Annotated in this window: 48 protein-coding genes (2 of these 48 only partly in view); 26 read left to right on the top strand and 22 right to left on the bottom strand. The window is 59.1% G+C overall.

What is annotated here, in order from left to right; translation table 11 throughout:
- The 6 genes from F4Y00_09505 to F4Y00_09530 form a co-directional block, all read left to right on the top strand.
- Positions 1-1,182 carry the 3' portion of a pyridoxal phosphate-dependent aminotransferase gene (locus F4Y00_09505; GenBank protein ID MYE05190.1) on the top strand. It extends 15 nt beyond the left edge of the window, so the window shows 1,182 of its 1,197 coding nt (coding positions 16-1,197); its start codon lies off the left edge, out of view; the stop codon is at positions 1,180-1,182.
- A 48-nt stretch (positions 1,183-1,230) separates the two neighbouring features.
- Positions 1,231-2,457 (top strand): site-2 protease family protein, encoded by a 1,227-nt coding sequence (locus tag F4Y00_09510; GenBank protein ID MYE05191.1) that lies wholly within the window; start codon positions 1,231-1,233, stop codon positions 2,455-2,457.
- A 231-nt stretch (positions 2,458-2,688) separates the two neighbouring features.
- Positions 2,689-3,465, top strand: coding sequence for a hypothetical protein (locus tag F4Y00_09515; protein MYE05192.1), 777 nt, complete (start codon positions 2,689-2,691; stop codon positions 3,463-3,465).
- Positions 3,462-5,039 carry a hypothetical protein gene (locus F4Y00_09520; GenBank protein MYE05193.1) on the top strand — a complete coding sequence of 526 codons (1,578 nt, stop codon included), beginning with the start codon at positions 3,462-3,464 and terminating at the stop codon, positions 5,037-5,039. The genes F4Y00_09515 and F4Y00_09520 overlap by 4 nt, the downstream gene beginning before the upstream one ends.
- Complete coding sequence (locus tag F4Y00_09525; protein ID MYE05194.1) at positions 5,036-6,073, top strand: hypothetical protein; 1,038 nt, start codon at positions 5,036-5,038, stop codon at positions 6,071-6,073. Before F4Y00_09520 ends, F4Y00_09525 begins: the two co-directional genes overlap by 4 nt.
- Positions 6,074-6,090: 17 nt before the next feature.
- Positions 6,091-7,011, top strand: a complete 921-nt coding sequence (locus F4Y00_09530; GenBank protein ID MYE05195.1) for a PorV/PorQ family protein — start codon at positions 6,091-6,093, stop codon at positions 7,009-7,011.
- A gap of 49 nt (positions 7,012-7,060) precedes the next feature.
- On the opposite strand, the gene F4Y00_09535 is transcribed toward F4Y00_09530, so the two are convergent.
- Positions 7,061-7,843 carry a CPBP family intramembrane metalloprotease gene (locus tag F4Y00_09535; protein ID MYE05196.1) on the bottom strand — a complete coding sequence of 261 codons (783 nt, stop codon included), beginning with the start codon at positions 7,841-7,843 and terminating at the stop codon, positions 7,061-7,063.
- 394 nt (positions 7,844-8,237) lie between these two features.
- On the opposite strand from F4Y00_09535, the gene F4Y00_09540 reads away from it, so the two are divergent.
- The 4 genes from F4Y00_09540 to mgtE all read left to right on the top strand — a co-directional run bounded on the left by F4Y00_09540 (position 8,238) and on the right by mgtE (position 12,296).
- Positions 8,238-8,825 (top strand): biotin transporter BioY, encoded by a 588-nt coding sequence (locus tag F4Y00_09540; GenBank protein ID MYE05197.1) that lies wholly within the window; start codon positions 8,238-8,240, stop codon positions 8,823-8,825.
- Positions 8,826-8,854: 29 nt separating this feature from the next.
- A complete protein-coding gene (locus F4Y00_09545; GenBank protein ID MYE05198.1) occupies positions 8,855-10,018 on the top strand; it encodes a hypothetical protein in 1,164 nt (387 codons plus the stop codon).
- A 15-nt stretch (positions 10,019-10,033) separates the two neighbouring features.
- Positions 10,034-10,819, top strand: a complete 786-nt coding sequence (rsmA, locus tag F4Y00_09550; protein ID MYE05199.1) for a ribosomal RNA small subunit methyltransferase A — start codon at positions 10,034-10,036, stop codon at positions 10,817-10,819.
- Positions 10,820-10,898: 79 nt separating this feature from the next.
- Positions 10,899-12,296 carry a magnesium transporter gene (gene mgtE / locus F4Y00_09555; GenBank protein ID MYE05200.1) on the top strand — a complete coding sequence of 466 codons (1,398 nt, stop codon included), beginning with the start codon at positions 10,899-10,901 and terminating at the stop codon, positions 12,294-12,296.
- A 46-nt stretch (positions 12,297-12,342) separates the two neighbouring features.
- Here mgtE and F4Y00_09560 read toward each other — a convergent pair whose 3' ends face one another.
- The 7 genes from F4Y00_09560 to murB form a co-directional block, all read right to left on the bottom strand.
- On the bottom strand, positions 12,343-12,741 hold the full coding sequence (locus F4Y00_09560) for a type II toxin-antitoxin system VapC family toxin (GenBank protein MYE05201.1): 399 nt from the start codon (positions 12,739-12,741) through the stop codon (positions 12,343-12,345).
- On the bottom strand, positions 12,729-12,968 hold the full coding sequence (locus F4Y00_09565) for a type II toxin-antitoxin system prevent-host-death family antitoxin (GenBank protein MYE05202.1): 240 nt from the start codon (positions 12,966-12,968) through the stop codon (positions 12,729-12,731). The genes F4Y00_09560 and F4Y00_09565 overlap by 13 nt, the downstream gene beginning before the upstream one ends.
- A gap of 172 nt (positions 12,969-13,140) precedes the next feature.
- On the bottom strand, positions 13,141-13,530 hold the full coding sequence (locus F4Y00_09570) for a cytochrome c maturation protein CcmE (GenBank protein MYE05203.1): 390 nt from the start codon (positions 13,528-13,530) through the stop codon (positions 13,141-13,143).
- Between the two features lie 72 nt (positions 13,531-13,602).
- Positions 13,603-13,869 (bottom strand): CcmD family protein, encoded by a 267-nt coding sequence (locus F4Y00_09575; protein ID MYE05204.1) that lies wholly within the window; start codon positions 13,867-13,869, stop codon positions 13,603-13,605.
- The gene (locus F4Y00_09580) at positions 13,866-14,561 is read right to left on the bottom strand and encodes a cytochrome C assembly protein (protein MYE05205.1); all 696 of its coding nucleotides are present in this window, start codon (positions 14,559-14,561) and stop codon (positions 13,866-13,868) included. The genes F4Y00_09575 and F4Y00_09580 overlap by 4 nt, the downstream gene beginning before the upstream one ends.
- A gap of 48 nt (positions 14,562-14,609) precedes the next feature.
- Positions 14,610-15,296, bottom strand: coding sequence for a heme ABC transporter permease CcmB (locus tag F4Y00_09585; GenBank protein ID MYE05206.1), 687 nt, complete (start codon positions 15,294-15,296; stop codon positions 14,610-14,612).
- On the bottom strand, positions 15,293-16,333 hold the full coding sequence (murB, locus tag F4Y00_09590) for a UDP-N-acetylmuramate dehydrogenase (protein ID MYE05207.1): 1,041 nt from the start codon (positions 16,331-16,333) through the stop codon (positions 15,293-15,295). Before murB ends, F4Y00_09585 begins: the two co-directional genes overlap by 4 nt.
- A 119-nt stretch (positions 16,334-16,452) precedes the next feature.
- On the opposite strand from murB, the gene F4Y00_09595 reads away from it, so the two are divergent.
- Positions 16,453-16,800 (top strand): MGMT family protein, encoded by a 348-nt coding sequence (locus tag F4Y00_09595; GenBank protein ID MYE05208.1) that lies wholly within the window; start codon positions 16,453-16,455, stop codon positions 16,798-16,800.
- Here the strand turns inward: F4Y00_09595 and aroA are convergent.
- Positions 16,795-18,141 carry a 3-phosphoshikimate 1-carboxyvinyltransferase gene (aroA, locus tag F4Y00_09600; protein MYE05209.1) on the bottom strand — a complete coding sequence of 449 codons (1,347 nt, stop codon included), beginning with the start codon at positions 18,139-18,141 and terminating at the stop codon, positions 16,795-16,797. The two genes, F4Y00_09595 and aroA, sit on opposite strands and share 6 nt — an antisense overlap.
- A 187-nt stretch (positions 18,142-18,328) precedes the next feature.
- On the opposite strand from aroA, the gene F4Y00_09605 reads away from it, so the two are divergent.
- The 9 genes from F4Y00_09605 to F4Y00_09645 all read left to right on the top strand — a co-directional run bounded on the left by F4Y00_09605 (position 18,329) and on the right by F4Y00_09645 (position 34,222).
- Positions 18,329-18,667, top strand: coding sequence for a twin-arginine translocase TatA/TatE family subunit (locus F4Y00_09605; GenBank protein MYE05210.1), 339 nt, complete (start codon positions 18,329-18,331; stop codon positions 18,665-18,667).
- Between the two features lie 82 nt (positions 18,668-18,749).
- Complete coding sequence (gatA, locus tag F4Y00_09610; protein ID MYE05211.1) at positions 18,750-20,300, top strand: Asp-tRNA(Asn)/Glu-tRNA(Gln) amidotransferase subunit GatA; 1,551 nt, start codon at positions 18,750-18,752, stop codon at positions 20,298-20,300.
- A 354-nt stretch (positions 20,301-20,654) separates the two neighbouring features.
- Positions 20,655-21,530: a succinate--CoA ligase subunit alpha gene (sucD, locus tag F4Y00_09615; protein MYE05212.1), complete on the top strand. Its 876-nt coding sequence runs from the start codon at positions 20,655-20,657 to the stop codon at positions 21,528-21,530.
- An 8-nt stretch (positions 21,531-21,538) separates the two neighbouring features.
- A complete protein-coding gene (locus F4Y00_09620; protein MYE05213.1) occupies positions 21,539-22,153 on the top strand; it encodes a YihA family ribosome biogenesis GTP-binding protein in 615 nt (204 codons plus the stop codon).
- On the top strand, positions 22,120-23,748 hold the full coding sequence (locus F4Y00_09625; GenBank protein ID MYE05214.1) for a phosphoglycerate dehydrogenase: 1,629 nt from the start codon (positions 22,120-22,122) through the stop codon (positions 23,746-23,748). The genes F4Y00_09620 and F4Y00_09625 overlap by 34 nt, the downstream gene beginning before the upstream one ends.
- A gap of 220 nt (positions 23,749-23,968) precedes the next feature.
- Complete coding sequence (locus F4Y00_09630; GenBank protein MYE05215.1) at positions 23,969-27,265, top strand: TonB-dependent receptor; 3,297 nt, start codon at positions 23,969-23,971, stop codon at positions 27,263-27,265.
- Positions 27,266-27,351: 86 nt separating this feature from the next.
- On the top strand, positions 27,352-30,879 hold the full coding sequence (locus F4Y00_09635; GenBank protein ID MYE05216.1) for a hypothetical protein: 3,528 nt from the start codon (positions 27,352-27,354) through the stop codon (positions 30,877-30,879).
- A gap of 43 nt (positions 30,880-30,922) precedes the next feature.
- On the top strand, positions 30,923-31,960 hold the full coding sequence (locus F4Y00_09640; protein ID MYE05217.1) for a PorV/PorQ family protein: 1,038 nt from the start codon (positions 30,923-30,925) through the stop codon (positions 31,958-31,960).
- A gap of 84 nt (positions 31,961-32,044) precedes the next feature.
- Positions 32,045-34,222: a tetratricopeptide repeat protein gene (locus F4Y00_09645; GenBank protein MYE05218.1), complete on the top strand. Its 2,178-nt coding sequence runs from the start codon at positions 32,045-32,047 to the stop codon at positions 34,220-34,222.
- Positions 34,223-34,355: 133 nt separating this feature from the next.
- Here F4Y00_09645 and ypdA read toward each other — a convergent pair whose 3' ends face one another.
- The 6 genes from ypdA to F4Y00_09675 all read right to left on the bottom strand — a co-directional run bounded on the left by ypdA (position 34,356) and on the right by F4Y00_09675 (position 39,881).
- Positions 34,356-35,360 (bottom strand): YpdA family putative bacillithiol disulfide reductase, encoded by a 1,005-nt coding sequence (gene ypdA / locus F4Y00_09650; protein ID MYE05219.1) that lies wholly within the window; start codon positions 35,358-35,360, stop codon positions 34,356-34,358.
- A gap of 25 nt (positions 35,361-35,385) precedes the next feature.
- Positions 35,386-35,862 (bottom strand): nucleoside deaminase, encoded by a 477-nt coding sequence (locus F4Y00_09655; protein ID MYE05220.1) that lies wholly within the window; start codon positions 35,860-35,862, stop codon positions 35,386-35,388.
- A 28-nt stretch (positions 35,863-35,890) separates the two neighbouring features.
- Entirely contained in the window at positions 35,891-36,076 is a 186-nt protein-coding gene (locus F4Y00_09660) for a hypothetical protein (GenBank protein ID MYE05221.1), read from the bottom strand.
- Between the two features lie 284 nt (positions 36,077-36,360).
- Positions 36,361-37,797, bottom strand: coding sequence for a glycine--tRNA ligase (locus F4Y00_09665; protein ID MYE05222.1), 1,437 nt, complete (start codon positions 37,795-37,797; stop codon positions 36,361-36,363).
- A 125-nt stretch (positions 37,798-37,922) separates the two neighbouring features.
- Complete coding sequence (gene radC, locus F4Y00_09670) at positions 37,923-38,672, bottom strand: DNA repair protein RadC (GenBank protein MYE05223.1); 750 nt, start codon at positions 38,670-38,672, stop codon at positions 37,923-37,925.
- Between the two features lie 87 nt (positions 38,673-38,759).
- A complete protein-coding gene (locus tag F4Y00_09675) occupies positions 38,760-39,881 on the bottom strand; it encodes a transcription termination factor Rho (GenBank protein MYE05224.1) in 1,122 nt (373 codons plus the stop codon).
- 354 nt (positions 39,882-40,235) lie between these two features.
- Here F4Y00_09675 and F4Y00_09680 point away from each other — a divergent pair, with 354 nt between their 5' ends.
- From F4Y00_09680 to F4Y00_09690, 3 genes are read left to right on the top strand one after another with little or no spacing between them, the layout of a single operon-like run.
- Positions 40,236-41,003 (top strand): alpha/beta hydrolase, encoded by a 768-nt coding sequence (locus tag F4Y00_09680; GenBank protein ID MYE05225.1) that lies wholly within the window; start codon positions 40,236-40,238, stop codon positions 41,001-41,003.
- 57 nt (positions 41,004-41,060) lie between these two features.
- Positions 41,061-42,683, top strand: a complete 1,623-nt coding sequence (locus tag F4Y00_09685; GenBank protein ID MYE05226.1) for a UDP-N-acetylmuramoyl-tripeptide--D-alanyl-D-alanine ligase — start codon at positions 41,061-41,063, stop codon at positions 42,681-42,683.
- A 14-nt stretch (positions 42,684-42,697) separates the two neighbouring features.
- Positions 42,698-43,309: a ribonuclease HII gene (locus F4Y00_09690; protein ID MYE05227.1), complete on the top strand. Its 612-nt coding sequence runs from the start codon at positions 42,698-42,700 to the stop codon at positions 43,307-43,309.
- Positions 43,310-43,528: 219 nt separating this feature from the next.
- Here F4Y00_09690 and F4Y00_09695 read toward each other — a convergent pair whose 3' ends face one another.
- Positions 43,529-44,077, bottom strand: coding sequence for a shikimate kinase (locus F4Y00_09695; protein ID MYE05228.1), 549 nt, complete (start codon positions 44,075-44,077; stop codon positions 43,529-43,531).
- Between the two features lie 188 nt (positions 44,078-44,265).
- Here F4Y00_09695 and truA point away from each other — a divergent pair, with 188 nt between their 5' ends.
- On the top strand, positions 44,266-45,015 hold the full coding sequence (truA, locus tag F4Y00_09700; protein ID MYE05229.1) for a tRNA pseudouridine(38-40) synthase TruA: 750 nt from the start codon (positions 44,266-44,268) through the stop codon (positions 45,013-45,015).
- Positions 45,016-45,030: 15 nt separating this feature from the next.
- On the opposite strand, the gene F4Y00_09705 is transcribed toward truA, so the two are convergent.
- From F4Y00_09705 to F4Y00_09730, 6 genes are all read right to left on the bottom strand, one after another.
- A complete protein-coding gene (locus F4Y00_09705; protein ID MYE05230.1) occupies positions 45,031-46,275 on the bottom strand; it encodes a membrane dipeptidase in 1,245 nt (414 codons plus the stop codon).
- Positions 46,276-46,369: 94 nt separating this feature from the next.
- Positions 46,370-47,863, bottom strand: coding sequence for a UDP-N-acetylmuramate:L-alanyl-gamma-D-glutamyl-meso-diaminopimelate ligase (locus F4Y00_09710; GenBank protein MYE05231.1), 1,494 nt, complete (start codon positions 47,861-47,863; stop codon positions 46,370-46,372).
- A gap of 150 nt (positions 47,864-48,013) precedes the next feature.
- Entirely contained in the window at positions 48,014-51,835 is a 3,822-nt protein-coding gene (locus tag F4Y00_09715; protein ID MYE05232.1) for an MMPL family transporter, read from the bottom strand.
- A 60-nt stretch (positions 51,836-51,895) separates the two neighbouring features.
- Positions 51,896-53,161 (bottom strand): efflux RND transporter periplasmic adaptor subunit, encoded by a 1,266-nt coding sequence (locus F4Y00_09720; protein ID MYE05233.1) that lies wholly within the window; start codon positions 53,159-53,161, stop codon positions 51,896-51,898.
- A complete protein-coding gene (locus F4Y00_09725; protein MYE05234.1) occupies positions 53,125-54,792 on the bottom strand; it encodes a TolC family protein in 1,668 nt (555 codons plus the stop codon). The genes F4Y00_09720 and F4Y00_09725 overlap by 37 nt, the downstream gene beginning before the upstream one ends.
- A gap of 92 nt (positions 54,793-54,884) precedes the next feature.
- Positions 54,885-55,961 carry a mannose-1-phosphate guanylyltransferase gene (locus F4Y00_09730; protein MYE05235.1) on the bottom strand — a complete coding sequence of 359 codons (1,077 nt, stop codon included), beginning with the start codon at positions 55,959-55,961 and terminating at the stop codon, positions 54,885-54,887.
- Between the two features lie 167 nt (positions 55,962-56,128).
- Between F4Y00_09730 and F4Y00_09735 the strand changes: the two genes are divergently transcribed.
- Together F4Y00_09735 and F4Y00_09740 are read left to right on the top strand one after the other, a co-directional pair.
- Positions 56,129-57,109, top strand: a complete 981-nt coding sequence (locus F4Y00_09735) for a GDP-L-fucose synthase (GenBank protein ID MYE05236.1) — start codon at positions 56,129-56,131, stop codon at positions 57,107-57,109.
- A gap of 47 nt (positions 57,110-57,156) precedes the next feature.
- A protein-coding gene (locus F4Y00_09740) for a glycoside hydrolase family 16 protein (GenBank protein MYE05237.1) crosses the window boundary here: on the top strand, positions 57,157-57,671 show its 5' portion. 286 nt of this gene lie beyond the right edge of the window; the window shows 515 of its 801 coding nt (coding positions 1-515); it begins with the start codon at positions 57,157-57,159; its stop codon lies off the right edge, out of view.

Consider the following 57,671-nt stretch of genomic DNA (forward strand, 5'->3'; position numbering starts at 1 on the left):
CCCAATGTGGAAGCCGTTCAGCCGTCCGCTACGCTGGCGATGAGCGGGCGTGCAAAGCAATTGCGGCGAGAGGGTCTTCCCGTCATTGGCCTTAGCGCCGGAGAACCTGATTTCGACACCCCGGCGCCGATCGTCGAGGCGGGTCAGGCCGCCATCCGGGAAGGGTATACCCGGTATACGGAGAACATGGGTATGCTCGCATTGCGCGAAGCGATTTGCCGAAAATTCGAGGAGGATAACGGGCTTGCGTACACACCGGATCAGATCCTTTGCTCCAGCGGCGCCAAGCAGTCGGTCGCCCTTGCCGTTGCCGCGCTCTGTCGTCCCGGGGACGAGGTGCTTATTCCGGCGCCGTACTGGGTGAGTTATCCGGAGATGGTGCGCCTCGCGGGCGCTACGCCAAAGCCGCTTGCCACCACCGCCGCCGGTGAATACCGCCTCAGTCCTTCTGCTCTGGAGGAAGCCATAGGCGGGGCCACGCGCATGCTGATCCTGTGCTCGCCCTCCAATCCCACCGGTTCCGTGTATCCCCGGGAGGAACTGGAGGCGCTGGCCGAGGTGTTGCGACGGCATCCGGATGTGTTCGTGCTCTCGGACGAGATTTACGAACATGTTCTTTTCGATGCGGAGCATGTTGCGTTTGCCTCGCTCCCCGGCATGAAGGAGCGGACGATCACGGTAAATGGTTTCTCGAAAGCCTATGCCATGACCGGCTGGCGCCTGGGGTATATGGCGGCCGACCCGGCCATTGTAAAAACGGCCGCGAAAATACAGGGGCAGACGACTTCGGCGCCGTGCAGCATTACCCAGAGGGCCGGTATTGCCGCGCTGGAAATGGACAAGCGGTATGTGACGGACATGGTCAGCCGGTTCCGCATCCGGCGCGATTTCATGCTTGAGCAACTTGACGCGATCGACGGCATTCATTGTCCGCGGCCCGAGGGAGCCTTTTATCTTTTCCCGGACATATCCTCCTATCTTGGTTCAACGTCCGCTTCCGGCAGGGCGATCGAAACCAGCGAGGACCTGTGTTTCTATATCCTCGAAGAGCATCATGTGGCGCTTGTGCCGGGGGGCGCCTTCGGCGATCCCGGAGGCCTGCGTATTTCGTACGCTGCTTCCACGGAAGATTTGCAGGAAGCCATGCGCCGGATTTCCAAGGGGCTTTCCGGGCTCCGTTGACGCTCGTTTGCTTCCTGACGCACACTGCCTCTTCCGCGTATATCCCGTATGTATCCGTCGCATAGCGAGCCTTCCGTATTCTCTGCAGAGACAGATCATGCTGTCGGAGCCGGTTCCGGGGGATCCGATGTGCGTAAAGGCCGGGATCGCTACTGGCTCCATGCACTGCTCTTTGTCGTTACGCTGGCGACCACGGTGTGGGAAGGAGGTAATCTGACGGGCCGCCTGGCGGTGTATGCGAGCGAGGGGTGGCCGGCATTCCTGGCAGACGGTTTGCGCTTTGGGTTATCCCTGCTTCTTTTTTTGACCGTGCACGAATTCGGACATTATTTCGCCGCCCGGTTTCATAGCGTGGCCACTTCGCTTCCCTACTACATTCCCCTTCCTTTCTTCGGGGTGGGTACCCTGGGTGCGGTGATCCGCATCAGAGAACCGGTGCCCAGCCTGCGGAAGTTGTTCGATATCGGGGTCGCCGGGCCACTTGCCGGTTTTGCAGTCGCTCTTATTCTTCTCCTTGCGGCCTTTGCCGCATTGCCGCCCGCCTCGTACATCTTCGGCGTGGGGCCGGGGCACGAGGCCATCCAGCAGTATGTCGAACAATTCGGCAGGTATCCGGACAGCCTGACCGGATCGAGCGATGGGGCGATTACGCTGGTCGTCGGCGACACGCTGTTGTATATGCTGCTCAAGCAATTTTTCACGGATGTGCCTCCCAATTGGGAGATGTACCACTACCCCATGTTGTTTGCGGGGTGGCTGGGTCTGTTTTTTACGGCGCTGAACATGCTTCCCATCGGGCAGCTCGACGGGGGACATATTACGTATGCGCTATTCGGACGGGTCTGGCATGCCCGCCTCGCCCGGGGTTTTTTCATGGTGCTGCTGCTTTCGGGCGCCATCGGGTTCGTGCTCGAAATCTCGCCGCTTCTCTATGAACTATCTCCGTCTCTTGGTAGCCTCTCCTGGTTTATTCTTGCAGGGATCCTGTATTTGTATCTGGCGAAACTGTTCGACGGGAATCTGACGCGCATTGCACCGGCCATGGCGGGCATTATGGTCCTAACTGCGCTTGCAGAGAATATCCTGCCGTGGATGCAGAACGTTGCCTACAGCGGCTGGCTGCTCTGGTGCCTGTTGCTCATGTTTCTGGTCAGGATAGATCACCCCCCTGTACTTCATGAGCAACCGTTGACTCCCGGCCGCATGGCGCTGGGCCTTCTCAGCCTGTTTATCTTTATCCTGTGTTTCAGCTTCAGGCCGCTGTATATCGCATGACGATTCTATGGTTGCTTGCGTCCATATATCTTCCGGGAGGTATATTTCACCCTTCGGGATCTTTTGTGTCGAAGGCTTGTTAAGAGCCCCTGTCCGGCATCCGTCGTAACGCTTTTGCACGTGCTGCGTACTTTCCGGTCGCACCCTCTCTTTTCCACCTGTGGAGCATTGATGAGCGCAGATTGATACGGTTTCGTTTTTTCCGAATCTGAACCCTTCGGGACGCTCGTCTTGCTTCATTCCTTTCGTTATCCGGCAGCGGTTCTTGCCGCAGCAATTCTCGCCCTGAGTGCGTGCGATCAGGCTCCCGGCCTGCTTGACGATGCGGGCACTCCGCCGGAGTTGTCCGATTTTTCCTTCTCGCCGCATCAGTTTATTGCGTCGCCCGGCGACGGCAATGCCAATGTAGTCGTTCCGCTTTCCATGGAGGTGACGGTACGGGATCCCGACCATGATGTGGAGGCTGTCTCTTTCGTGGTGTTCGGAGACGAGACGATTGCTGAAGGCGTGCTTGCTTTGGGTTCCGGCGGGCGGTACGCGGGCCATTCCGACGTGATCATTCCGGCCGGGGAGGTCGGGGTCTATACCGTGCTGGTTTTCGCGGAAGACCTAAAAGGGATGCTCAGCAACCAGGTGCGCGGCATGATGCATGTTTCGGCGGAGGGCGGACCGCCGGTCATAAGCATGGTCGTGGCGCCGGATACCCTGCGCCGTCCCGGGCCGGGCGAACCCGCTAAGTTGCTGGAGTTGATAGCCGTTGTATCCGATCCGGACGGGCTTTCCAATATCGTCTCGGTCGAATTCTGGAATGTGGAAAGACCCGGGACAAAGATCGGCATGTTCGACGAGGGGACGGATGGCGATGCGGAGGCTGCCGATGGCCGCTATACGCGCGTCGTGCGGATTGAATCGTCGAATGACCCCGGGGCGACCACGTTGGCCTTCCAGGCCAGAGATAGAGCCGGTCTTCTCAGCGATATCGTGGAAGCAACGGTGGTGGTGGAATGAGACGGGTATTCTTTATCATATTGACCGGTATTCTACTCGTTCCACAGGGGCGGGCTCAGTTTGGCCAGTTTGGCCGGACCGACGAATTTTTGCCTGCGGCCGGCATTCTGCGCAACAGTGTAACGAACCTGCATGCGGAGGGCGACAGGTTGTGGATCGGGCCGTTTCTGAATATGACCCCGGACGACGGGCGCACCTGGTTCGTTGCAGACGTCGATTCGCTGGCGGCCCGCCGTCTTAACGTGTATTCGCTGGACGTGGAAGGCGTTTTTGTGTGGGCAGGCATCGGTTCTTCGAGAATGGAGGACGGGCAGGCGATCAGCAGCGTGGCCGGGTATGTTTTCTCCACGGACGGGGGCGCAACCTTTATCTGGCGCCCGTCTCATCTGGACGACCCGGACGACACCACCGAGGAATATGGCGTATCCGTGTTGCCTGCCCTGCCCATTATTGCGCCGGAGCAAAGTCCTCCCTTCGACATCGACTACGATCCGGGGCGGGACGAGGTATGGATTGCGGCGTGGGCCAGCGGCATACGTCGATCCCGGGATGAGGGGCAGACCTGGGAGCGCGTCGTGCTGCCCCCCGATTTCCTGCATGCCATTCACCCGGATTCGTCGTACGACTTTTTCGTGTCGCCTGTATCGCGGGACGAGATGAACGGACATCTGAACCACCGGGGATTCAGCGTGCTGGTGGACCGGACCGGCACGATTTGGGCCGGTACGGCGGGCGGCGTGAACCGGTCGTACGATGGCATGGCGTGGCAACGATTCACCGCCGACGGCACGGCATTTTCACTGACGGGCAATTGGGTTACTTCCATAGAAGAGCAGCCCCTGCCCGGGGGACGAGGGCAAAATCCAAGGCAAAATCCAATCTGGATGGCCACATGGCCGGTGAACGATCCGGCCCGGCAGGGACCGCCGGAGCAGTACGGCGTGACCGTGAGCAGGGACGGGGGCGAGACGTTCGAGCAGATGCTCCTTGGCGAAAAAGTCCACGATTTTGCCTTTCGGGGAAGCAGGACGGTGTATGTCGCCGGGGAAAACGGATTGTTCGTTACGCACGACGGCGGGGTGACCTGGCGAACGATTCGCCGTTTTCGGGATGCCGAGGACCCCGATCGGATCGTGCGCCCGGACCTCTCCGTGTATTCCGTGGCCACGACGGACGCGGCGCTGTGGGTGGGTACATCGGACGGGCTCATGAAGAGCACGGACGGCGGGAACACCTGGCGCATTTATCGAACCGATGTGCCGTTGCACCCGGATACGCCAACCGATGACCAGCCGGATGTGGATACCTATGCGTATCCGAATCCGTTTTCGCCTGCCAACGACCGGTTCGTTCGCATCCGGTACGATTCGGACGGGGGCGCCGATCGCATTCGCATATTTGACTTTCGGATGAACCTCGTGCGCGAACTGGCCGCAAACGACGGCGCCGGAGGCGAGCGTGAAGTCACATGGGACGGAGCCGACCACAACGGATTCCGGGTGGCGAACGGGGTGTATTTCTATGCCGTAGTCGGCGGACAGGCCGCGCACGGGAAAATCCAGGTGCTCGAATGACCGCAGCAATGGCGCATAAGACGATCCGTTGCCTCCTCGGATTGCTGGTCCTGATGCCAGCGGCCAACGCATGGGGGCAGTCGGCGGGGGCCTTTTCGAGAATGGGCTTTGGCGCCCGCGGCATGGCGCTGGGGAATGCGCTCGCCGCAGACGCGCGCGGCGATGCTTCTCCCTATTATAATCCGGCCCTTGCGCCGCAAGCCACAGGACAGCATATCATGGCGTCGGCGGCTATCATGCGTTTCGACAGGGAGATGCAGTTTGTACAATTCTCGACGCCCATCCAGCCGAGTGCCGGACTTGCCGCCGGGCTTATCCATGCCGGGGTGTCCGATATCGACGGGAGGGACGCCAGCGGGTACCACACGCAAACATATTCGACCGATGAATTTGCGTTTTTTCTGGCGTTCGGCACGCATCTCGGCCAACGTGTGTCGCTGGGTGTCGGCCTGCAACTTTTCCGCACCGATCTTTTCGACGAGATCGAGCCGGTTAACAGTATTGGCATTGACGCCGGGGTGACGGTGGACGTGACCGACCGTTTGCGCCTTGCGTTCGTTACGGACGATCTGCTGGCCCGCTATTCCTGGGATTCTTCCGGTCTGTACGGAGCGGAGGGCGGCACGACGTCCGACCGGTTTCCCCTGCGTTTGCGCGTGGGCGCCTCGTACAGTATGATGGGGGATCGTTTGCAGTTGCTTGCCGAATACGAGTCCCGCATTTCGGATCTGGAATACCGGGTCCGCAGTATGCAACGTGTCGGCCCCGTGCCGTTCGAAGCGTTCGAGGAGCGCCGGGCGACCTTGCACGAGGCCGGTGTGCGCGCCGGCGTCGAGTACGAACTCTCGGAGATTCTGGTGCTTCGCGGCGGCATAGACCGTATCGGCAATGCCCTCTCGGGGAACACGCCATCCGCCGGATTTGAAATCGAACAACCGGTAGGTGGCCTTGCTGTTCGAGTCGAGTACGGCCTGTTGCTCGAGCCGCACGGTACGGGCCTGCTGCACCTGATTACGCTCCGGATGCTACTGTGAGGATACAGGATACTCTTATGAAAACGCGCTTGTGCATGCTGGGAATGCTTGCGTTTTTTGCTGCATGGCCGGCGGCGGCGCAGCAGGAAGGCGGGTTTGCGTTTCTGCGTAATGGAATAAATGCCGAGGCGGGCGCCATGGGAGATGCGCAAGTTGCATGGAGCCGCGATGCATTCAGCACGTTCTGGAATCCGGCCGGTCTGGCCGCGGCCGAACGCAATACGGCCTCGTTGTCTTATTATGCCTGGGTGCTCGGCACCGGGACGTATGCGGCGGCCTCGCGTTTGGGCCTGGGTGAAAACGGGGCCGTAGGGTTATTTGTTACGGCGATGGAAAGCGGCAACCTCGAGGCGCGCTCCGGGCCGGGCGAGCCGGAAGGTTTTTTCAGTGTGCAATTCGTCAGCAGCGGGGCATCGTATGGGCGGCGATTCGGGCGTTTTCGGGCCGGCGTGACGGCCAAGTATCTGCTTGAGCGCATTTTTACGAATTCTTCCCAGGGATATGCCTTCGATTTTGGCGTACAGGCGGACCTGCCCGGGGAGGTGCAGTTCGGCGCCGCATTGCAGAACATAGGCAGGATGTCGAAACTGGAGACGCAGGCCACCCGGTTGCCGGAAGTACTGCGTGCCGGCGTAGCGGCACACCCCTTTCATGTGCGGCTCCAGGAAGACGACGCTACGCTGGCCCGGCTGTTCGCCACCGTGGAAGTATCGCATTTTTTTGAGATGCAGCGCACGCAACTCCATGTGGGCTTAGGGGCGGAGGTTTTCGAAATGTTGACGCTGCGGGGGGGATACATTACGAACGACGATCTTCGGGGGCCTTCTTTGGGGATAGGTCTGGATATAGACAAGGCGCTCGTTGATTACGCCTATGTGGCGTTCGAGAGCGGGTATCAGGGGCCGGGGCATATCATGACGCTGACCTACCAGTGGTAGGCGGCGGTGAGGTATCTGCACCACCGTGCGGGACGATCCCGCCAGTGTTTTAATGTATGCCCAATACTTTACCCAATGCCTCCGGTCCAATTCCGGTTACGTCGGAGCGGACGCGCAGCGTGCACCAGAAGTCGAGCACGATCATCTGTGCGGCATGGATCGGGACGGCGATCCAGAATGATCGGCAACGCCACACGAGGGCCCCAAGGGCTATGCCGCCGACAAGGGAAAGCACGGTTTCCGGCAGCGGTTTGTCGAGGTGCAGCAAGGTGAACGGGATAGCCTGAATGAAGATCGCATAGGCTCCGAACGTATGCGCTGTCCCGAAAAGCATGAACCCTCGCCAGAGATACTCCCAGCCGATCCAGTATAAGAGGAAGCACGTTTCGTAGATCAGAAAAATCGTCCAGTCCGTTTCCGCGGGGCCATAATGGGGATACTGCGCCTGAAAGGCCGGACTCGCCGAAAGGAACCATGTGCCTGCAATGACCACCGGAAGATAGCCGGCCATAGCCAACCCTGCGAACTTCCAGTCGCCCCGCCCCAGCCCCGCGTCTCGCGCAGATTGCCGAAACAGACCGCACAGGATGGCAAGCGGGAGCACGAATCCGGTGATGCCTTGTACGAGAAACCGCCATATCCAGGCGAGGAGTCCGGTGTGCTCAGCCGGGAAAATCCCGCTCAGGGTATCGTAAAAGAACCGGCGGCTCCCGACCGCGTCCTGCAGGATAACGAGGGCTGCGACCGCCGCCAGCACGGTGACCGTCCGGCGGTCGAGGCGCCCGAGGGCTGTCGCCAGACGATCCGTTTCCAGTCGGATCCAGGTGCGCATGGCGGCAGGGAAAGTCAGCGGAGACGGGCGGCAACGGGAATGAGCGCCCCGGATGCAGAAACCGGTGGGCAGCCGCCCGAAAGGTACGGTTTGCTTTTCGAATACGTCTGAACCCAAACGTTTACCTTTTCCGGAACGTTCCACAAGGGATCATGCCCGGAGTCTCTCACCCCTCTGAACTTTGCGGACTTAGCGCCCGCCCTTCGGGTTCCGCCGGTCACGGCGTCACTCTTCGTTGCTCGTCGCTCATTTGGAACCACCAAACTTCACTCCTCGCGCCTTGATTGACGCCGTGCCTGACGGAACAGAGCATTGCTGCATAGGGTTAGCAGGCCCTAATCAGAGTATTCCAGGATATTTGCGTCCCTTACCTTTTTAACCGGTCTCTGTTTTCATGCTGCTACGACTGCACGCGCCCGCCCCTTCGCTGATCGACGCCCTTCGGGAAGAACGAGCCTCTACCCTTGTGCAGGCGCTTGGGGTCGTCGGTTTTGCCCTGCTTACCGCCGCCGGGGCCCAGGTCCGCATCTACTTGTGGGAGGTTCCTTTCACGCTCCAGACGGTGTTCGTATTCGGCAGCGGCCTTTTCCTGGGCGCTCGTAACGGGATGTTCGCACAACTCCTGTATCTCGTAATGGGGCTTTTTGCGCCGGTGTTTGCGGGGGACGGATACGGACTTTCGTATATGCTGGGGGCGGTGAGCGCGGGGTATCTGGTGGGATATCCGCTGGCGGCGCTCGCAGTGGGCCGCCTTTCGAGGCGGTGGAATACGCTGACGGGCAGCGCGCTGGCGATGCTCGTCGGGTCGGTGGTGTTCTTTGCCACGGGCGTTATCTGGCTGCATTACGCCGCCGATCATGCCACCTGGATGGAGTCCATTGACAAGGGCTTCCTGCGTTTCATTCCTGCGGATCTTGCTAAAGTGGCCTTTGTCGCTCTGATCTACTCCGGAACGCGGCGTCTGGGCGAGCGGGGAGCATAGACCGTTGCAGCACATGCCTGACGGTTTCCATGATGCGATCTGCCATTGTCGGGCTGGCCGTAGCCTTTCTTCCGGGGTTTGCCCCTGTGCAGGCGCAGCCCGGCGGATCCATTTTCGACGATCCGGTCGTACGGACCGAAGTGAGCGAAGGGCTGGATCGTCTGTATAACATGGAATTCGAGGCAGCGGCCCGCCGCTTCGAACACATCGCGCAGCGTTATCCGGAACATCCTGGCGGTCCTTTTCTGGAGGCGCTCAACGTATGGTGGAAAATTCTTCCCGACCTTTCCGACGAGACGCATGACGCTGCGTTTTATGCGGCGATGGAGGAAGTCATCGAACGCTCGGACCGCCTCCTCAAGCAAGACCCGGATGCTTTTGACGCCATGTTCTTCAAGGGCGCCGCACTGGGATTCCGGGGGCGGCTCCGGTCGAATCGCGGGGAATGGCTCAAGGCGGCCCGGGATGGCCTGCGGGCGATGGATTACGTCCTGGACGTGGTGAAACGGGAACCGGATGTGGCCGATTATGCTTTTGGCAAGGGGATGTACGACTATTATGCGGTGGCTATTCCGGAAAAATACCCGCTCCTGAAGCCGCTGATGATCTTTTTTCCGGACGGGGACCGGGAGCGAGGTATCGAATCGCTCCGGCGTACGGTGCGCGACGGGCAGTTTATCCGTACCGAAGCGGCCTATTTCCTGTTGCAGATCTATTATCTGTTCGAAAACGATTTCGGGCAAAGCATAGAATATGCGACCTGGTTGCGCGAGCGGTATCCCGGAAATTCTTTTTTTCATACGATAGAGGGGCGCATCTATGCCCGGTGGGGGAGGTGGCGGCACGCCATTCCCGTTTTCGAGGAGGTTTATGCGCGTCATACGGCCGGGCAGACAGGATATAATGCATCGCTGGCCGGGCAGGCCCTTTTTTTCATGGCGCGAGGCCGCATGGCCTATGGCGAGTACGAGGCGGCGCTCCCGCATCTTGATGCCTTGCAGGAACCCGCAATACGTGAAGCAGTGGATTACCCGTTCATCACGATGGGACGGCTCTACGCGGGCATGGCCCATGATGCACTCGGGCGGCGCGATCAGGCGGTGGCTTCCTACCGGGAGGCATTGACCACGAAAGACTGGTCCAATGCACACGAACGAGCAAGGCGGTATCTTGAAATGCCCTATGGACAGTAGCGCCGGACCTTATCCATGTCCATTTTCCCCAGAAGATCGCTCGGACAACATTTTCTTCGCGATCCGAATGTGGCGCGCAAAATCGTAGCTGCGCTGCAGGCTCCGGAGGAGGCGCATGTGGTGGAAATCGGGCCGGGCGAGGGGGCGCTCACGGGTTTTCTTCAGGATCGGTTCGCCACGTTTACCGCTATCGAGATAGATCGGCGCGCCGCTGCGTTCCTGCAGGATGCACGCCCGGAAATCGATGTGCGGCAGATGGATGTGCTGGACGTGGATTGGCGGGCGCTTGCCGGGGAAAAAGGCGCCCCGATTTGTGTGGCGGGTAACCTCCCGTACCATATCACGAGTCCCATCCTGTTCAACCTGCTCGATGCGCGCGATGTCTTGCAGGAGATCGTTGTGATGATGCAGCGGGAGGTTGCCGAGCGCCTTGTGGCGGTTCCCCGGACCAAAGCGTACGGCATCCTGAGCGTGCTGTGTCAGGCGCTTGCGCATCCCGAAATCCTGTTCAGGGTATCTCCCCATGTGTTTTACCCGCGCCCTGCCGTAACCAGCGCCGTGGTACGGTTGACGTTCTCGGGGAAAGAGGACGCGCCCGAGGGGGTGGATATGCCGTTTTTTCGCAGCGTGGTTCGGACCGCCTTCAACCGCCGCCGGAAAACGCTGCGCAACGGGCTCGAACGCTGGACAAGGGGAGCGATGGGCATTACGCTTCCCGACGGGCTGGGTGCGCGGAGGCCCGAGGAACTGACCCCGGAAGAGTTTGTCGCTCTTGCACGTTATCTTAAGGCGCGCACATAGTGTCAGAAGCCTTGCTTGCAGGGTGGAGCGCCGCTGCATGGTATTAACAGGCCCTAACCTTTAACCGTTTGCGCACCGCATGGAGTATTCTTTCGATACCTTTCGGGACGAAGAGCTCCCCGCACATCTTCCCGGGATCGACGACGATCTGGCAGAGCGTCTTGAGGACCTGCTGGAATTCGGCGATCGCGAGGAGGTCGTGCGTATAGCGGCCAGTTTGTACCCGGCCGATCTTGCCCGGTTACTGAATTATCTTCCTGCCGGAGAACGCGAGACCCTGTTCGGATGGTTGCCGAGCGAACAGGCCGGACTGGTACTGGCCGAACTCGACGAAGAGTTTCGCATGCGGCTTCTTGAAGAAACGTCCCCGGAGCGGCTGACGGAACTTCTGGGCCATCTCGAAACGGACGATGTGACGGATGTACTGGCGGATTTGCCGGAAGAAGTAGCCTCCAAAGTGTTGCCCTTGCTGGATCGCAGTGAGGAAGTCCGGTCGTTGCTCCACTACGACGAAGAGTCCGCCGGGGGCATCATGGGTACGGAGTTCGTCATCGTACCCGAAACGTGGACTGTGGCGGAAGCGACGGAGGAAGTGCGGCGCAATGCAGAAACCGTCGAGGCGGTGTTTGCCGTGTTCGTGAGCGATGCGCAGGGGACATTGCAGGGCGTTGTTTCCCTGAAGAATCTGCTGCTGACGCTTGCGGACACGCCCGTAGCCGACATCATGGACGGGGATGTCATCACGGTAACCCCCGAAATCGATCAGGAAGAAGTAGCGCGTATCATGCAGCGGTACGATCTCGTATCGCTTCCCGTGGTGGACGAAGACGGCAGGATGCTGGGCCGGATCACGATCGATGACATTGTGGATGTTATTCGGGACGAGGCGGAGGAAGATATTCAGCGTATGAGCGGTATGTCGGGCAGCGAAGAGCCTTCCGACTCCGTGTTCCGGGTGATTCGCGGGCGGTTGCCCTGGCTGCTTATCGGTATGGTGGGCGCCGGCCTGTCGGGCCTCGTCATCGGACGATTCGAACATGCCCTCGAACAGGCGGTCATACTGGCCACATTCATTCCCATCGTAATGGCCATGGCCGGCAATGCGGGCATTCAAAGTTCGGCCATTGTGGTGCAGGGGCTGGCCAGCGGGGAGCTGTGGGCAAGCGATGTGGCGCGCCGCCTCGGCAAGGAATTGAGCGTGTCGCTCCTGAACGGGCTGGCGCTGGCGCTCATTCTCGGGGCTGTGGTGATGGCGCTGCCTATCGGCGGCGCGACGCTCGAATTGCTTGCGCTTACGGCGTCCCTTTCCATGCTTACCGTGATCGTGCTCGCCACGATTATTGGCGCCACGGTGCCTTTGCTGCTCCACCGCATGAACATAGACCCGGCGCTTGCCACCGGTCCGTTTATCACCACAAGCAACGACATTCTCGGCCTGGGTGTGTTCTTTCTGCTGGCGACGCTGATCTATTTGTGAGGGGCAGGCACCGCGCCTGACCGTACCGTGCGGCACAAGCAGGATTTTACCAGAGGCAACTCACCGGGTACTGGTGGATGGCAGAGTCTGGCGTAAGAATCGTTGCGTTTTCGTTGAGGGCCGACGCCACCAGCCAACGGTCGAAGGGGTCTCTGTGATGATTCGGTAACTCGGTAGCACGGTAGATATCAAACCGACTCAACGACAGACACGTTAATCCCCAGACGGCTATTTGTTTTTCCAGCCAGTGCCGCGGAGGGTCGGGAATATCGAGTTTTCCGGATTGCCACTTGAGCGCCAGTTCGATTGCGGAGACATCGCTCAGCAACAACGGAGTTTGAGCGGTTTCAATGGCCTCTTTTGCAGTTTCTGATATCCGCTTTGGATCCGTGCACAGCCAGATTAACGTGCATGTGTCCAGGATGTACGAAGTCAAAGTCCCCATTCCGCCAGTTCCTCGTCTGTCATCGGATCAAATGCGTCCGGGTCATAGCGTACGGGAGCGGATGTGACGGTACCCACTTTCGGTCGCTGAAACACGGGCGATTCAATGGCTGTCAGCTTGGCGACCGGTGTCTTGCCGTTCAAAATAATTATGGTTTCGCCTTGCTGGACTTCCTTCAGCATTCGGGACAAATGCGTTTTTGCTTCATGCGTGGTTGCGGTTTTCATGACATGTACGGTTTTTGATCCAATTACCGACAAGGGTACGCAATATATGACTTGGTCATGACTAAGTCAATAAAATATGCCACAAAAAATGGGATACTCTAATTAAGTCCGCGAAGCGCTGATCGAAGCGATTTTGATCGGAGTATCCCAAGATCCGATCCTCCGTTTCCTTCTACGAAGCCGCTGCCTGAAATTCGGCGCCGTCGTTGTATTTCGAGGGGCACTTGACGAGGATGTGCCGCGCTACGAAGATGTCCCCCTCTGTGGAGCCCTGTACGACCAGCCGTTCGGCGTCTTCGAAATTGGCCGGCTTGGGATTGGGATAATGGACCATGCGCACATGGCCTTTTTCGTCCTGCATATGGAAACTGAAGACGTTCCGGTCGCGGTCGTATGCATACCGTTCCGACTCCACCCATGTCCCGACCACATGCGCTTCCACGCCCGTTTCTTCGGCTTCGGCGAAATCCATGTATCCCCCGACCTGTTGCCCGAAGTTGAGGAACAACAGGGCGCCGAAGCCAAGCATCAGCACGAGGCCTATGATTGTTTTGGGTTTCATGCGGGTGTTGTCGGGAGAGAAAGGGTGCTCGTGCAAGGATGCAGGGGCGGTGGTATACGTAATGCCACGATGCTACGGCGAAGCGTCTTCGTCTGAAATGCGCGCATCCAGTTTCCGTTCCAGCCGGTCGATTTTGCGGTCGGTCCGGTATATGAATGCCGCGAGCCCGATCCAGATGATGAGCACCACCGCCAGGACCACATAGAGTTTGTCCTGAGCCAGCATGGTTCGCTCCAGGGCATCCGGTTGCTGCACCGGCACTTCCTGCGCAGTCCATACGGAATCGTACGGTGTGGCGCCGTACGTCGTATCCGCTTCCTGAATGGAGTGAATGATCATGGTTTGGGGATATCGTCGGCTCGTTCGTTGAGGGCGGTCAGGCGGACTCGTTGCGTGTAAAAGACCCAGAAGAGCCCGATGAAACCGATCACCGCCGCGTAAAAGACCACGCGCATGATCGGATGGGTAATGTCACTGAAGGCAGGGTTGCCCTCCGCGCCGGGGTGCAGGCTTTCCATCTGGCGGGGAAGCACGTACAGGAGAAACGGGACGCAGGCGGCCGCGAACAGATTATATACGGCGGCGATGCGCGCCCGCTTTTCAGGTTCTTCCACGCTTGCGCGAAGGGTGAAGTAGGCCCCGTAAATCAGCAACTGTACGGCGGCCATCGTTTGCTTGGGATCGAAATTCCACCAGATACCTTGCCCGACGTACCAGGTAAAGCGCGCCCATACGATGCCGGTGGCCAGACCGAGTATACCGAATACGGCGCCGACCCGGGCGGCTTCCAGCGCCCGCACATCGCGTACGTGGTCACGGGACGAAAGGTATCGGGCCGAGTGCCATGCCGATACGAAGAAGGCCGCCATCATCGTGAACCACATCGGCACATGGAAATACAGGTTCCGCGCCGTGTGCTCCAGAATATTGATTCGGGGAATATCCAGCAGAAATCCGCCCAGCAAGACCAGGGCCAGCCATGCCAGGACGATGTTGCGGATACGCTTGTATGTTTTCCCTGAAGCAGCCATGAAACGGAAAGTACAGTACGGAAAGAGGTACGCAAATGACGCACACCGTCAATCGTTCCAGACGAAATCGAAGAGCAGCACGGCGGCGGTAATAACCACCCCGGCGAATGCCGCCAGCGTAGTCAGGGCTTCGCCGCTGGCGCTCCATCCGAAGCCGCCTTCGAGGGCATGGCGCGTGGCCGCCACCACCGACATGAGCAAAGGTACGAGCAGGGGAAAAAGCAACACCGGGAGCAGCGGCCCTCGTGTTGCGGCCCGGGCGATCAACGCGGCAAGGAGGGTCGTCGCCCCGGCGAGCCCCAGTGAACCGAGTAAAATCGTACTTGCGAGCAAGCCGCTGTGCGCCACCTGGATGTTCAGGAGCACGATCATGGTAAAGACCGCCACGGCTTCCAATACAAGGATCAGCAGGAAATTGAACAGGAGTTTTCCTGCATAGACCATGCTGGCGCGGGTGTGCAACCGCAGGAGGAGCACGGTACCACGATCTTCTTCACTCACGAACGATCTTCCAAGGCCGATGGAAGCCGCAAAAAGAATCACAATCCACAGGAGTCCCGACTGGATGCGGGGAGAGAGGGGTTCCTGGCCCGTGGCGAACAGGATGAGCAGGATCGCGGCGGGGACGAACATCAGCAGCATCCCTACCGCATAGCGGCTTCGCAGTTCGAGACGCAGGTCCTTCTCGAAAACGGCCCACGCTCCGGCAAACCAAACTGTAAAGGATTGTTTCATGACAGCGGGGGCCGGGGAGCGCCGATATGTGCTATATCTTCCTGTGGGGTATACGGCAGTGCATCCGGTCTATTCTCGAATTCGCCAATGAACGCAATTTCCGTCTCGAGCAGATAGCCCGTGTTGCGCGCCACCACTTCCTGTATGTATCGGATCAGGGCGATTACATCGGCGGCTCTGCCCCCGCCCCGGTTGACCATGATATTGGCGTGCCGGTGCGTGACTTCGATGCCTCCGATACGCGTTCCCTTGAGGCCGGCCTCGTCGATGAGCCGTCCCGCCCCGATTCCCTCTATTTTCTTGAAAATGGAACCCACGCTGGGCTCCGTATCCAGCGGGGGATGCCGGGCGCTGCGCCATTCGAGGTTCGCCGCCATGATTTCTTTCATCCGCGTCCGATCCCCCGGCTCCAGCCGGAACGTGGCCGAAAGCACGATATCTTCACGGTCATGCAGTATCGAGTAGTCGTAGCCGAAGTTAAAATACTCCACGCCGACCGTACGGCGGTCGCTTTCTTCGGTCAGAATGTCCGCCTCCTCCAGCACTTCCTCGATGAACATGGTGCGCTCCCGCTTGGGGGGCGGCGCCAGGAAGTGCAGGTTTTGCCAGAGTGCGCCTCCCACGGTGGACGGAATGCCGACATAGTGTTCCAGCCCGGAGAGGCCGGCTTCCACGGCCGCCTCGATTACGTCCGGATACATGATCGCTCCGGACTCCACCCATAGCCGGTGCGTGTCGGGATTTATCGTCATCCGGTCCGCCGTATTGTAGATGACGACTCCGCGTACGCCGCGGTCGCTCACCAGGATATTCGCGCCTCGTCCGAGAAGGAAATACGGAACGCCGCATGCCCGGACCGTGGTAATGGCTCGAACGAGTTCCTCCACCGTCCGCGCCTCGTAGAACAGATCCGCTGCTCCACCAATCCGGAACGTGGTGTAGGGGGCCAGTTCGACCTGCCGCAGAAGGCGTTCCGCTCCCAGCGCATGTTCCAGCGCAGCATAGTCCGGATCCGGCAAATAAGGCGCCTTCGTCATAGTATCCTTAATTTCAACGATGGAATCATGACGTCCTGTCCTTGCGAACGTGAAGCGCTGAGCGAAGTGGTTTTGATCAGAGTATCCTTAAAAATCGGTGGGAGAACGGTGTACGGCCTATGAGCGTCTCCCGGGAAAACGATTTCTTCGAACGGGTCTGGGCCGTGGTGGACCGGATCCCTTGCGGTAAAGTTACGACCTACGGGCATATCGCAGGATATCTCGGTGCGCGTTCCGCTGCCCGCACGGTCGGCTGGGCCCTGGGTGCGGCGGCGGGCGCCATGCTTCCTTGCCACCGCGTCGTCAACCGCTTCGGCACCCTGACCGGCAAAATGCGTTTTGGAGGACCGCATGTCATGGAAGAACGTCTGCGTGCCGAGGGAGTGACCTTCGACGAGGATGGATGTGTCGTGCTGGAAGCGCATCTGTGGGATCCGTCCGAGGAATCAGAGTATCCTCAATCATGAAGCCACCGAGGCAAGCGTTTCCCAATAGTTCGGGAACGACACCGCCGCGCAGGAAGCACCCTCGATGATCGTTTCTCCGTCCGCCATCAGCCCGGCCACGGCCATGGCCATGGCCACCCGGTGATCGTGCCGGCTTTCCACGATGTTTCCGTGCAGGGCGGTGGGGCCTTCCACGGCCAATCCGTCGTCGAATTCTTCCACGGTGGCGCCCAGCCTTCGCAGGTTCTCCGCCATTGCGCCGATGCGGTCCGTTTCCTTGAAACGCAGTTCGCGCGCGTCCCGTATTTCGGTCCGGCCCGTCGCCAGGGCGCCCGCCACCGCAAGGATCGGGATTTCGTCGATCAGGAGAGGGATGCGCGCTCCGTCCACGCGTACGCCCCGAAGCGGGGAAGCCTCGATGTGGAGGTCGCCCACCGGTTCCCCGCCGGATTCCTCCCGGTTGGCTATGCGGGTACGGGCGCCCATTTCCTCAAGCACTCCGAGGAGCGCGCTGCGCGTGGGGTTCAGCCCGACTTTTCTCAAAAGCATGGCGCCCTGAGGCGCTACGGCCCCGGCGACCATGAAAAAGGCGGCGGCGGAGAAATCGTTCGGCACGAGCCAGGTGCGGGCCGGCACGGACGGGTTTCCCCCGACGGAAATATGCCGGACACCTTCTGCCTCGCGCGGCGCCAGATTCAGCATGCGCTCGGTGTGGTCGCGCGACCGCAGGGTTTCAATGACCGTGGTCCGCCCTTTGGCCCGGAGGCCTGCCAGAAGTACGCAGGATTTTACCTGCGCCGAGGGCATCGGGAGGCGGTATTCCATGCCATGCAGCCGGGGCCCGCGCTCGATACGCATGGGGGCGCAGCCGGCCTGCAAGGTGATTCGCGCACCCATCTGCCGGAGTGGCTTTGCCACACGTTCCATGGGGCGGCTCCGAAGGGATGCGTCGCCTGTGAGCACACTGTCGAAATCCTGTCCGGCGAGGAGGCCGGCAATAAGGCGCATCGTGGTGCCCGAGTTGCCGCAGTCCAGAGGGGCGTCGGGTGCGGAGAAACCGCCGAGCCCCTTGCCGTGCACCAGGATGTCTTCCCCGTCCTTTTCTATAACGATACCTAACTGCCGGAGGCAACCAAGGGTCGATTGCGGATCGGCGGACGAGGGGAAATTGACCAGCCGGGAGGTTCCGTCGCCGATGGCTGCAAGCAGCGCGGCCCGTTGTGCGATCGACTTGTCGGGCGGCGGATCGACGATACCGTCCACTTGTATACACCGCGTCACCACAGCCCGGTCGCTTGCCTTGTCGTATCGGATGTTCACGAAGCGGGAATCGTACGGATTGCCTTGAAAAAACGAGCGCATCTCTGGAAAGCGGGGCGTGGTTGCATGTTCCAGTCCGGTTTTACGGGGGCCGTCCGTGTTTCGGACACGCGATGCTGCCTGCCCGGAACCCCGCATATACCCCTTCGTTTACCGGTACAAGCCGTATTGTTGCCGTTACGGGGCCGTTCTGCTATTCTGCTATCGTTCACAAAAAAGAGGGTTGGTCATGGGTCTGGGAACGCCGGAAATCATTCTGATCGCTTTGGCTTTGCTCCTCATATTCGGCGCCAAGCGCATCCCGGAAATTGCCCGCGGGCTCGGCAAGGGCATGCGGGAGTTCAAGGATGCCACCAAGGATATCCAGCGTGAACTCACCGTGGATATAGATGACCGGAAGACCACCTACCGTCCCCAGCCGCCTCCTCAGGCTGCGCCGCAACCCCAGGCTCCTCCTGCCCAACCGCCCGCCGAGCAACCGCCGGCCCAGCCTGCGCAAGCCGCCCCGGCGCCGGATGCCGCTGCTTCCGGGCCCACCCAGGCTCCCGATCAGCCCCCTCAAAGTTGATTGCGCCGCTGCGGCGGTTTGTTGTTTGCCGCATACCGGATTTACTCGTCTGCACTGAACGCTTTACCCTGCCGCTCGTCCGATGACTCCATTTGCGGACGCCCGGAAAGCTTTACGGAACGGAGAGACCGATTGCGAACGATTGGTCTCTTCTTTTTTTGCGCGCATTCGGGCGCAAAACGATCGGGTCAACGCCTTCGTTTCGGTGGATGAGCAGGATGCCCTTGCACAGGCTCGCCACCTTGACCGGTTGACGGGCGCCGGCCCGGAGTTGCCTCTGAAGGGCATGGTTATGGGCATCAAGGACGTGATCTGTATGAAGGGGCGGCCTGCCACCTGTTCGTCCCGTATGCTCGAGCATTTCGAGTCGCTGTATGACGCCACGGTCATCGAACGCCTGCGGGCCGCGGGTGCGATTTTCGTCGGGAAAACGAACTGTGACGAGTTTGCGATGGGTTCATCCAACGAGACCTCGTATTTCGGTCCGGTCAGAAATCCGGCGAACCCCGACTACATTCCCGGCGGCTCTTCCGGAGGGTCCGCCGCCGCCGTCGCGGCCGGGATGTGCCATATGGCGCTGGGCACCGATACGGGCGGATCCATTCGCCAGCCTGCGGCGCATTGCGGAGTGGTTGGTCTGAAACCTACCTACGGGCGCGTGTCCCGGTATGGCCTGGTGGCCTTTGCTTCTTCCTTCGATTGCATGGGGCCGATCGGGCAATGCGTGGAAGACTGCGCGCTTCTCCTGAACCATATGGCGGGGCAGGACGAACGGGATTCCACCAGTGCGCCGATGGACGTGCCCGACTACACGCAATCGCTTACAGGGGATATCCGGGGCATGCGTATCGGATTGCCGAAAGAGTACTTTGCCGACGGACTCGATGCGGGGATACGGGGGATGATCGAGGAATGCGTACGCGGTCTCGAACGCGAGGGCGCTGTGGTGCAGGATGTGTCGCTGCCTCGTACAGAGTACGGCATCGCTACGTATTACATTCTGACCACCGCCGAAGCCTCCAGCAATCTGGCCCGGTATGACGGCATCCGGTATGGTCACCGCGCATCGCTCGACGAGCTCCTTGAAACCATGCAAAACGAGCGGGAGGAACTGGCATTGGCCATGGAAACTGCTTCCGGGGCAGATGTAGAAGCGCTTAAGGATCGCCTGGAGGATGACCCCATGCTTCACCGTTTTTATATGGCTTCCCGGACGGAGGGCTTCGGGGATGAGGTCAAGCGGCGGATCATGCTTGGCGCCTACGTGCTCTCTTCCGGATACTACGAGGCCTATTATGCGAAAGGACAGCAGGTACGGACCCTGATTCGGAACGATTTCGATACGGTCTTCAAGCAAGTGGATGCACTCATTGCGCCGGCAACGCCCACGCCCCCTTTCCGCATCGGCAGTAAGACGGATGATCCTATGGCCATGTATCTCAGCGACATTTACACGGTAACCGCCAACCTTGCGGGGATTCCCGGCCTGGTCGTACCCCTCGGTTTGCACCCGGAAGCGCCCCATTTGCCCGTGGGTATGCAGATCCTGGGGCCGCACTTCGGCGAAGAGACGATATTCCGTGCCGGGGACATGGTAGAGCGGTTGTACGGGAGGACGCCGGGCCGGGCGTGACAGGGCATATGATCAGGACAGGGCGCGTCTTCCTGCGCCGGCGCCGCAATCTTCCGAATCTTCGCCGATTCTGCGCCGGGATAGTCCGTATCTTTAAGAAATCTCTGATTAAATCCGGCAGAAACATAGACCTTGGAGCGCGCAACAAGACCATCCAACGCCGAACCGCAAAATCGCAACCGAGAACAGGGACCTTGGGATGCGCATTCGAACAAAACATAGGGCCCGGGATATCCTGCAAGCTCGCGGCCAACCGCACGTTTATGTTTTGAGAGAAGGCGCGTCCCAAGGTCCTCGCCCATGCGGATTTAATCTTGGGTGCGTTCCGGTTTTTCGTTTCTTATTCCGACCGTTATGGCGATTCTCGTCGATAAAAACACCCGTTTGCTTGTCCAGGGATTCACAGGTTCCGAGGGCACGTTCCATTCCGAGCACATGCTCGAGTACGGCACGGCGCTTGTAGCCGGCGTGACGCCCGGCAAGGGTGGCCGTACGCATCTCGGCAAGCCGGTGTTCAACACCGTGGCCGAGGCGGTTGCCCGGGAAGGGGCGAACACGTCCGTGATTTTCGTACCTCCTCCGTTTGCTGCGGATGCGATTCTGGAGGCGGCGGAAGCCGGTATACAGGTTATCGTGTGTATCACGGAAGGCATTCCCATAGAGGATATGATCCCGGTTTTTCACTATGTGCAGCGCAAGGGCGCACGCCTCATCGGCCCGAATTGTCCGGGAGCCCTGACGCCCGATCAGGCCAAAGTCGGCATCATGCCGGCGATGATTTTCAGGGAAGGATCCGTGGGGGTGGTGTCTCGCTCCGGCACCCTGACGTACGAAGCGGTAGATCAGCTTACCCGGCAGGACCTTGGCCAGAGTACGGCGGTGGGCATCGGCGGGGATCCTGTCATCGGGACGAATTTCGTGGATGTCCTTCGGTTGTTCGAGGAAGATGACGACACCGAGAGCGTGGTAATGATTGGCGAAATCGGCGGTACGGCGGAAGAAGAAGCCGCGGCCTTCGTTCGAGACCATATGACGAAGCCCGTCTTCGGATTCATTGCGGGTCGGACGGCGCCTCCCGGACGCCGGATGGGACATGCCGGCGCCATCGTTTCCGGGGGCAAGGGTACGGCGGAAGAAAAGATTGCTGCGCTGGAAGAAGCCGGAGTAGTGGTGATCGAGAATCCGGCGGTGATCGGCGAGACGGTGAAGGATCGGTTGACTACCGTGTAAATCAGACCATTCAGGCGAGGCGCCCCTTGCATATTCGGGAAATTACGTTCGTCAAGGGATCGGCGTCCTGGAGCGGACTCCCTTCGGACGGGCGGCCCGAAGTCGCGTTCGCCGGCCGCTCGAACGTAGGCAAGAGTTCTCTGTTGAATGCGCTTGCAGGCCGCCGGGGGCTGGCCCGGACGAGCGGGACGCCGGGCAAGACCAGGGAATTCAATTATTACCTTGTCAACGAAAGCCTGTACTTCGTGGACCTTCCGGGCTTCGGCTATGCGAAAACCTCAAAGCAGGAGCGTGCGCGTTGGGCCCGGCTCATCGAGCGCTACATTGCGGAACGCGATATGCTGCGCCTGATCGTTCACCTTGTGGACAGCCGGCACGAGTTAGGCGAACTCGACAGGAATTTTATCGGGTTGATGCGTGGGGGGGGCGTGCCCTACGCCATGGCACTTACGAAGTGCGACAAACTTTCCGGTAATGATCGTGTGAAGACGGAACACCGTATGCACGAGGCGCTTTCGACGTTCGGACTGGAAATCCCGGTTTTTCTGACCTCATCGAAGACAAAACGGGGCCTGCCCGCCTTGTCGGAATGGATCGGGACGATGGCAACCATGGAACCATGACGGAAATAAAGATGAAGGTGCTCATCACCGATGCGGTCGATCCGATCTGCATCGACATGCTGGAAGCCCGGGGCATTACACCCGATGTCCGGTTGAAGCAATCCGGAGAGGCGTTGCGGGAAGCGGCTGCAGAGGCGGACGGCTGGATCATTCGCAGCGGCACCACGATCACGGCGGACCTTATCGAAGCTGCGGGCAACCTGAGGGTGATAGGACGCGCCGGGGTCGGGGTGGACAATATTGATCTTTCCGCCGCTACCCGCCGGGGCGTACTTGTGATCAATGCGCCTTCCGGCAATACGATCTCGACCGCCGAGCACACCTGCGCCCTGTTGCTTTCCATGGCCCGCCGCGTGCCTCAGGCGAATCGCTCTATTGCGGAGGGCAGGTGGGATCGCAAGGCGTTCACCGGGTCGGAAGTGTACGAAAAGACCCTCGGCGTCGTGGGTTTGGGTCAAATCGGACGGGAAGTGGCTGTGCGCATGGCCGGTTTTGGCATGAAACTGATCGGGTACGACCCGGTGCTGTCTCGGGAGGCTGCCGAGCGTCTTGGGGTACGTCTTGTGGATATGGAGGAGTTATTGGCCGGGAGTGACTTCATTACCGTACATACGCCCCTGAACGACGCCACCCGCGGCCTGCTGCGTAAGGAAACGTTTGCGCAGTGCCGCAGGGGGGTATGTATTGTCAATTGCGCCCGGGGAGGCATTGTCGAGGAAAAGGACCTGCTTGCCGCGCTGGATAGCGGACAAGTGGGGGGCGTGGCGCTGGACGTGTATTCCACAGAGCCGCCGCCCGTTGAACTGCAAGCATTGCTCAGGCATCCGAAAGTCATCGCTACCCCCCACATCGCGGCTTCGACGGAAGAAGCCCAGGAAAAAGTCGCCGTGCAGATTACCGAGCAGGTCATTCGCGCGTTATGCGGCGAGGCGGTGCACACGCCTGTCAACGCGCTGGCTATCAAGATGGCTGCGCAACCGGATGTGCAACCCTATTTGAGCCTGTCCGATCGTCTTGGCCAGTTGATCGGCCAGTTGGGGGGCGCGCGTATCCGCGGGATTACCGTGGGGTGCCGGGGGGATGTCCCGCGCCGTTATTCCGAAGTGCTGACGGTGGCCGCCGTACGCGGGATTCTGTCGAAGTGGGTCCCGGAACCCGTGAATCTGATCAATGCGCCGTTTCTTGCGGAGGATATGGGGATCCATGTGACGGAAGCACGGGACACCGCGCCCGGCGGGTACACGAATCTGTTGCAGATCGGTCTGGAAACGGACGATGGCCGCCGCACGGTGGCGGGTACGATCTTCGACCGCGAGGAACAGCGTCTGGTCCGCATTGACAACTACTGGCTGGAGATCAAGCCGGAAGGCCACATGATCGTATACAGGAATGTGGACCGGCCCGGCATGTTGGCGGCAGTGGGGAGCATCCTGGCCCGCAACGATATCAACATCGGCGCCCTGGCGCTGGGGCGGGCCGGCAAGGGAGAAATTGCCCTGACGGCGGTTACCGTGGACGAGGTGGTTCCGGCAACGGTAGTCAGGGAGATCGCGGCGCTGGACGGTATCGAGGATGTGCGCAGCGTAGATGTATGAGATATACGCAATATTGCTTTAATGGGGGCGTATGTAAAGTTTTTTCAATATTGGAAACATTACTTGACAACTTGGTAACAATGTCCTAACCTTATACATTCTAAGGCGTCACTGCGACGAACAACCGATTTTCATTCATACCGGACGGCAATGCCGGGCATGGGCTCCCTGAAAGTGCCCGGTATTGCAGGCACACACCATACAAATCAGGAGGTAGCACATGTTGCGCAGGTGCGTTACTACTGTACTCGTTCTGCTCGTCATGCCCGTTGCAGCGCTGGCGCAAAACACGGGCAAGCTCTCCGGCGTCATCACCGATGCATCTACGGGTGAACCGCTGCCCGGGGCGAATGTCGTGCTGGGAGGCACCCTGCTCGGTAGCGCTTCGGATTTAGATGGAAACTACTTCATCATCGGCGTGCCCGTGGGGGCGTATGACGTTACGGCGTCCTTCGTAGGGTATCAGGCCCAGACCATCCAGCAGGTGGAGATCAATGCCGGCTACACGCGGGAATTGAACTTCAGTCTCGCACCCGGGGCCGAGCTGGAGGAAATTGTGGTCGAGTACGAACGACCGATTATCCAGAAGGACGCGATCGGCGCCCCGCGCGTGGTGAACAGCGACGAGTTGGTGTTGCTTCCGATTCGGGGCGTCGCCAATGTGGCCTCGCTGCAGAGCGGGGTGGTCTCGTCGGAAGGCACGGAGCTTTTCGTACGCGGGGGTCGTGAGCAGGAACTCACGTATTACGTGGATGGGGTCCGGATATCGGGGCAGCAGGCCCTGCCGCGCGTGGCCATCTCGGAACAGGAAATGCTGATCGGGACCATTCCGGCCAAGTACGGCGATGCGCAAGGGGGCGTGGTGTCGGTTACGACGAAGAGCGGCGCCGACCAGTTTTTCGGCACGGTGGGGGCCTATACTTCTCAGGGGCTCGACAGTTACGGTCACAGTCTCGGCGAGATTTCGCTGGGCGGCCCGATCGTTCCCGGCCGTGTAAGTTTCTTTGCAACGGGTCAGTATGTCCGCCAGGACGATAACGACCCGTACGGCGTATCCACCTATCAGCTTACGGACGATCAGCTTGCCGAACTCCATGCCAATCCGCAGGTGGTGCGCGCAACCAACGCCGCCGGAGACTCCTTGTATCTGCCCTTCCCCTGGCAGACCGCCCAGGCGGCTGTCGACAACGGGGAGCCGCTTACGCCGGACTCGCTGGCGGTTCTTCTGAGCATTCCCGAGGGATATACCCTTCATCCGGGGATCATCAATGCGCCGGACACGTACCGCCGGGAAGATTTTACGCTGGAGCCGAGCAAAAACAGTCCTTTCAGAGAAACGATCGTAACCGGCAATGTCTCGATCCAGCCTACGCAGACCGTCACGCTGCGCGTGGGCGGCTCGTACGAAACACAAAAGTCGGAGTCGCTCAGCTATTTCCGGCATGTGTTCAACCCTGATATCTTTTATCATAACGAGCAGGATACATGGCGGGTTTACGGCAGTCTGCGCCAGCGTTTCGCCTCGAATTTCTTCTACCAGATCGACGCGGCGTATCAGGATTACAACTATACCCTGTACCCCAACGGATTTTCCGATAATGTGGAAGACGCCTTTTCCTACGGAGATATCGATCCCGGGAACGAGTATCTGGACCTTGCCCGCCGCTATTTCGCCGCGCGCGCCGACGGGTATGGGCCGCTTTATACCAGAGACGGCACTTCGGGTGTAGGCCAGGCCGTGGGCATTGCTTTTTCGCTGCCGGGCAATCCGTTGGCTACGTTCCAGAAGCAGGACCGGAAAGCATTCCAGATCTCGGGGAACGCCACGGCGCAGATCGGCCTGCACCAGTTGGAGTTCGGCGGCGAGTACCGCACGTTCACGGAGCGCTGGTACAGTGTGGGCGGTTTCGGCTTGTCCCGTTACGCCCAGGACGACAATTGCGAGCAGGTAGCCTGCTACGCCAACTACAGCGATTTGCCGTTCGACGCCTTCCGGGCGCGGACCTCCTATTACGGGTACGATTTCCGCGGGCTGAACGAAGTGGATGACCAGGACATCCAGGGGTATTTCGACCGGACGAACCTCAATATCGCGCCGTACCAGCCGATCTACTACGGCGGATATCTTCAGGACAAGATCGAGTACCGCGACCTCATCCTGAATCTTGGCGTACGCATGGAGGTGTTCGACAACAACGCACCCGTGCTGAAGGACATTTATGCGCCGCGTCCCATTGTCCGCGCGGGTTCGGTATCCGGCACGCCTTCGGGCATCGATCCGGACGATGCGGTCTACTTTAACGATGCAGGCGATGTGGTCGGCTACCGGGATACGGACGGAAATTTCTTCGACGTGGAAGGTGCACGGGTGGATGCCCTTGACATTGTGAGTGATCTGTCCGGTCAGGTCGAGCCGACCGACGAACCTATTTCCACCGCGTTCGAGGATTATACGCCGCAGGCTTCGTTCATGCCGCGCATCGGGGTCAGCTTCCCGGTGACCGACCGGGCCGTGTTCTTTGCGTCCTTCAACATAACCAGCCAGCGTCCCACGGAGCGTGCGTTTACGACCTTCCGGTCCTACGAGGAAATCACGACGCAGAATTCCCGTACGTCGAATCCCAAGCTGAAGCCGGAGCGGACCACCCAGTACGAGTTGGGATTCCGGCAGCGGTTGGGCACCAGCACGGCGCTCACGATCTCCGGGTTCTACCGGACGCAGGAAAACAAGATCAGCAACCGTCGTTTGATCGGGGGTTTCCCGTCCTACGGCACGTATCTGAATGCGGATTTTACCACGACCAAGGGTGTCGAATTCGGCTTCGACTTGCGCCGGACCCGTAATCTCTCGGTGAACGCGAATTACACGCTGGCGTTTGCGCAGGGCACCGGATCGGACGCCGGCGCCACTTCGGTGATTGTCTGGCGCGGTTCGGTGTTTCCGAACACCATTGCTCCGGCGGATTTCGACCAGCGGCATACGTTGAATGCGTCGGTCGACTATCGCTTTGGTGAGGGCGAGGGGCCGGGGATGGGCGGCAGCCGCCTGCTGGAGAATACGGGCCTGAACATCCTGTTCCGGTATGGCAGCGGCATGGCGTACACGGCCCTGGCCGGCTCGTCGTTCAACGTGAGCGATAGCTTCACCGACGATGCGATAGGCTCGATCAACTCGGCGCGCCTCCCGTCCACTACCCGTATCGATGTGCGCCTGGACCGGCGCTTCCAGGTAGGCAATGCTTCGCTGACCGCCTATCTGATCGTGCTCAATCTGCTGGACACGCAGAATGTACTGGCGGTTTTCCGGGCTACGGGCCTGCCCAACACCGATGGCTATCTGATGACGGATGGCGGTCGCGGATATCTTGCCACCCAGCCGGATCCCGCTTCCGCAGCGTTTCTGTACAACGCGTACATCGGAGGCCCGGTGAACGTAGGGAGCAGGCACACGTCGGCTTCCAGCCTGATGTACAGCCAACCCCGACGGTTCCGACTGGGATTTGCACTCAACTTTTAACGTGATCAGGGATGCATGGCGGGGGGTGGTACCCTCCGCCAGCGCCTGATGAGGGAATTACCCCGAATGCAACGCCTCATACACTCATGAAGCAGCTTACACGATACCTGACGCTGATTTTCGCCGTGTGCCTGATTCCTGCGTCCAGCGCCTTTGCAGACAAGGATAAGGACGACAAGGACAAGAAGGCACGGGAAGGTGAGCCTTCCGTTGCGCTCCGAACCAGCAGTTCGGGCCCCGATCCCGGGCAATGCACGGCGGGTCTGGCGCAAAAGGACCTTGACGTCAACAATGTTCGCGTCCGTCTTTTCAATATCGGGAGTATCGCCTACGGCAACGGTGCGGAACACGAATACTACGTGCCCCAGGCCTCCGGACATTCCCCCATTTATGCGATGGGTATCTGGATGGGCGGCATGGTGGGGGACGAACTGCGCACGGCCGGCGCCACGTACAACAATTTTGAGTTCTGGCCGGGCCCCCTGGGTGCGGACGGTCGCCCGGTGAATCCGAACGATTGTTCGGCGTACGACCGTCTGTACAAGGTGAGCCGGAGCGATGTTCAGAACTACGAGGCGACGGGGCAGGCTTCCGCGGACCTTGCGGACTGGCCGTACGATCTGGGCGCGCCGGTCATAGACGGGGACGGCACGGAAGGGAACTACAACCTTGCCGGGGGCGACCGCCCCGATCTGATCGGGGATCAGGCGGTGTGGTGGGTCATGAACGATGTGGGCAACACGCACCGCAACACGCAGGCTGCGCCTATCGGCGTGGAAGTGAAGGTGCATGCGTTCGCATTCAACCGCGCGGATGCGCTCGGCAACACGACGTTCTTCAAGTACAACGTGACGTACAAGGGCAGCGAGCCGCTCACCGATACGTTCTTCTCCATTTTCTCCGATCCCGATCTGGGGGATGCCGGGGACGACTTCGTGGGAGTGGACACGACGCTCAGTCTCGGCTACGTGTATAACGATACCCCGACGGACAATATATACGGCCCGGCGCCTGCAGCAGGCTACGACTTCTTTCAGGGACCCATTTCGGAGGCCGGCGATACGCTGGGCGTCACCAGTTTCATGTATTTCATCAATGGCGGCCCGGCGGGCACGGAGGACCCGCACCTTTCTCAGGAAATATACAATGTACAACGGGGTTTCTGGAAAGGTGGACAGCCGCTTACGGCCAACGGAAACGGTTTTCAGACGGGCGGCCCGGAAACTATCACCAAGTTTGCCTATCCGGGCGATCCGGTAACGGGCGCCTTCTGGAGCGAAGTGAACAACGATGGCAACGGGAGCCGCAATCAATCGGGCGACCGTCGCCTTGTGGTGTCCACAGGTCCATTTACGGTGCGGCCGGGCGACAGCCAGGACGTCGTGTTCGGGGTCGTGTTTGCGCAGGGTGCGGATAATCTGAGTTCGATATCGGCGCTCCGGGGCGCGGACGTGCTGGCGCAGTCGGCCTACGACGCGGGATTCAACATTCCTTCGCCCCCGCCTCCGCCCCCTTTGTGTAACCCCAATTCGTCCAATGCCCAGTTGCACCCGGGATCGGGCAATTGCCTGTACGCTTCGGAACTGGACGGGCAGGCGCATCTCGTGTGGGGATATCCGTCCACAAGTGAGAATTATCTGGGCGCGTTCGACGCCACCGATCCGTTTCTTGCGGACCTGGACTTTGACGACAAGACGTACACGTTCGAAGGCTTCAACATCTACCGGTATCCGACGTCCTCGTTCGCTCCGGAGCAACGCGAGCATGTCATGACGTTCGACCTCGTGAACGGGGTTATGAAGGTAACCGATCCGGTGTTCGACAGCGATGTAGGCGATTTTCTTCAGCAGGTATCCGCCCGGGGGGTCGACAACGGGATACAGTATCACTTCCCCTTGCCGAATCTGACGAACTACACGGACTACTACTACGGGGTGTCGGCGTATGCCTACAGCCCGCACTCCACGCCGCGTATTCTCGAGAGTCCTCCGACGAACATTACGATTCGTCCCTCTCGTATCGCTTCCACGCAAGGGGGTTCGTCGCTGGGCAGCGGCACCACCGATGCCGATTCCTCGGCGGTGGCGGTGACGCAGAGCGGCCAGGGCGTGGTGACATGGCGCATCGTGGATCCGGCACAGGTGACGGGTTCGAACTACCTGGTGGAGTTCATTCCGCTGGACGATGTGGAAGGTCCGGGCGGCGTTTCCGGCGCCGGCAAACTGGCGTACAGCATTGTGCGCGAATCCGACGGGAAGGTGATCATCGACGGAGCCGATTATTTTGCGCGCACGGGCGAAGAGACGCCGCAGGCGCAGAACGTACTGGCGTTCGATGGGCTGACGGTATCGATCGATGCTCCGCCGCCTGCGTTCGATGCGTTCCAGGTGACAGCGAATGCGGCGGGGCCGCTTTCACCGCCTGCCTGGGCTGCCGCGAACTGGCCCGGATTTCCCGGTCCGGCGGGTGTTCCCGTACCGAGTTCGGTAGGTCTTCCCGGCCAGCAGTCCACGATCGACAGCATATTCGGCTGGTTCATTCACACATGGCCGAACGGCTCGCGGGCGAGTTATGCTGCGTTCCTGGGGCGCACGCTTCAGTACACGGGCGGTTTTGGCGCGTCGTTCAACGGGATCGGCCATATCGTTCCGAACGACGTGGAGGTACGTTTCACGGGCAACGGCAAGGCATGGATCAAGCCGGGCTGGGCGGATACGCAGGCAGGCAAAGTGGTAGACGTGCCGTTCGAGTGGTGGAATACAGGCACGAGTCCGGATGCTTCGGACGATGTGCGCCTGATTCCGTTTTTGTATGACTACAACGACGATGGCGTGTGGGGCATTCAGTACGACGCCATCGATCCGACGGCCGATCCGGGCTGGGCGGACCACGAGGTGTCGGGCGCGGGCAACGATCCCTGGACGGAGCCGGTGTATGTGATGCATCCGACGAACGCTACGCCGGGTCAGCAGGGCTATGAGGATGCGTTCGCGAAGTACGAGGAGTTGGGCGCGGGCGCGCTGGATGCCGGATGTTCGGACTGGTGGCAACCTCCGGGTGTTGCGGCTATACCGGAGTGCGACGCGTGGACTTATATGTCTCGTACGGTGTTCGTATTCTGGAACGGCGGGGATGTGACGGCTGCTACGGGTCCTCAGGATTACGTACAGGCATCGCCGGAGATTGGTACGGTGTTTCAGATCAAGACGACGAAGCCTCACCAGCCGGGGGATGTATTTCGTATCGAGACGGCGGGCATGGGCCGTGCGACGGGCGATGCGGGGGTACTGGAGGCGTCGGTTGAAGACATCGGCATCGTGCCGAACCCGTACCGTGGTCGTTCGGCATACGAGACGGGCAACGAGGATCGCCGCGCCCGTTTCACGAACCTGCCGCAGACAGCCACGATTCGCGTCTACACGGTAGCCGGCACGCTGATTCGTACGTTGTACAAGGACGGTCCGAGCACGTCATTGGACTGGAACCTTACGACGGACAGCAACTTGCCGGTAGCCAGCGGCATGTACTTCATTCATATCGACGTTCCGGGCGTCGGAGAGAAGGTCATGAAGTTCGGGGTCATTAACCGGGAAACGAACATCAACATCTTCTAACCGAACCGATCACATTCGAACTCGAGACCAAAGGCTTACAACCATGAAAAAGCAATATCGACACCTTATCGTCGTGTTGGCCCTCCTGCCGGGACTCGTTGCGTTCGAGGCCCTGGGGCAAAGCAACGAACGGTTCGGGACCGCCGCGCTGTCGGAGTTGACGGTGCCGGTTACTCCGCGAACCATTGCGCTTGGCTCTACCCTGACCGGTGGTATGAACGGGGCCTCGGGTGTGGAGGCGCTTATCTCCAACCCGGCGGCGATTCTGGTCAATCCGAGCACGACGGCTATGTTCAGCCGCATGAACTATGTGGCGGATGTAGGCGTCAACTACTTCGGGGTGACTCAGCGATTCGGAGCAAGTAACATCGGGCTTACTGTCACGAACTGGGACTACGGGGATATCCCTGAGACGACCGTAGAGAATCCCGAGATCGATCCGAACAATACCTGGTCGGCCGCCACGATTGCAGTGGGACTCACGTACGGGCGCCAGTTGACGGATCGTATCGCAGCGGGGATTACCTTCAAGGGACTCAGCCAGCGCATTGACGATATCGATGCCCGCACCGTGGCGCTCGATGCCGGAATGACCTACATCGTCGGCGAGTCGGGGCTGCGTTTCGGCGTTAGCCTGCGCAACTTCGGACCGCAGTTCAGTTTCGATGGCGTGGGCCTTCAGGATCCTATCATTACGGCGAGCCCCGCCGGGACGTATGAAGTGCCGGGCGAAATCCGGGATGTGCGCTCGGAGTTGCCCTCCATGCTGAATTTTGGCGCCGTGTATGAGAGCAATCTCAGTAGTGATCTGACTGCTACGGTTCTGGCGAATTTCCGGTCGAATTCGTACGACGTGAACCAGTATGCGGGGGGACTCGAGTTAGCTTTTCAGGGGTTGCTCTTCATGCGTGCCGGTCTGGATGTATCCAGTGAGCAGGAACTGGTGCATTGGGCGGAATGGAATGTGGGGGCCGGTCTTGTGCTTCCGATCGGTCCAAGCCGGTTGATGGTTGATTATGCGTACCGTCCTTCCAAGGTGTTTAACAGCGTCAACGTTTTTGCTGCGTCGTTCACGCTCTGAACGGAACACTGTTTTCATGGTTGAAAAGGGGCAGGCCGCCGGTGCGGTCTGCCCCTTTTGTCATTGGGCCGTTTATTAACGACGATGCGCTGCTTCATCATTTTTCTGCCGGTCGTGCTCGCATGGGGTGTGTTTACCTCCGGATGCGGCTCTGGCGCGCCGGACGGGCGGGATGCCGCGCAGGATGCGGAAGATGCCGCGGATGGGGAAATTCGTTTTCGAAATCTGTCCGCCGAATTTACGGGGGACGAAGCCTGTTTCGACTGTCATGAAGAACAGTACCGGGGGTTTCAGGAGCACGGGATGGCGAATTCGTTCTATCCCATGCGTTCCGCCGCGGTGGTCGAGGATTTTACCGGCGTAACGGTGCAGGACCCGAACCGGGGACTCTTTTATCGTCCGTACCGGGAGGGAGATCGTTTTTGGCTCGAAGAATTCAGGAGAGGGGCGGATGGAAGCAAAACGCATAGCCTGGTTCGTGAAATAGAGTACGTGGTTGGTAGCGGCACCGCTGCGCGTACGTACCTGGTAGAAGAGGGGGGGCGCTATTTCGAACTGCCCCTTACGTGGTATACCCAGGGAGAGAAGTGGGACCTCAGCCCCGGATACGAGGTGTCCAATTCCCGCTTTGACCGGCTTATTCCGGATCGCTGCATGGCCTGCCACAACAGCTATCCGCACTCGACGCCGTTTGCGGAAGGAAAATACGAGGAAGTGCCGTATGGCATCGGATGCGAGCGGTGCCACGGTCCCGGTTCCGTGCATGTGGAGGCCCGGCTTGCTTCCCCGGAACCGGCAGGCGATATCGATGAGACGATCGTCAACCCCGCGCATCTTTCTCTCGAACGCCGCCTGGATGTGTGCCAGCAATGCCACTTGCATACGACGGTATCGATGCTTCGGGACGGGCGCACAGCCTATGATTACCGCCCCTCCCGTCCGCTTTCCGAACACATGACGTTTTATGTGTCCGATACACCGGATTCGGGGGATGAAATTGACGCCATCTCCCATGCGGATTTAATGAAGAAGAGCGCATGTTTTATCGAGACGCAGACCTGGGAAAAGCCCATGGATTGCATGACCTGCCACAATCCGCACGAGGCATTCCGGCTGGCCGGGCCCGATTATTTCAATGCTACCTGTATGACCTGCCACGATACGGCGGCCCTGCAGGCTGCGTTGCCTTCGGAGGCTTCGCGTGCCGTGCATACGGAAGACGCTCATTGTTTTTCATGCCATATGCCGAAGGCGGCCGTTGAGGGAACGCCGCATACCTCGTTTACGGATCATCGTATTCGCGTAGTGCGGGAACGGGAGGAGGATGCTGCATCTGATGTAGCATCGAGCGGCGAGGCGCCGGTCGAACGCATTCGGCTACGTCCCTATTATGCCGTGGACGATTCGACAGACGCTTATGCCGGCATGGCCTATGTCATCCGGGGATTGCAGCAACAGGATACGACGGCGCTCCGGCATGGCGTGACGTTGCTCGGCGCCACGGCGGGAGCGTTCGGCGAAGCGCAGTATCTTCTCGGGTACGGGCACATGCAACTTGGAGAGATGGAGCGCGCCGTGGAGCCGCTGGAGCGGGCGGTGGCCCTGGAATCCAAACCGGAGCGGCTGAATGCTTTGGCGCAAACGTACGAGCGACTGGGGCGCGAAGGAACGGCGATTCGGGATTTGTACGAGCAGGCGCTGGCTACCCAGCCTGCACTGGCGAGTGTGCGCGTCAATTACGGACGCTATCTGGAGACCCGGGGCGAACTGACGGCGGCGGTTGCACAGTACCAGGCGGCTATTGCCGAGTATCCATGGCTGGAGGCTGCTCATTTCAATCTTGGAACGGCCCGGCTGCGGCAGGGGGATCGAATCGGCGCCGAACGGTCTCTCCGCGAGGCGGTTCTTCTTAATCCGGATGGCGGGCAGGCATTGGGGAATCTGGGGCTATTGCTTGCAGGAAGCGGGCGGCCGGAAGAGGCGCGCACCTTTTTTGAGCAGGCGGTGCGTGCAGAGCCGGAAAACCCCGTGGCCTTCGGTAATCTTGGCGCGCTGCATTTGAATGAAGGCCGCCCGGATATTGCCGTACGGTTGTTTTCGAGAGCCGTGGAACTCGATCCGTCGTACGTCGACGGGTTGGTCAATCTGGCGCTGGCCTGGTACCTGCAAGGGGAGGACGACCGGGCGCGCATGTATGCGGAGCGGGCCCTGCGTCTGGCGCCGAATCACCCGCAAGCCCGGCAAATCCTGGATGCGGTGTGATTGCAGGGAGATGCGTTTGTTTTCGGTCGGGCGCGAACGGACGTAACAAGTTTGCTATGCTCTCCGTATAACAGGCGGGGCCCTCTACCCTTTTCGCCAGCGCAGTTCGGGAAGTAGCCCGACAACCGGCAGCTTATTCCGCCGTAATCCAGTGGCGCTTCTCAAAATCGACGGGCTCGAATTCCCGGCCTGCGATATGGCGCATGATCTGCTGTGCATGGACCCGCCCGTTTTCGATGAACCACCGGCCTGTTCGGCGTCCTCCGCATACGGTGCCCGCGATGTACACGCCTTTGCGCGTGGTTTCAAACGATTGTGGATCGAAGATCGGGGTATCCCATTCGTCCGCGGCGGTTTCGATGCCGACGGTCTCCAGAAACGAGTAGTCGGGATGATAGCCTGTGAGTGCGAGGACGTAGTCGTTTCCGATCTCGTCCACACCCTCCGGTCCTTCGATGACGAGAGATGATTCTCTGATTTCCCGAACGACGGTTTCGAACCGGGCTGTGATCGCGCCCTGTTTGATTCGGTTTTCGAGGTCGGGCTTGATCCAGTATTTGATCCTGTTTGAAAGTTCTGTCCCCCGCACAAGGAGGGTGACGTGCGCGCCATGCCGGCTACAGTCCAATGCAGCCTTTGCTGCCGAATTACGCGCTCCGATCACGGCCACACGCTGCCCGAAATAGGGATAGGGTTCCTTGTAGTAATGGGTTACTTTCGGTAAATCTTCTCCCGGGACATGCAGCAGGTTCGGATAGTCGAAGAAACCGGTCGCGATGACCACGCGCCGGGCAGCTATGACGTCCTTGTCCGTGACGACCCGGAAGGCATCGCATTCCCCGTCTATCCCTCGGACGCGTTCGTACAGGCGCAGGTCGATGTTTTCGTTTTGCGCCACGCGGCGATAGTACTCGATGGCCTCTTCGCGAAGCGGCTTGTTCCCATGTACGGGGAAAGGATGTCCCCCGATCTCAATGAGTTCGGGAGTCGAGAAGAACTCCATCTTCACGGGATAACCGACGAGGGACTGTACGACGGTCCCTTTCTCCACGATCACGGCACGGAGACCTTCGCGCTGGGCCCGGATGGCACAGGCCAGCCCGACGGGGCCGGCGCCGACGATAACCACGTCCGTCATGGCGCGTACACAGGGGATTCAGGGGTTACAGGGCAATACGGCGTTTCCGAAAGAAAGCCTGCATGAGTTCGGCGGCGCGTTCTCCTTCGACGCCCGATACGACCTCCATCTGGTGATTGAGCCGCTTATCTCTTGGGATGTCGTACAGGGTCGAGGCACTGCCGGCTTTTTCATCGAAGGCTCCAAACACGAGCCGATCGATGCGTGCCCACACGAGTGCTCCGGCGCACATGGGGCAGGGTTCAAGGGTTACGTAGAGCGTGCATCCACGAAGGATTTTAGCTCCGAGGGTTTCACATGCCGCCGTAAGAGCGATCATTTCCGCGTGGGCGGTTGGATCCTGGAGGCGCTCGACCATGTTGCGGCCTCGCCCCACAATCTCGCCGGCATGTACTACGACGGCGCCCACAGGCACCTCATCCTCGTCCCAGGCTGTCTCAGCTTCCCTGAGAGCGAGTTGCATCCATTTTTTATCCGGTTCCAGGAAGTCGGACAGGCTCATACGGACAGGCTCATGAGAACCGGCAGGATCAACGCCGGCGTCGGAGGGCGTCGATGAACCGGAGAATGATGGCGATGACGAGAAGGACAAGCAACACCGGCAGCACAACCCGACCAATGGCCGCGCCTACCTTTAGAATGACGCTGAGCACGCCCCCTGCCACGATCAGTACGATGACGACCGCAATCCACCTTAACAGTTTCTGGATGTCCATATCGTCCGTAATAAGAGTATCCTTAATATAAGGCGAGGACAAGGTTATTACATCGGCCAGGCAGTTTGTTCGTGTTTCGCCACCGAGAACAGGGACCTTGGGACGCGCATTCGAACAAAACACCGGGCCTGGGATATCCTGCAAACTCGCGGCCAACCGCACGTTTATGTTTTGAGAGAAGGCGTCTCCCAAGGTCCTCGCCCATGCGGATTTAATCAGAGGTTCCTATAGACTATATTGGACTATAATAGGTTGGCGTGGTCTTAATCGGAGTATCCTTAGCGTTACGTAGATCGTGACCAACTCCGCATCCGGTCCTTCAGATAGTCTGCCGCATTGTTTTTCGGGATGCGCTCCTGGATCATGGAATCCCGATCCCGGATGGTAACGGTGCCCGTCTCCATGGTTTCGCCATCGACGGTGATACAGAACGGCGTCCCGGCTTCGTCCATCCGCCGGTACCGCTTCCCGATGGATCCGCTATCGTCATAGAATGCATTGAAATGTCCGCGTAGATCGGCGGCGAGGGCCTGGGCCGTTTCAGGCATCCCGTCCCGTTTGACCAGCGGGAAAACAGCGGCCTTTACAGGGGCCACTTCGGGATGAAACTTCATGACGATGCGTTCTTCGTCTTCGACACGCTCCTCTTCGTATGCCTCGCACAGCAACATCAGAATGGTGCGGTCCAGCCCGGCCGAGGTTTCGACGACATACGGGATGTATTTTTCCTTCCGATGCGGATCGAAATACTCCATCTTCTTGCCGGAGAATTCCTGGTGGCGTTTCAGATCGAAGTCGGTACGCGAGTGAATACCTTCAATTTCCTGCCATCCCATGGGGAAGGCGTACTGCACATCGAAGGCTGCATCGGCATAGTGCGCTAACTTTTCGTGTTCATGCCAGCGCAAATGCTCCGGACGGATACCATTGTCTATGTGCCACTGCATTCGTTTGGCCCGCCACTCCTCGAAATACTCCATTTGTGTGCCGGGACGGACGAAATACTGCATTTCCATCTGCTCGAATTCGCGCATCCGGAAAATGAATCGGCGGGCGACGATCTCGTTGCGAAAGGCCTTTCCGATTTGCGCAATGCCGAACGGGACCTGCTGCCGGGCCGTTTCCTGCGCCAGGCGGAAATTCACGAAGATCCCCTGGGCTGTTTCGGGGCGAAGGTAGATTTTGGTCTCGTCATCGACGACCGCGCCGGCATGCGTTTCGAACATCAGGTTGAATTGCCGTACCTCGGTCCAGTCGAAGGCGCCGGAGTCAGGCCCCCGAATCTCTTCGTCGAGAATGATCCGATGGAGTTCCTTCGGCATATCGTCGCTATGCAGTGCTGCGACAAAGCGGGTCCGTAATTCGCCTGCCTGTTTCTCCTTGCCGGAAGCCTCCAGTTTCCCGATGTGCCGCTCGATCAGCTCATCGGCCCGGTACCTGCGCTTCGATGCCTTGTCGTCGATCATGGGATCATGGAAGGCGTCTACATGCCCGGACGCTTTCCAAACGGTCGGATGCATGAGAATAGCTGCGTCGAGCCCTTCGATATTGTCGTGCCGGTACACCATCTCCCGCCACCACCGCTCCGTGACGTTGCGCTTCAATTCGACGCCCAGTGGACCATAATCGTATGTGGCGCCGAGGCCGCCGTAAACATCCGAAGACGGGAAGATGAATCCGCGGCGCTTGGAAAGGGAAACGATTTTTTCCAGAAGGTCCATAGGAGAATAAACGAATACGGGGGAACGTCCGGGTAATACCGGAATGCGGGGCTCATACCGGGGAAGGCGCCGGTATGATTCCGCAAGCGGTTGAAAACCGTATGAGGGGTTGCCGAAGGAAGCGTCTACAACAATTGACGTTCCGCCATGGAAGTGTATCCGTTTCCAGCGACAATGAGGTGATCGTGAATGGGAATGCCCATCATTTTGCCGGCGGCCACCAGTTGCCGGGTGATCCTGATATCTTCCTGACTGGGTTCCGGGTTACCTGACGGGTGGTTGTGTACGCAGATCACCGAAGCGGCATTTTCAAGGACGGCTTGCTGGAAAACGGCCCTCGGTTCGACAATGCTGGCCGCAAGCCCCCCTTCGCTCACCCGAACGTCTCCTATAATGATGTTCGCCGTGTTGAGCAAAACGAGCTCGAACACTTCCGTACGCATATCACGCAATTTCGGTACGTAGACGGCTGCCACGTCATCGGGCGAACATACCTGTATTTCCTTTCGATCGGTTTGCTGCGCTTCGACGCGTCGGCCAATCTCGAACGCGGCCGCGAGTTGGGCTGCCTTGGCCGGACCGATCCCTGCGACGCGCATCATTTCCCGCATATCCCGGCGGGAAAGGTCACGCAGTGTACCGAACGTATGCAGCAGCGTACGCCCAAGCTGAATGGCCGACACGGAACCGGAACGGGTATGCGTACCTGATCTAAACACCACCCCGATCAATTCGGCATCCGACAGCGCATCGGTATGTCCGCTCAGAAGGCGCTCGCTCGGGCGTTCTTCTTCCGCCCAGTTGCGAATGGGTACCCGGTATTGAATTTCCGGATCCGAAACAGGATCGATCCGGGCAAGAGGATTCAGGGCCATGCGAGAAGCCGATCGAAGAGGGGCAAAGAGATCCTATAGACCCCGCAAGGCGGAAAATATAACCCCCATACCCCTCCGTACGTTGGCTTATCCGTATCCTTCGCTCGGAACCAATTCGTTGAGCAGGTGCGCGTTGGTGGGGGATTGTTGGAGATGGCGAATCAGCGCTTGCATGGCTTCGATAGGAGGCCGCGAATTGAGTGCCCGGAACAGCCTGTGATGCTGATCTATTGCATCTCCAATAAGTCGTTCTTCGTTGCGTGTGCCGCTTTTGCGCAGGTTGATGGCCGGGAAAATGCGTTTGTCGGCCATTTCCCGGTCAAGCACGATCTCCGAATTGCCCGTTCCCTTGAATTCTTCGAAAATAACGTCGTCCATACGGCTGCCTGTCTCGATAAGCGCCGTAGCCACGATGGTGAGTGATCCTCCATCCTCGATGTTGCGGGCAGAGCCGAATATCCGCCGGGGGATCTGCAATGCCTTCGCGTCCAGGCCGCCGGAAAGCGTGCGTCCGCTTCCGGACAGGTACAAGTTGAATGTTCGGCCCAGTCTCGTCAATGAATCGAGCAGGAGCACCACATCCTTTCCCATTTCCACGAGGCGCCGGGCATATTCGAGCGCCAGGGTGGAGACACGCACATGATTATCTTCTTCCCTGTCATTCGAGGAGGCGAATACTTGCGCTGCCGTGGCCCGCTTGAAGTCGGTCACTTCCTCGGGGCGCTCATCGACCAGCAGCGCCACCAACGCTACGTCCGGGTGATTCTGCGTAATAGCGGCGGCCATTTTCTTCAGCAGGATCGTTTTGCCAGTTCGGGGCGGCGCCACGATCAAGGCGCGTTGTCCCTTGCCGATGGGGGACACGAGGTCCACGACGCGCATGGAAATGTCCCCGGGCGCTGTAACCAGTTCCAGTTTCTCATCCGGGTAGATGGTTTGTCCGGCGTCGAAATCGGGTATCTCGGCCCAGGCTTCGGGCGGCATGCCCATCACGCTGTCGATTCGGGCTACCTGCAAAGCGCCTTTTCGCCCCGGCCGCAGGGTACCTGTCATGAGGCATCCGTCCCGAAGGTGAAATTTTCGCACCAGTGGCGGCGATGTAAAGGGGTCGCTGTTTCCTTTCGGCAAATCCGGGCGAAAGGTCCGGATGAAACCGAATTTTTTGTCCCCGATCATTTCGAGGAGACCTTCAAAGCGTTTTTCCGACATGAAATTCAGTCAGTTGACGAGGGAAGTATACCCAGCGCATTGCATGCAACCACCCTGTCCGCCAACAATAATTCGATGCAGGGTAGGGAACGCGCGCGACGCGCTTCGTACATTTAATACCGCATACGCCATGCGGCGGGAAACCGATAGATGAAAAGCTCGACGAATGATTCGACGAACGATCGCAACCCGGTTTCCAGGGCGTGCGGCCCGAAAAACGGAAAACCCGGAGTAAAGATGGGATGTACAGAACTCCAACATCATAGCAGGGCAATGAGTTCCGAATCGTCATCGCAAGCACAAAACGGCGCCGAGGCCCCCGGGTCGTACGGAGCGGAAAGGCTGAGTCGCATCATGACGGGCAGCGCATCGGCCCCCCCGGTTCTCCTTCTTCACGGATGGGGAAGCAGCGCGGACCATATGGCCTCGATAGCCCAGGACCTTGCTTCGGATTACCGGGTAATGAACGTTGACCTTCCCGGGCACGGTCATTCGCCCACCCCCACTGAGGTGATAGGGATACCGGAGCATGCTGCCCTTATCAAGGAAATCATCGATACGCACATCGGGGAGCCGGTTACGATAGTGGGGCACTCCAACGGAGGTCGGATTGCACTCTACATGGCTTCGCATCCACTCTATAAACCACTCATCCGTCATCTGGTACTTGTCAGCCCCTCGGGTGTCACGCCGGAACGGTCCGTCGGGTACTATGTCCGGCGAACCATCGCAAGTTTGCTCAAGGCCCCCTTCCGACTTGTGCCCGAGCCGCTTCGTGCCCACGGACTCGACTGGCTAAGGCACTCGCTCGCGTGGCGGGCGCTTGGATCGTCGGATTACCGCGCCGTCGAAGGCATCATGCGCAGCGTATTTGTTCGCATGGTGACCTGTCATCTCGATGAGCATGTACAGGAAATCGAGGTCCCTGTACTACTTTTTCGAGGCGATCGGGATACGGCTATATCACAACGGCAGATGGAATATCTTGTAGACGCCATCCCCGATGCGGGCCTTGTAGTACTCGAAAATGCGGGGCACTACGGCTACATGGACGACTTCGCCACGTTCATTGCCGCAACCCGCCACTTTCTGAAAAACAGCCTGCTGAAAAAGCCTGCTTAAGACAGCCTGCCGAAAACCGGTTTGCTGCCAAACACCTGACGCCGCACCGGGTTCCCCATGTTCATCATCGCGTTTCTTACTGTCGTTACGACCCTGTTCGCGGGATGGCGCGCGGCGCGGCGGCTGCGCTATTTTCTGCATGTCTTCCAGTTACACGGCTACAAGTCCGGAGAATTCCGTGCCTGGGTTGTCCATCGTTTTCGTACGCTCGTATTCCGTCTCTCACACAAACTTGCACTTGCAGAGTTGGTTCTCGTAGCCATCGCTGCCGCTTTTTTCGCTCCGTTTCCTGTCGCCGCTGTGGCGTTGCCTCTCTGGGCGGTTACCTTCGCCTCCTCGCGCCGCTACCGGAGCGACCGCGAGAAAAAACCCCTGAAGTATACCAACCGGATGCAACGCCTGCTGGCGACCGCTGCCTTGCTGGCGATTCTGCCCATTGCAGGGGGATTATCTATCTGGCTCCGGGGCGATCTCGCCGACCTTATCTGGTATCTGGCGGGCCTGTTTCTGGCGGATTTCCTGGCGCCTGCCTGGGTGCTTGCCGCCGCCGCCCTGATGCATCCTGTGGAACGACGTATTCGCGAGGGTTTCAAGCGGCAGGCCCGCCGCCGGCTTGGCAGACGGTCCGACCTGAAGATCGTTGCCGTTACCGGGTCTTACGGGAAAACGAGCACCAAGAACATCATCGGAAATATTCTTGGACTGCGTTACCAGACCCTCATTACTCCCGGTTCCTACAATACGCCCATGGGTCTTTGCCTCGTCGTGAATAACATGCTGCGGGCGGAGCATCAGGTCCTCGTGCTTGAAATGGGTATCCGTCACCCCGGCGATATGGACGAACTGTGTGGTCTGGTTCGGCCCCATATCGGCGTAGTGACGTCAATCGGGATTGCGCATCTGGAAAGCATGGGAACCATCGACCGTATTGCGGACGAAAAAGCCCGCATGATCGCCAACATGGATGCGGAGGGTGTGGCTGTTCTTAACATGGACGATGATCGGGTGGCGGCGATGACGGAGCAGGCCCGCGGCCGGATATGGCGCATTTCCGCACAGGGACATCCGGGGGGCGATCTTGCGGCCTTCGATATCCGGTACGACCATCGCGGAACGTCCTTTCTTGTGCGCGACAGGAACGGAACGGAGCAGCGTTTCCGGACCCGGCTTCTCGGAGCGCACAACGTAACCAACATTCTTCTGGCGCTGGCGGTCGGATGCGGGATGGGGTTGCGCTTGCGCCAGATGACGCACGTCGTGGAGCAGATCGAACCTGTTCCGCACCGGCTTCAGTTGCGCCGGGAAGGCCCGGTGACCATCATCGACGACGCCTTCAACGCCAATCCGGTCGGCGCGCTGAACGCCGTGGAGATACTTGGAACGTTCCGCTCGGGGCGTCGCATCATCGTAACGCCCGGCATGATTGAACTTGGCGAGCGGCAACACGAAGAAAACCGCTTGCTGGGCGAGCATATCGCCGATCATGCGGATCTTGCGCTGCTCGTGGGTCGCAAGCAAACGACCCCCATCAGGGAGGGACTACAGGCCAAAAATTTCCCGGCGGAAAATCTGCACGTCTTCGATGCCTTGCGGGATGCCCAGGCCTTTCTTGCATCGTTCCTCCGCGAAGGAGATGTCGTGCTCTACGAGAACGATCTGCCGGATCAGTACGACGAATAGCTGCCGGTATTGCTATGGTTGCACAGTCCAGGCTTCCTTCGCAGCGCTTCGAGTACACGCTCCGGCAACAAGGCTACGAACGCCTTGCCGGCGTAGATGAAGCAGGGCGAGGATGTCTGGCGGGTCCGGTCGTCGCTGCTGCCGTGATTCTTGCTCCCGACGTACACCTTCCGGATCTGACCGACAGCAAACTTCTCTCGCCTGCCATGCGCGAAAAGCTGGCCCGATCTATCCGGGCAAGTGCGTCAGGCATCGGCGTCGGCCTGTGTTCGCCCCAGGAAATCGATCGTCTGAATATCCTGTGGGCGGCTATGGAGGCCATGCGGCGCGCGGTTTCGAACCTGGCCCCCGAACCGGACTACCTGCTGATCGACGGGAACCGGTGTTTTCCCGATGCAAGGCAGCCCTTCGAAACGATCGTACAAGGGGACCGCCGGTGCCGTGTGATTGCAGCGGCATCCGTGATTGCGAAGGTGGAGCGCGATCGCCTGATGCACAGGCTGCATGATGACTATCCCGCCTATGCGTGGAAGGCGAATGCAGGGTATCCTACAAAGCAGCACTATGCGGCGCTTGCCCGGCACGGCCCGACCCCGCACCACCGCCGTTCGTTCCGGCTGGCCTGAAGGAACACTATAGGAACCTCTGATTAAATCCGCATGGGCGAGGACCTTGGGACGCGCCTTTTCTCAAAACATAAACGTGCGGTTGGCCGCGAGTTTGCAGGATATCCCGGGCCCGATGTTTTGTTCGAATGCGCGTCCCAAGGTCCCTTTTCCCGGTTGCGATTTTGCGGTTCGGCGTTGGATGGTCTTGTTGCCGCGCTCCAGGACCTAAGCCGGCTCTTACTTCCCGCCTTGCTTTTCCAGCGCTTTCATAGCTGCTGAGACATTGTTATCCACAGGTCCCATCTCCACATCCAGCACGATGTCAGCCTGTTCGTAGAACGATTCCCTTTGCGCCAGCAAGGCCGCGATACGTTTACGCAGGGAGGCTCCGGACAGGGGGCGGCCTTGCTCATGCAGCATGGGCCGGGATGCGGCCCGTTTTTCAAGTCGATCCGCCAGATGCCGGGGCGTCATGCGGAGATAGATCAGGCACCCCTGTGCCTTTACGAAACGCAGGTTTTCTACCCGGCTGACCGCACCGCCTCCAAGCGCAATGACAACCCGCTCGACGTGCGATACCGTGTGTAAGTGCTCGGCTTCGAGGCGCCGGAACGCTTCTTCTCCCTGATTGGCAAAAATGGTCTGCACCGTGCTGCCCGCCGCCCGCTCGATATTTCGATCCAGATCGACAAAGTTATACCCAAGCCGGTCCGCGAGGCGAGGTCCGAGGGTGCTCTTGCCGCTCCCCATAAAACCCGTCAGATAGATGCGCGTAGGAACGGTCATCGGGAATGTTCCGGGAATATATCCCGGTCTGTTTTAACAGGCCCTGGGGGAAAGACTCCCCGGCGCAGGTGTGGGGTAATACCGGCGGCGCCACCGAACGATTCCTGAGGTAGACCGTCCGGTCTACCGGCGGCGCGTCCTGACCGGCGCGTGCAAAATACGATATCCGCCGATGCGACGCGCATACGATGCCTGTATACCGCATGACGATAGAATACGACGGCGCGCCTTTTTCCGGATGGCAAATCCAGCCGGGCAGGCCGACGGTGCAAGGCGCGCTCGAGAAGGCGCTCGCCACAGTCTTGCGCACCCCGACAGGGATTGTCGGGGCAGGTCGCACCGACGCCGGCGTACATGCCCGGGGGCAGGTTGCCCATTTTCTTGTGGATACCTCTCCGGGCGAGGTCCACATAGATACGCACCGCCTTCTCGCTTCCCTGAACGGTCTGCTTCCCGACGCCATCGCTGTCCGCACGCTCACCATGGCTCCCGACGGCTTTCATGCCCGCTACGATGCCCGCCTCCGGCGCTACCGCTACTACATCGCCACCGGATTCCGCGCGCTGGATCGGCATATGCGCGTACATATCCGACCGGAACCGGACTTTGCGCGCATGCAGGCCGCTGCCGATACCCTCCTCGGCGAACACGATTTCGATACGTTCTGTCTTACGCAGTCGGAAGCAAAGAACCGTGTTTGCACCCTGCACGAGGCGCGCTGGACGCACGAATCAGACGACGGGGACGCCTGTTTCGAGATAACGGGAAACCGGTTCCTGCACGGTATGGTGCGCGCGCTGGTGGGAACGCTGCTGGAGATAGGGCACGGCAAGCGTCCCGTAGAAGATATGGCGCGCCTTCTTGCCCGGAAAGATCGTCGCGCCGCCGGGCCCTCGGCGCCTGCCCATGGGCTTGTGCTCGAAGAAGTGGTGTATTAAAAAATTTCTGCTCCTTTATTCCTGCCCGGTATCCTGCATCGCACGCGCCACCTGTTCCACATCGGACCAGACGCGCAGTGCATTTTCGCCCAATATCTTCCGGATATCTTCGTCGCTATACCCTTCCTTGAGCAAGTGGTAGATCAGGTTCGGATACATGGAGACATCCTGCATGCCGGCCGGTAGCGCAAAAACGCCGTCGAAATCTGATCCGAGCCCTACATGATCGATGCTCGTCAGCGCAACGACATGGTTGATCTGCGCCACAATGTCTTCGACCGAGCCGACCGGGTGCGCCTTACGATACTCCTCGAAACGGCGTACGTATGCTTCCGAATCTTGCTCATAGCCGGCGGTCTCTAATTCCTGTCCAATGGCTGCCCGGACAGAGTCCCCCTCCGCATCGTATTCCGCGCGCAGGAATGTCGATCCGAAGACGACCATAATGACTCCGCCGTTTTCGGCGAGGCGCCGGATCATGGCGTCGCCCATATTGCGCTCCCATCCAGGCGTAAAATGCCGGGGGGAAGAGTGACTTGCCAGAGCGGGCGCTTCGGTGATTTCCATCGCATCGTAGAATGCTTCGTCGGAGACATGCGAGATATCGACAATGATTCCCAGCCGGTTCATTTCACGAACCGCTTCTTTACCCAAATCGCTCAGGCCATCATGAACCCGGGTCGAGTCGTAGGACGAATCGCTGAGTTGATTGACGCGAGAATGCGTCAGTGTGATGTATCGAATACCCCGCTCATGGAAATATTGCAGGCGTGTAAGGTCATCGCCGATGGGGGCGCCGTTTTCCATACCCATCGGTAGCGAGATACGTCCTGCCTCGAAGTTGGCCCGGATATCCGCCACGGACCGGGCAAAGGCAAACTTGTCCGGCCACTGCTCGACAAATCCTTCTACCATGTCGATCAGCGAATCCGCCTTTTCCGCGGCTCCGCCGGTTTCCTGATAGACCGCCGGGATGTAGATCGACATGAACGGAGCGTCGAGACCGCCCGCTATGGCCTTCGGATAGTCGAAGTCTCCGCCGAAGGTTTCTTCGGAAATATTTTCATGGAACGCATCAAGCCGGTACGGCACATCGATATGGCCATCCACGATGAGGAGGGCATGCGCCAGCGAGTCGGCGCGGGCGCGCAGAGCATCGTCATCGGGTGCGGCGGGAGTTGAGGGAGTTCCGGGGTTGCACCCGGACAATATGTTCATGGCGGCAAGCAGGATACAGAACAGGACAGGGAAACTGCGCATGAAGGTCTTCGGATTGGCCTGGGTTGTTTGCGGGAATGCGTAGAATACGATATATCTCCGGTTATTGCGCCCCGTATGTCTTTTTACGCCCACATCATCCGGGCTTCGCAGCTGCCGGCTCACGCTTCCTGAGTGCTGTGATCAGGCGGCTATGGAGTCCGTCGAAGCTGCCGTTGCTCATGATCAGCGCCACATCTCCCGAGCGCAGTGTGTCCAGAAGCGGGGGAAGGAGGCGCTCCGCATTGGGTCGGATAGTTGCAGCGACGCCGCGGGCTTTGAGGATATCGCCGACGCTTTCCGCATCCAGCAGATCAGCTGCCCTGTCGTTGTGACGTACCGGTGGAGCGCTTATAAACACGGCGTCTGCCCGGTCGAAGGCCTGTCCGTACGGTTCTTCGAATATCTTTCGACGGCTTGAGTTGGAACGCGGCTCGAAAACGGCCACGATGCGGCGGTCGGGCCATCGTTCGGCGGTTGCGCGGACCGTTTCGCTTACCGCCGTGGGATGGTGTGCAAAGTCGTCCACTACAAGGACACCGTTTGCCTCGCCCAGCACTTCCTGACGGCGTTTCATTCCGGGAAAAGAGGCGAATCCCTCCGAGATCTGTGTGGGGGTGATGCCTTCGTCCAGCGCAATTGCACAGACGGCCAGCGCATTGAGCAGGTTATGTCGCCCGCTCATGGGCAAAAAAACATCCGTCTGTTCCCGGCCATGCAACAGCAGCGTAAATCGCTGCCCACCGGGAGCGGGGCGTACGTTTCCGGCGGCGATCTCCTCGTTTGCGAAGCCGATGCAGGCTACGCGAGCCCGGGTATAGTCTGCCAGCGCCCGTACTTCAGGATCGTTCCCGTTCAATACAAGAAGCCCCTCGGGGTCGACCAGGCCCGCGAATTCCCGGAATGCTTCGCGATAATCCTGCCAGGTATCGTAGAGGTCTGCATGATCGAATTCCAGTGACGTGATGACGGCGCTGGCAGGCCGGTAGTGCATCATCTTCGGACGCTTGTCGAAGTAGGCGCTGTCATACTCATCGCCCTCGATGACAAAATGAGGGCCGGCGCCGACGCCGCACGAAGGGCCGCCGTTTGCGGGCAATCCGCCTACGAGGAAGCCCGGGTCCGCCCCGGCGGCCTGCAGGATATGGACAAGCATGCCGGTGGTGGTCGTCTTGCCGTGCGTGCCGGCAATAACCAGCGGCTTCCGATCATTCAGGAAGAAGTGTGCGATGGCTTCGGGCAGGGACAACTGGGTGAGGCCCTGTTCCCTGGCGTACGATGCTTCCGGATGGGTCGGGGTGCAGGCGTTGCCCACGATCACCAGATCCGGGGGCGGATCCAGATGCTTTGCATCGTATCCTTCGAGCATGATAATGCCCGCCTCCGCAATCCGCGTGCTCATGGGCGGGTAATAGTGCTCGTCGGTTCCCTGCACCGCATGCCCCGCGTCCTGGAGAAGTCCGGCGAGGGATCCCATGCCGGTACCGCAAATCCCGATGAGGTGTACGCTTGTTATTTCATCCGGTGCGGGAGGAGCGGGCCGATCGAATATGCGAAGATGTGCATCGGCGAAGTCGCTTAACCGTTTCATGCGTCGCTACCGGCTCTTCCGGCACATCGGCTCCATATTTCATGCGGCGTTGCCGCTCTCTTATGTGGCTGGGGCACACTGCGCTCGCGGCGCCTGGCCTGGCAGGAAAATAGGCCCCGCAGAGCGCCGCTGCATAGTGTTAACAAGACCCTAGTCCTTTTCGCTGCCGGCTTCCTGTTTGCGTCCGAAGATGCTCCTGAGCCTGTTTGCGAGCGAATCGAACGTCGAATACATCACGGGTACGATGACGAGGGTCAGGAACGTAGCGAAGACCAGTCCGCTGATGATCGCCGTGCCCATCGGGCCCCAGAACTGCGTATTCTCGGAGCCGAACTGGAAATTGGGGCGCCATTCCGTCAGCAGCCCCACGAAATCGATGTTGATCCCGAACGTGAGCGGAATAAGGCCCAGTATCGTCGTCAATGCGGTCAGGAGAACCGGTCGCAGGCGCGTGGCGCCGCCTTCGATAATGGCAGCGTGTTTGTCCATCCCCCGATCTCGCAACTGCATGATGTAATCGACCAGAACGATATTGTTGTTCACGACAATGCCGGCCAGTGAAATAATGCCGATGAACGTGAACAGCCCGAACGGTGTGCGTGTAAGGATGAGACCCAGCAGCACCCCGATCAGGGAGAATCCTACGGCCAGCATGATGATGAAGGGCACCGTCACTCTATTGAACTGCGCCACCATGATCATAAAAATGAGCGATACGGCAACCAGCAACACCGTGGTCAGGAAAGCAAATGATTCTTCCTGCTCTTCGCTTTCGCCGGTATAGGTCATCGCGTACCCGACCGGCAGGTTCGCTTCGTATTCGGTCAGATACCTCTGCACGCTTGCAAGTACCTGCGGGCCGGGTATGCCTGGCGCGGCGCTTCCCGTCACCGTAGATACGCGCTGCTGGTCGAGGCGTGTAACAGACCCGAGGCCGCTGCCCACATCGAAGTCCGCCACGGCAGTGACAGGGATCTGGTTGCCTTCGTGAAGGACCGTAAGGTTCTTGATGCTCTCCAGACCGGCCCGGTCGGCTTCCCGAAGCCGTACCGTGATGTCGTATTCGTCTTCGCCTGTACGGAATTTACCTGCTTCGACCCCGTTGATCGCTGCGCGGATCGTAGTGGCGATGTTGCTGGTGTTCAATCCAAAACGGGCAGCCCGCTCCCGGTCGATATGAACCTGCATTTCAGGACGCCCTTCATTCAGGTCGTCGCTTACGTCCACAAGTCCCTGAATTTCGCCGCTTTCCACTCCCTCCACAAGCATCTGGCGCACTTCGTGGGTGATTTGGCGGATCATTGCGAAATCTTCCCCGGAAATTTCAATATTGACAGGCAGGCCGGTTGGGGGTCCCAACTGGCTTTGCTCGACCGTAATGTCCGTTCCGGGAATGCCTTGCAGCCGGTCGCGGATCTTCGAAAGCGTCTCGGTGCTTGCTTCCTCGCGATCCGCATAGTCCGCAAGATTCAGTGTGACCCGGGAAACTTCCGAACTTTGCGCTCCTCCTCCGAACATAGCGTCACCGCCTACCCCGACGTTGACCAGAACGCTTTTAAGATTGGCTTCCGATTCGGGCGTATTGTCGAGCAGGTTCAGGATACGGTCGTGTGCAGTGGCTGCTATATTATTACTGGCGTCCACATTGGTGCCGAGCGCCCCCTCCAGGGTGACCCATACCTGACGGGGGTCATTTTCCGGAAAGAACTCGATCCCGGTAGGCGCCAGCTGGAACACCGTAAAGATGCTTATAAAGGCGCCCATGGCGCCGGTCAGCAGACGCGCCCGGTTGTCTGTAAGCAGCAGTATTTTGCGTTTGCGGCGATTGAAAATCGCTCCGAGCAGGCCTGTGCCGCAAATGATGGCAGGCAACGCCATAAGATTGACGATGACGAAGAAAGGAATTTCCTGCGGACCCAGCCTGATGAGAAACAGGATCACCAGCATGACGCCGCCGAAGATGAGACCTGCGCGTACGCTTTTCCAGCCGCCGAGAAATATGCTTTCGAGGCAATGCAGCATAGTGCCGAGTATCCCAAGCAATAGGAAGATGATCCCCGGTATCATAAGGAGCAGGGCGGGTCCGGACAGCCCTCCCGCCACGGGGCTTCCCACGCCCGCCAGCAAGCCGCTTCCGATCAACAGAACGAATCCGGCGGTCAGGGAAGCAAGCGCCCCGGTGTTGCGCAGCCAGGGTCGGCGAACGTTGTAATCCCGGTAAAGCATCCAGGTAAGGAGCGATCGATAGGTCGTTATGATGCGCGGCAGGAGTTTTTGCGCGAAATAATCGCCGATCGGCTTGAAGCATTTTGCATGGATCCATATTACCGCCGGGATGGCGATGGCGAATACGACCAGCATCTTGTAATTGGCAAGGCCCATCAGCACCGCGAGCAGGAGCAGGACCAGTAGGCTACCGAGTCGAGTGCTTCTCCGGGATTTTTTACGCTCTTCCGATTCAAGCCGCACAAAAATACCCGTGATTACCGGGTTGATGATCAGCGCCACGAAGAGGGAGGCCGAAAGCGTGACAATGAGCGTAAGCGGCATGTTACGCATGAATTCGCCGATGATACCCGGCCAGAACAGCATGGGTACGAAGGCGGCGACCGTAGTGGCCGTGGAAGCGACGACCGGCCCGCCGACTTCGGCGGTGCCGCGCCGCGCCGCCTCGAACCGCGAATACCCCATTTCCCTGTATCGGTAGATGTTTTCCACGATGACTACGGCGTTGTCCACGAGCATGCCGAGGGCAATGATCAGACTGAACAGGATAATGAAGTTCAGTGTGTAGCCGAATGCCTGGAAAATGATGAACGAAAGGAACATGGAAAGGGGTATGGCGACGCCGACCAGGGTCGCGGTGCGCACGCCGAGGAAGAACAACAGTACGGCCACTACGAAAATGAGGCCGCTGATGATATTGTTTTCCAGATCATCGATCATGTTCTGGACATCCTCACTTTGATCGCCGGTGATGAGGATGCGCGTGCCCTGCGGGAATGCGAATTCGTCTACCGTCGCCTGAACGGCTTTCGCCGTCAGGATGATGTTTTCCCCGGATCGTTTCTTGACATTCAGGCTGATCACTTGCAGAATATCCTGATCATCCGTCCGCACGAGATCGCCATCGTCCGTTTCGGTGCGGAAGAGCTGGAGGCGAGCGTACGATGCCCGGTCCTTGAAACCGAAATCGACATCGGCGACATCACGTACGTAGATGGGTTGTCCTCCAGGCGCCTCGATGACAATGTTTTCGATCTCGTCGGGGATGTCGAACGTACCGTCGACACGAACCAGATAGTTCAGACGGTCGACATCCACCGATCCGCCCGGCATGTTGGTATTTTCCGCACGGATGGCGTCCACGATATCCATGAACGCGAGGTTGTATCCCTGAAGTGCATTCAGGTCCACATCTATTTGCACCTCTCTCTCGAGACCACCCACTACATCCACTTCAAGAACTTCCTGAATGGTTTCAATCTCGTCTTCGAGATTTTCCGCTACTTCCTTGAGTTGCGACAGCGAGTAATTTGCCGCCAGATTGACCGTCATGATGGGAAATTCATCGAAGTCGATCTCGCTGATAATGGGCTCCTCTATTTCACTGGGTAGCGTAGGCCGGGCTACGTCCACTTTATCGCGCACCTTCTGATAGGCGTCGTCCAGGGAAACGTCCGGGTTGAATTCCACGATGATGGTGGATACGCCCTGAGTGGATGTGGAACGAATTTCCTTGATGCCGTTGATTGCCTGCACCTCGCGTTCGACAGGCTGCGTGATCAGGGATTCCACATCGTCGGGACTCGCCCCGGGATATAGCAATGTGACGATAATTTGCGGAATCTCGATGGATGGCGCGGCTTCCTTCGGAATCGTTACATAGCTGTACAGGCCGCCGATGGCGATGATTGCTGTCAGGACGACAATGCTCGTACGATACTTGATCGAGATGTTAGTGATTTTCATAACTCGATAGGTAGCGTTTGGAGATCGGACCGGCGGGGGGAAATACGCGCCGCAGATCCTTTACCGGTCCATCGGTACTTCCGGCTGCTCTATAGACATTTCCCGAGATGTGGAATGCCGGGTTGCTATCTCGATCCTGTCTCCGTCGGTGACTCTCGATTGTCCGAGAACGATCACTTCGTCGCCGGGCTGAAGGTTCGTGGCCACGACGTATGCTCCAAAATCAGGTCCCGGCACGAAATTCCGCTGTACCGCAGTCGGTATTCCATCCCGGTTCTCGATCAGGTAGGCAATGTGACCGTTCTCGGTACGGATGACTGCGGCGCGCGGCACAACCAGCGCATTCTCGATCGTCTCCCGCGTGACCTCGACGCGCGCCACCATTTCCGGCTTGATGGTCCCGTCCGGATTGTTGATAACGATCTCGATCGGGAAGGTCCGGCTTTGCGGATCGACGGCGCGTCCGACGAACGATACCAGTCCTTCGATGCGGTTGCCCCGGTATGCCTCGAAACTGACGTGAACGGGAGTGCCGGGCAGGATGTCCGCGGCATACCGCTCGGGTACGCCCGAAACGACTTTGACGCGGCGGGTATTGATGAGGCGAGCCACCGTCATCCCGGGCGTGACCTGTTCGCCGGGTTCGACAAAGTGTTCTTCGACCGTACCGTCGAACGGCGCCACGATCCGGGTTTGCGCCAGCGTGGTACGGGCTTGTTCCAGGGCGGCTTCGGCCTGCGCAAGGTTCGCTCTGGATTGATTGTACTGCGCCTGTACGCTTTCCCACTCGATGGCGCTGATGACCGAGTCAGCGAAGAGGGGCTCGTTGCGTGTCAGGTTTTCCCGGGCAAGCCTGAATTGCGCCTCGGCGGCTTCGACGATAGCGCTGGCTTGCGAAACAGCCGATTCCGGCACCGAAGGATTGATTTGAGCGACAGTCCCCTCGTTGCGGACGTAGGTTCCGAGGGGTTCGACCGTGACTACCGTGCCGCTTGTTTGCGCCGATAAACGTGCGTCATCGAAGGCTTCGACCGATCCGGTGAGCTGAATGATATCCCGAAATACGGTGGGTTCGAGCACAAGGGTTTCCACGCGGATTGCACGTCCTTCTTCAACCACGGCGGGTGCGCTCCGGGCGCCATTCGGGGGTTCTGTTCCACAGCCCGTAAGGAGCATCGCGGCGCAGATAGCACACAGCCCTGTAGCAAGGATATTCCGCACAAGACCGCTGTGCCTGGGGGGCCGGGATCGATAGTCGGACGGAGTCATGAGATCCAATAAAGGAGAGGTTATTTGCTCGTAAGGCGAGGCTCCGCGGCATTCCATTGCGTCATGCCCATGGACGTTTCCAGAGCGCTCTGGGCTAAAAGATAGTCGTACAGGGCGCGGAGTCGGTTGAGACGACTCTGGTCCAACTGCTCGGAAGCGTTGCGTTCCTCGACCGGTGAGGCGATGCCTTCCGCGAGCCGGGCCCGCGCGTATTCGTAATTCAGTTCTGCTCGCTGAACGTTTTGTTCCTGGGCCAGAATCCGTTGCTGCGCGGCTTCGAGATCCCGCAATGCCCCCTGTACCTCCATGCGTATCTGTTGCCGGGTCTGGTCATATTGCAGTTCGGCCTGATGCAACGCAATGCTTCGTTGTTGCACCCGGGCCCCCGTGCGAAATCCGTTGAAAATGTTCCAGGTGAGCCGTACGCCGGCGCTTATGGCGGGATTCCAGTAGCTCTGCGAGAAAAAATCAATGGACTCGCGGCGGTAGATGAAGTCATCCCGGTTCTCCGTAACGATGCGCGTCCGATCATCCGGCACCCGGCCTATGTAACTGACACTGGCGACGGCGCTGAGTTGCGGCATATACTGTGTCATGGCCAAACGGCGGTCCACTCGCTGCAACTCGATCGCAAGGCGCGCCTGTTCGAGGTCCGGTCGATGCGCCAGCGCCATGTCGACGGCGTTTTCCGCCGACACGGTCAGGAAGCGGCCCCGCTCTTCGGTTTCCAGATTGCCTCGCAGCCGTATCGGCTGATCAACCGGAATACCAATCCGCATCTTGAGATTGTCGATTGCTTGTGCTGCGAGGCCGGCGGCCTCGACTTGTTGCGTTTCAAGATTGGCAAGCTCGACCTCCGCCGTCAGGCGCTGGAATTTCGGCGCCAGACCCTGGCTCACTCGCCGGATCGTTTCGTCGAGCGTGAGCTGCGTGCGCTCAACACTCATACGAACGACTTCCACCTGTTTCAGGGATAGCAGCGCCTGATAGAATGTCTCACGCACCTCGTGGAGAACGATTTGCCGCTGCCGGTTCAGGACTTCGTCGGTCAGATCTTTGTAATATCTTGCCCCCCGGATTCCGACAAAGACATCGGCAGAGAAAATCGTTTGGCTGAGGGAGATACTGTTCAGAAATTCGTTGGGCACCGCAAAGGGATTGGTGTCTCCTCCAAAACCGGCCCCGATAGCATCCAGTCCACTCTCCTGCCGATCTATGAATTCGTCGAAATCAATGGGCGCAGTTTCTGTATCCGTGTCTGTGCGCGCCCGTTCATTGAACGATAACCAGTCAATAAAACCGAACGAACTGAACAATCCTCCCGCTTCCGAACCTGCAAAGGGATTGGCGCTTTTCAGGTTGCGCGTATAACTGGACGTTACGTCGATAAGAGGCCATGCTTCGCCCCAGGCTTCGCGAACCTGCGCGGAAGCCTGCTCGACATTAAGGCGCTCGAGCCGCATCGCATAGTTATGAACCAGGGCAATCTGGATCGCTTCGTCAAGCGTCAGCGTGAGAGGCTCTTGCGCGCCCTCGACAGTAGTCTGCGCGAGGGTTGTTGAGGCAGGCGTCAGGCTGCCAGCGAGCAGGACGCCCGCGATCAGGATAGGGAGGCGAATATTGGCCATGGCCTTGCAAAGGGTCGCCTCATGGTCGGCCCAGATGTCGGAAAAAACCGATTCCAACAAGAGGGTACGTGGCGATTATGGTAGGGTTTCGGAAAAAAGGATGAAGAAAAAATCAGAAGGGATAAAAGGGCGGTTTTTTTCGGCACGTTGATTCAATAGTAGTCCTCAAGCCGGTGCGCATGCAGGTAATCCACAATGTTTTTAACCTGTTGGGCGCTTTCCCGGTTGCAGATCAGCAGGGCGTCTTCCGTATCGACCACAATCGTGTCGTGCATGCCTATCAGCACGACGAGTCGCTGGTTGGCGTCAATCAGGCATCTGCTCGAGTCGTTCAGAATCACGTTCCCATTGAGCGTATTACCCTGTTTGTCTTTTTTGCGAAGCGTATACACCGCTGCCCAGTCGCCGACGTCACTCCAACCGAATGAGGCGGGCACCACAAACACCTTGTCTGCCCGCTCCATGACCCCGTAATCGATCGAAATAGTGGGGCTTTTAGCATAAGCTTCCGAGACAGCCTTGGTTTCCTGTGCGGTACCGAGCGCATCCCGTACGGGTTCGAAGGCCCGAAAGACCTTGGGCAGATGGTGTTGTATAGCGTTCAGGATAGAATCGGCGCGCCACACAAAAATCCCGCTGTTCCAGAGAAAATCCCCCGAATCCAGAAAGCGTTCGGCGGTTTCGATGTCGGGTTTCTCGGCAAAGGTCCGGACAGGAAGGGCCTCCGGCGTTTTCAGGTCACGATCGACGTGCCCTTCGTATTGCACGTACCCGTATCCTGTCTCCGGATGGGTAGGTTCGATACCGATCGTAACGAGGGTATCCTTTTCTTTTGCCTTGCCGATAGCGGTGCGGAGCGCCTTGTGAAACCGCCTGGAGTTACGGATGACATGGTCGGCCGGCAAGGCGATCATGATGGCGTCGGGGTCCCGCGCAAGCAATTGTATGGCGGCAAGGGCAATGCATGGCCCCGTGTTGCGTCCGACAGGCTCGGCAAGGATGTTTTCCGCGGGAACGGTGGGAAGTTGTTCCTGTGTCTGATCGACGTACCGGCGGTGCGTGACGACAAAAACGTTCTCGTCCGGGATGATGCCTCGCAAGCGGGACATGGTGCTGCGGATCAGTGTATCTCCGCCGTGAATCGCCAGAAATTGCTTGGGATTGTTCTCGCGGCTTTGCGGCCAGAATCGACTACCGATTCCGCCCGCCATGATTACGGCATATGCCATATCCGGATGAAAGTGAGCTATGGAAGGAAGGGATAAGGAACCGCGTTAGCAGGTATTATGCGGGATTTTGGGAGCAAGTCGGGCTTCTGCGCATAATACCTGCAGCGTATGATGTTCCGGAATCAGGATGCCCAATTGGTAATGCACAGCAATCAATCGTTTGGATCATGTCTTTGAACGATGCTGGAGTTCCTGTTTTCGTCGCAGGCCACCGTGGTCTGGTCGGTTCGGCGGTTGTACGCCGTCTTCAGTCCGAGGGCTGTCACCGGTTGTTGCTGCGTACGCGCGACGAACTCGATTTGCTCGATCAAGAGGCTGTTGATGTGTTTTTCGAGCAGGAGCGCCCGGGCTTTGTGATACTTGCAGCCGCGGTGGTCGGCGGCATTCTGGCGAACGATCAATATCCCGCGGATTTTATCTCCGACAACATTGCCATTCAGTCGAATGTGATTCGTTCTGCACACAAATACGGCGTACGGCGGCTTGTTTTTCTTGGAAGTTCATGCATTTATCCGAAGCATGCCCCACAACCCATGCCCGAGAAATGCATACTGACGGGACCTCTTGAACCCACAAATCAATGGTACGCAGTGGCGAAAATCGCCGGCGCCAGAACATGCGAAGCGTATCGGAAGCAATACGGGGATGATTTCGTTACGTTAATGCCGACGAATTTATACGGCCCGAATGATAATTTCGATCCGGAGACGTCACACGTTCCGGCGGCTTTATTGCGAAGATTTCACGAGGCAAAGCGCGTTGGAGCCCCGGATGCGCCAGTGACGCTGTGGGGGACCGGGACGCCGCGCCGCGAATTCATGTATGTGGACGATCTGGCGGATGCGATTCTCTACGTATTGGGCCTGTCGGCGGACAAGTTGTATGCAACGGCAAGCGACGGCATGCTTAACGTAGGCGTTGGGGAGGATATCTCTATCACAGAATTGGCCGAAATCATCCGGGGCGTGGTGGGTAGCGAAAGCGCTATACGCTACGACCCGACCCGACCGGACGGTACGCCGCGTAAACTCATGGATGTTTCCCGGATGAAGAATCTTGGCTGGAGTGCCCGGACTCCTATACGGGAGGGGTTTTCGAAAACATATGCCTGGTATCTGGCCAATGAATTGAAAGAAGTGGAAGCGTGATTCGCATTAAGCACATACCCTGTTTATTTTTGCCGGTCCTTGTGTGTATGAGTAGTGCATGCGCCATGTCGGAAGAAGAGCCCGAGCCTCTTCCCGAGTTACGCGTTTGCGAAATAGGCGATCTGGTATGGAGCGACGAATTCGATGAGGACGGTCTCCCGAACGCCTCGAAGTGGCGCTATGACACAGGGGGCCACGGATGGGGCAATGAGGAATTACAGTATTACACCTCGGAGCGTTCGGAGAATGTCCGGGTCGAGGATGGCATCCTGATCATCGAGGCGCACAGGGAATCCTGGAGGGGCAGCGAGTACACTTCCACCCGTCTGCTTTCAAGGGCGGAATGGACCTACGGCCGGTTCGAGGCCCGCGCCATCCTGCCGTCCGGCAGGGGCACATGGCCCGCCATATGGATGCTGCCGGATCTGCAAAAATATGGAGGATGGCCCCGGGCCGGCGAGATTGACATCATGGAGCATGTGGGGTTTAACCCGGACCAGGTGCACTCCACGGTGCATACGGATGCATACAATCATACGAAGGGCACGCACCGGGGTGCGTC

The organism is Bacteroidetes bacterium SB0662_bin_6, assembly GCA_009839485.1.
GTDB lineage: Bacteria > Bacteroidota > Rhodothermia > Rhodothermales > VXPQ01 > VXPQ01.

Excerpts from the sequence above, each read along its gene's own strand:
- F4Y00_09510 (MYE05191.1), top strand. The coding sequence starts at position 1,231 with ATGTATCCGTCGCATAGCGAGCCTTCCGTATTCTCTGCAGAGACAGAT.
- F4Y00_09520 (MYE05193.1), top strand. The coding sequence starts at position 3,462 with ATGAGACGGGTATTCTTTATCATATTGACCGGTATTCTACTCGTTCCA.
- F4Y00_09525 (MYE05194.1), top strand. The coding sequence starts at position 5,036 with ATGACCGCAGCAATGGCGCATAAGACGATCCGTTGCCTCCTCGGATTG.
- F4Y00_09530 (MYE05195.1), top strand. The coding sequence starts at position 6,091 with ATGAAAACGCGCTTGTGCATGCTGGGAATGCTTGCGTTTTTTGCTGCA.
- F4Y00_09535 (MYE05196.1), bottom strand. The coding sequence starts at position 7,843 with ATGCGCACCTGGATCCGACTGGAAACGGATCGTCTGGCGACAGCCCTC.
- F4Y00_09540 (MYE05197.1), top strand. The coding sequence starts at position 8,238 with ATGCTGCTACGACTGCACGCGCCCGCCCCTTCGCTGATCGACGCCCTT.
- F4Y00_09545 (MYE05198.1), top strand. The coding sequence starts at position 8,855 with ATGATGCGATCTGCCATTGTCGGGCTGGCCGTAGCCTTTCTTCCGGGG.
- rsmA (MYE05199.1), top strand. The coding sequence starts at position 10,034 with ATGTCCATTTTCCCCAGAAGATCGCTCGGACAACATTTTCTTCGCGAT.
- mgtE (MYE05200.1), top strand. The coding sequence starts at position 10,899 with ATGGAGTATTCTTTCGATACCTTTCGGGACGAAGAGCTCCCCGCACAT.
- F4Y00_09560 (MYE05201.1), bottom strand. The coding sequence starts at position 12,741 with ATGGGGACTTTGACTTCGTACATCCTGGACACATGCACGTTAATCTGG.
- F4Y00_09565 (MYE05202.1), bottom strand. The coding sequence starts at position 12,968 with ATGAAAACCGCAACCACGCATGAAGCAAAAACGCATTTGTCCCGAATG.
- F4Y00_09570 (MYE05203.1), bottom strand. The coding sequence starts at position 13,530 with ATGAAACCCAAAACAATCATAGGCCTCGTGCTGATGCTTGGCTTCGGC.
- F4Y00_09575 (MYE05204.1), bottom strand. The coding sequence starts at position 13,869 with ATGATCATTCACTCCATTCAGGAAGCGGATACGACGTACGGCGCCACA.
- F4Y00_09580 (MYE05205.1), bottom strand. The coding sequence starts at position 14,561 with ATGGCTGCTTCAGGGAAAACATACAAGCGTATCCGCAACATCGTCCTG.
- F4Y00_09585 (MYE05206.1), bottom strand. The coding sequence starts at position 15,296 with ATGAAACAATCCTTTACAGTTTGGTTTGCCGGAGCGTGGGCCGTTTTC.
- murB (MYE05207.1), bottom strand. The coding sequence starts at position 16,333 with ATGACGAAGGCGCCTTATTTGCCGGATCCGGACTATGCTGCGCTGGAA.
- F4Y00_09595 (MYE05208.1), top strand. The coding sequence starts at position 16,453 with ATGAGCGTCTCCCGGGAAAACGATTTCTTCGAACGGGTCTGGGCCGTG.
- aroA (MYE05209.1), bottom strand. The coding sequence starts at position 18,141 with ATGCGCTCGTTTTTTCAAGGCAATCCGTACGATTCCCGCTTCGTGAAC.
- F4Y00_09605 (MYE05210.1), top strand. The coding sequence starts at position 18,329 with ATGGGTCTGGGAACGCCGGAAATCATTCTGATCGCTTTGGCTTTGCTC.
- gatA (MYE05211.1), top strand. The coding sequence starts at position 18,750 with ATGACTCCATTTGCGGACGCCCGGAAAGCTTTACGGAACGGAGAGACC.
- sucD (MYE05212.1), top strand. The coding sequence starts at position 20,655 with ATGGCGATTCTCGTCGATAAAAACACCCGTTTGCTTGTCCAGGGATTC.
- F4Y00_09625 (MYE05214.1), top strand. The coding sequence starts at position 22,120 with ATGGATCGGGACGATGGCAACCATGGAACCATGACGGAAATAAAGATG.
- F4Y00_09630 (MYE05215.1), top strand. The coding sequence starts at position 23,969 with ATGTTGCGCAGGTGCGTTACTACTGTACTCGTTCTGCTCGTCATGCCC.
- F4Y00_09635 (MYE05216.1), top strand. The coding sequence starts at position 27,352 with ATGAAGCAGCTTACACGATACCTGACGCTGATTTTCGCCGTGTGCCTG.
- F4Y00_09640 (MYE05217.1), top strand. The coding sequence starts at position 30,923 with ATGAAAAAGCAATATCGACACCTTATCGTCGTGTTGGCCCTCCTGCCG.
- F4Y00_09645 (MYE05218.1), top strand. The coding sequence starts at position 32,045 with ATGCGCTGCTTCATCATTTTTCTGCCGGTCGTGCTCGCATGGGGTGTG.
- ypdA (MYE05219.1), bottom strand. The coding sequence starts at position 35,360 with ATGACGGACGTGGTTATCGTCGGCGCCGGCCCCGTCGGGCTGGCCTGT.
- F4Y00_09655 (MYE05220.1), bottom strand. The coding sequence starts at position 35,862 with ATGAGCCTGTCCGACTTCCTGGAACCGGATAAAAAATGGATGCAACTC.
- F4Y00_09660 (MYE05221.1), bottom strand. The coding sequence starts at position 36,076 with ATGGACATCCAGAAACTGTTAAGGTGGATTGCGGTCGTCATCGTACTG.
- F4Y00_09665 (MYE05222.1), bottom strand. The coding sequence starts at position 37,797 with ATGGACCTTCTGGAAAAAATCGTTTCCCTTTCCAAGCGCCGCGGATTC.
- radC (MYE05223.1), bottom strand. The coding sequence starts at position 38,672 with ATGGCCCTGAATCCTCTTGCCCGGATCGATCCTGTTTCGGATCCGGAA.
- F4Y00_09675 (MYE05224.1), bottom strand. The coding sequence starts at position 39,881 with ATGTCGGAAAAACGCTTTGAAGGTCTCCTCGAAATGATCGGGGACAAA.
- F4Y00_09680 (MYE05225.1), top strand. The coding sequence starts at position 40,236 with ATGACGGGCAGCGCATCGGCCCCCCCGGTTCTCCTTCTTCACGGATGG.
- F4Y00_09685 (MYE05226.1), top strand. The coding sequence starts at position 41,061 with ATGTTCATCATCGCGTTTCTTACTGTCGTTACGACCCTGTTCGCGGGA.
- F4Y00_09690 (MYE05227.1), top strand. The coding sequence starts at position 42,698 with ATGGTTGCACAGTCCAGGCTTCCTTCGCAGCGCTTCGAGTACACGCTC.
- F4Y00_09695 (MYE05228.1), bottom strand. The coding sequence starts at position 44,077 with ATGACCGTTCCTACGCGCATCTATCTGACGGGTTTTATGGGGAGCGGC.
- truA (MYE05229.1), top strand. The coding sequence starts at position 44,266 with ATGCCTGTATACCGCATGACGATAGAATACGACGGCGCGCCTTTTTCC.
- F4Y00_09705 (MYE05230.1), bottom strand. The coding sequence starts at position 46,275 with ATGCGCAGTTTCCCTGTCCTGTTCTGTATCCTGCTTGCCGCCATGAAC.
- F4Y00_09710 (MYE05231.1), bottom strand. The coding sequence starts at position 47,863 with ATGAAACGGTTAAGCGACTTCGCCGATGCACATCTTCGCATATTCGAT.
- F4Y00_09715 (MYE05232.1), bottom strand. The coding sequence starts at position 51,835 with ATGAAAATCACTAACATCTCGATCAAGTATCGTACGAGCATTGTCGTC.
- F4Y00_09720 (MYE05233.1), bottom strand. The coding sequence starts at position 53,161 with ATGGAATGCCGCGGAGCCTCGCCTTACGAGCAAATAACCTCTCCTTTA.
- F4Y00_09730 (MYE05235.1), bottom strand. The coding sequence starts at position 55,961 with ATGGCATATGCCGTAATCATGGCGGGCGGAATCGGTAGTCGATTCTGG.
- F4Y00_09735 (MYE05236.1), top strand. The coding sequence starts at position 56,129 with ATGTCTTTGAACGATGCTGGAGTTCCTGTTTTCGTCGCAGGCCACCGT.